The sequence below is a fragment of the Paractinoplanes polyasparticus genome (assembly GCF_019710575.1).
GTDB classification, from domain to species: domain Bacteria; phylum Actinomycetota; class Actinomycetes; order Mycobacteriales; family Micromonosporaceae; genus Actinoplanes; species Actinoplanes polyasparticus.
The window spans coordinates 447403-502311 of record NZ_JAHWFK010000001.1 but is presented as its reverse complement, the minus strand read 5'-3'; the positions used below and the strand labels follow the sequence as shown (position 1 = coordinate 502311).

55 protein-coding genes and 1 pseudogene (1 of these 56 only partly in view) are annotated in these 54909 nt (G+C 71.9%); 34 read left to right on the top strand and 22 right to left on the bottom strand.

What is annotated here, in order from left to right:
* Positions 1 to 11: 11 nt before the first annotated feature.
* Positions 12 to 965, bottom strand: a complete 954-nt coding sequence (locus KXC43_RS02380; RefSeq protein ID WP_308128934.1) for a GlxA family transcriptional regulator — start codon at positions 963 to 965, stop codon at positions 12 to 14.
* Between the two features lie 47 nt (positions 966 to 1012).
* Between KXC43_RS02380 and KXC43_RS02375 the strand changes: the two genes are divergently transcribed.
* From KXC43_RS02375 to KXC43_RS02365, 3 genes are read left to right on the top strand one after another with little or no spacing between them, the layout of a single operon-like run.
* Positions 1013 to 1945 carry a thioredoxin family protein gene (locus KXC43_RS02375; protein WP_221374175.1) on the top strand — a complete coding sequence of 311 codons (933 nt, stop codon included), beginning with the start codon at positions 1013 to 1015 and terminating at the stop codon, positions 1943 to 1945.
* A 37-nt stretch (positions 1946 to 1982) separates the two neighbouring features.
* Complete coding sequence (locus KXC43_RS02370) at positions 1983 to 2567, top strand: DUF4232 domain-containing protein (RefSeq protein WP_221374174.1); 585 nt, start codon at positions 1983 to 1985, stop codon at positions 2565 to 2567.
* Positions 2568 to 2623: 56 nt separating this feature from the next.
* Positions 2624 to 3622, top strand: coding sequence for an SDR family oxidoreductase (locus KXC43_RS02365; RefSeq protein ID WP_221374173.1), 999 nt, complete (start codon positions 2624 to 2626; stop codon positions 3620 to 3622).
* Here KXC43_RS02365 and KXC43_RS02360 read toward each other — a convergent pair.
* Positions 3594 to 4475 carry an aldo/keto reductase gene (locus KXC43_RS02360; protein WP_221374172.1) on the bottom strand — a complete coding sequence of 294 codons (882 nt, stop codon included), beginning with the start codon at positions 4473 to 4475 and terminating at the stop codon, positions 3594 to 3596. The two genes, KXC43_RS02365 and KXC43_RS02360, sit on opposite strands and share 29 nt — an antisense overlap.
* Positions 4476 to 4745: 270 nt before the next feature.
* Between KXC43_RS02360 and KXC43_RS02355 the strand changes: the two genes are divergently transcribed.
* Both KXC43_RS02355 and KXC43_RS02350 read left to right on the top strand, forming a co-directional pair.
* Positions 4746 to 5426, top strand: coding sequence for a response regulator transcription factor (locus tag KXC43_RS02355; protein WP_221374171.1), 681 nt, complete (start codon positions 4746 to 4748; stop codon positions 5424 to 5426).
* Positions 5423 to 6760 (top strand): sensor histidine kinase, encoded by a 1338-nt coding sequence (locus tag KXC43_RS02350; RefSeq protein WP_221374170.1) that lies wholly within the window; start codon positions 5423 to 5425, stop codon positions 6758 to 6760. The genes KXC43_RS02355 and KXC43_RS02350 overlap by 4 nt, the downstream gene beginning before the upstream one ends.
* On the opposite strand, the gene KXC43_RS02345 is transcribed toward KXC43_RS02350, so the two are convergent.
* Together KXC43_RS02345 and KXC43_RS02340 are read right to left on the bottom strand one after the other, a co-directional pair.
* Positions 6750 to 7073, bottom strand: coding sequence for an STAS domain-containing protein (locus KXC43_RS02345; protein WP_221374169.1), 324 nt, complete (start codon positions 7071 to 7073; stop codon positions 6750 to 6752). The two genes, KXC43_RS02350 and KXC43_RS02345, sit on opposite strands and share 11 nt — an antisense overlap.
* A complete protein-coding gene (locus KXC43_RS02340) occupies positions 7070 to 7354 on the bottom strand; it encodes a hypothetical protein (protein WP_221374168.1) in 285 nt (94 codons plus the stop codon). The genes KXC43_RS02345 and KXC43_RS02340 overlap by 4 nt, the downstream gene beginning before the upstream one ends.
* Before the next feature lie 100 nt (positions 7355 to 7454).
* Here KXC43_RS02340 and KXC43_RS02335 point away from each other — a divergent pair, with 100 nt between their 5' ends.
* Entirely contained in the window at positions 7455 to 8012 is a 558-nt protein-coding gene (locus KXC43_RS02335) for a GerMN domain-containing protein (protein WP_221374167.1), read from the top strand.
* Between the two features lie 5 nt (positions 8013 to 8017).
* Here the strand turns inward: KXC43_RS02335 and KXC43_RS02330 are convergent, their stop codons facing one another.
* Complete coding sequence (locus tag KXC43_RS02330) at positions 8018 to 8503, bottom strand: hypothetical protein (RefSeq protein WP_221374166.1); 486 nt, start codon at positions 8501 to 8503, stop codon at positions 8018 to 8020.
* A gap of 206 nt (positions 8504 to 8709) precedes the next feature.
* On the opposite strand from KXC43_RS02330, the gene KXC43_RS02325 reads away from it, so the two are divergent.
* From KXC43_RS02325 to KXC43_RS02295, 7 genes are all read left to right on the top strand, one after another.
* The gene (locus KXC43_RS02325; protein WP_221374165.1) at positions 8710 to 10398 is read left to right on the top strand and encodes an aminotransferase class V-fold PLP-dependent enzyme; all 1689 of its coding nucleotides are present in this window, start codon (positions 8710 to 8712) and stop codon (positions 10396 to 10398) included.
* Positions 10399 to 10465: 67 nt separating this feature from the next.
* The gene (locus KXC43_RS02320) at positions 10466 to 11227 is read left to right on the top strand and encodes a DUF899 domain-containing protein (RefSeq protein ID WP_221374164.1); all 762 of its coding nucleotides are present in this window, start codon (positions 10466 to 10468) and stop codon (positions 11225 to 11227) included.
* A 97-nt stretch (positions 11228 to 11324) separates the two neighbouring features.
* Complete coding sequence (locus KXC43_RS02315) at positions 11325 to 12566, top strand: family 43 glycosylhydrolase (protein ID WP_221374163.1); 1242 nt, start codon at positions 11325 to 11327, stop codon at positions 12564 to 12566.
* A 102-nt stretch (positions 12567 to 12668) separates the two neighbouring features.
* Entirely contained in the window at positions 12669 to 13685 is a 1017-nt protein-coding gene (locus tag KXC43_RS02310) for an arabinan endo-1,5-alpha-L-arabinosidase (RefSeq protein WP_221374162.1), read from the top strand.
* A 259-nt stretch (positions 13686 to 13944) separates the two neighbouring features.
* Positions 13945 to 14844, top strand: coding sequence for a dioxygenase family protein (locus tag KXC43_RS02305; RefSeq protein ID WP_221374161.1), 900 nt, complete (start codon positions 13945 to 13947; stop codon positions 14842 to 14844).
* Between the two features lie 243 nt (positions 14845 to 15087).
* Positions 15088 to 16299 carry a DUF1800 domain-containing protein gene (locus KXC43_RS02300; protein ID WP_221374160.1) on the top strand — a complete coding sequence of 404 codons (1212 nt, stop codon included), beginning with the start codon at positions 15088 to 15090 and terminating at the stop codon, positions 16297 to 16299.
* An 11-nt stretch (positions 16300 to 16310) separates the two neighbouring features.
* The gene (locus tag KXC43_RS02295) at positions 16311 to 17510 is read left to right on the top strand and encodes a DUF1501 domain-containing protein (protein ID WP_221374159.1); all 1200 of its coding nucleotides are present in this window, start codon (positions 16311 to 16313) and stop codon (positions 17508 to 17510) included.
* Here the strand turns inward: KXC43_RS02295 and KXC43_RS02290 are convergent.
* Positions 17401 to 17889: a hemerythrin domain-containing protein gene (locus KXC43_RS02290; protein WP_255643316.1), complete on the bottom strand. Its 489-nt coding sequence runs from the start codon at positions 17887 to 17889 to the stop codon at positions 17401 to 17403. The two genes, KXC43_RS02295 and KXC43_RS02290, sit on opposite strands and share 110 nt — an antisense overlap.
* A 57-nt stretch (positions 17890 to 17946) precedes the next feature.
* Positions 17947 to 18390 (bottom strand): hypothetical protein, encoded by a 444-nt coding sequence (locus KXC43_RS02285; protein ID WP_221374158.1) that lies wholly within the window; start codon positions 18388 to 18390, stop codon positions 17947 to 17949.
* A 110-nt stretch (positions 18391 to 18500) separates the two neighbouring features.
* On the opposite strand from KXC43_RS02285, the gene KXC43_RS02280 reads away from it, so the two are divergent.
* A complete protein-coding gene (locus KXC43_RS02280) occupies positions 18501 to 19640 on the top strand; it encodes a sensor histidine kinase (protein WP_221374157.1) in 1140 nt (379 codons plus the stop codon).
* Positions 19637 to 20302 (top strand): response regulator, encoded by a 666-nt coding sequence (locus KXC43_RS02275; protein WP_221374730.1) that lies wholly within the window; start codon positions 19637 to 19639, stop codon positions 20300 to 20302. The genes KXC43_RS02280 and KXC43_RS02275 overlap by 4 nt, the downstream gene beginning before the upstream one ends.
* Before the next feature lie 2247 nt (positions 20303 to 22549).
* On the opposite strand, the pseudogene KXC43_RS50455 reads toward KXC43_RS02275, so the two are convergent.
* Positions 22550 to 22999 (bottom strand): annotated as a pseudogene (locus KXC43_RS50455) (ATP-binding protein); the annotation flags it as partial.
* Between the two features lie 143 nt (positions 23000 to 23142).
* Between KXC43_RS50455 and KXC43_RS02265 the strand changes: the two are divergent.
* Entirely contained in the window at positions 23143 to 25803 is a 2661-nt protein-coding gene (locus KXC43_RS02265) for a helix-turn-helix transcriptional regulator (protein WP_221374156.1), read from the top strand.
* Here KXC43_RS02265 and KXC43_RS02260 read toward each other — a convergent pair whose 3' ends face one another.
* Both KXC43_RS02260 and KXC43_RS02255 read right to left on the bottom strand, forming a co-directional pair.
* Positions 25804 to 28545, bottom strand: a complete 2742-nt coding sequence (locus KXC43_RS02260) for a helix-turn-helix transcriptional regulator (protein ID WP_221374155.1) — start codon at positions 28543 to 28545, stop codon at positions 25804 to 25806.
* Between the two features lie 113 nt (positions 28546 to 28658).
* A complete protein-coding gene (locus KXC43_RS02255; RefSeq protein ID WP_221374154.1) occupies positions 28659 to 29306 on the bottom strand; it encodes an FMN-dependent NADH-azoreductase in 648 nt (215 codons plus the stop codon).
* 90 nt (positions 29307 to 29396) lie between these two features.
* Here KXC43_RS02255 and KXC43_RS02250 point away from each other — a divergent pair, with 90 nt between their 5' ends.
* Positions 29397 to 29828: a MarR family winged helix-turn-helix transcriptional regulator gene (locus KXC43_RS02250; RefSeq protein WP_221374153.1), complete on the top strand. Its 432-nt coding sequence runs from the start codon at positions 29397 to 29399 to the stop codon at positions 29826 to 29828.
* On the opposite strand, the gene KXC43_RS02245 is transcribed toward KXC43_RS02250, so the two are convergent.
* Positions 29818 to 30537, bottom strand: coding sequence for a class I SAM-dependent methyltransferase (locus KXC43_RS02245; RefSeq protein WP_221374152.1), 720 nt, complete (start codon positions 30535 to 30537; stop codon positions 29818 to 29820). The genes KXC43_RS02250 and KXC43_RS02245 overlap by 11 nt on opposite strands.
* 89 nt (positions 30538 to 30626) lie before the next feature.
* Here KXC43_RS02245 and KXC43_RS02240 point away from each other — a divergent pair, with 89 nt between their 5' ends.
* Entirely contained in the window at positions 30627 to 31139 is a 513-nt protein-coding gene (locus KXC43_RS02240) for a hypothetical protein (protein ID WP_221374151.1), read from the top strand.
* Here the strand turns inward: KXC43_RS02240 and KXC43_RS02235 are convergent.
* Entirely contained in the window at positions 31120 to 31263 is a 144-nt protein-coding gene (locus KXC43_RS02235) for a hypothetical protein (protein ID WP_221374150.1), read from the bottom strand. The two genes, KXC43_RS02240 and KXC43_RS02235, sit on opposite strands and share 20 nt — an antisense overlap.
* A gap of 39 nt (positions 31264 to 31302) precedes the next feature.
* Positions 31303 to 32874: a pectate lyase family protein gene (locus KXC43_RS02230; protein WP_221374149.1), complete on the bottom strand. Its 1572-nt coding sequence runs from the start codon at positions 32872 to 32874 to the stop codon at positions 31303 to 31305.
* A 229-nt stretch (positions 32875 to 33103) separates the two neighbouring features.
* On the opposite strand from KXC43_RS02230, the gene KXC43_RS02225 reads away from it, so the two are divergent.
* The gene (locus KXC43_RS02225) at positions 33104 to 33283 is read left to right on the top strand and encodes a hypothetical protein (protein ID WP_221374148.1); all 180 of its coding nucleotides are present in this window, start codon (positions 33104 to 33106) and stop codon (positions 33281 to 33283) included.
* A 367-nt stretch (positions 33284 to 33650) separates the two neighbouring features.
* Here the strand turns inward: KXC43_RS02225 and KXC43_RS02220 are convergent, their stop codons facing one another.
* Positions 33651 to 34823, bottom strand: coding sequence for a spore photoproduct lyase family protein (locus KXC43_RS02220; protein ID WP_221374147.1), 1173 nt, complete (start codon positions 34821 to 34823; stop codon positions 33651 to 33653).
* A 124-nt stretch (positions 34824 to 34947) separates the two neighbouring features.
* On the opposite strand from KXC43_RS02220, the gene KXC43_RS02215 reads away from it, so the two are divergent.
* The 5 genes from KXC43_RS02215 (at position 34948) to KXC43_RS02195 (ending at position 38292) form a co-directional block, all read left to right on the top strand.
* Positions 34948 to 35427 carry a glutathione peroxidase gene (locus KXC43_RS02215; RefSeq protein ID WP_221374146.1) on the top strand — a complete coding sequence of 160 codons (480 nt, stop codon included), beginning with the start codon at positions 34948 to 34950 and terminating at the stop codon, positions 35425 to 35427.
* A 200-nt stretch (positions 35428 to 35627) separates the two neighbouring features.
* Positions 35628 to 36542, top strand: a complete 915-nt coding sequence (locus tag KXC43_RS02210; protein WP_221374145.1) for an AEC family transporter — start codon at positions 35628 to 35630, stop codon at positions 36540 to 36542.
* Between the two features lie 29 nt (positions 36543 to 36571).
* Complete coding sequence (locus tag KXC43_RS02205) at positions 36572 to 37054, top strand: flavin reductase family protein (RefSeq protein ID WP_221374144.1); 483 nt, start codon at positions 36572 to 36574, stop codon at positions 37052 to 37054.
* Between the two features lie 226 nt (positions 37055 to 37280).
* The gene (locus tag KXC43_RS02200) at positions 37281 to 37709 is read left to right on the top strand and encodes a PPOX class F420-dependent oxidoreductase (RefSeq protein WP_221374143.1); all 429 of its coding nucleotides are present in this window, start codon (positions 37281 to 37283) and stop codon (positions 37707 to 37709) included.
* On the top strand, positions 37702 to 38292 hold the full coding sequence (locus KXC43_RS02195; RefSeq protein WP_221374142.1) for a 4a-hydroxytetrahydrobiopterin dehydratase family protein: 591 nt from the start codon (positions 37702 to 37704) through the stop codon (positions 38290 to 38292). The genes KXC43_RS02200 and KXC43_RS02195 overlap by 8 nt, the downstream gene beginning before the upstream one ends.
* Before the next feature lie 94 nt (positions 38293 to 38386).
* Here KXC43_RS02195 and KXC43_RS02190 read toward each other — a convergent pair whose 3' ends face one another.
* The 3 genes from KXC43_RS02190 to KXC43_RS02180 all read right to left on the bottom strand — a co-directional run bounded on the left by KXC43_RS02190 (position 38387) and on the right by KXC43_RS02180 (position 40759).
* Positions 38387 to 38758, bottom strand: coding sequence for a GntR family transcriptional regulator (locus tag KXC43_RS02190; RefSeq protein WP_221374141.1), 372 nt, complete (start codon positions 38756 to 38758; stop codon positions 38387 to 38389).
* A gap of 5 nt (positions 38759 to 38763) precedes the next feature.
* Complete coding sequence (locus tag KXC43_RS02185; RefSeq protein ID WP_221374140.1) at positions 38764 to 39573, bottom strand: hypothetical protein; 810 nt, start codon at positions 39571 to 39573, stop codon at positions 38764 to 38766.
* A gap of 172 nt (positions 39574 to 39745) precedes the next feature.
* On the bottom strand, positions 39746 to 40759 hold the full coding sequence (locus tag KXC43_RS02180) for a sugar-binding transcriptional regulator (protein ID WP_308128933.1): 1014 nt from the start codon (positions 40757 to 40759) through the stop codon (positions 39746 to 39748).
* A 265-nt stretch (positions 40760 to 41024) separates the two neighbouring features.
* Here KXC43_RS02180 and KXC43_RS02175 point away from each other — a divergent pair, with 265 nt between their 5' ends.
* From KXC43_RS02175 to KXC43_RS02130, 10 genes are all read left to right on the top strand, one after another.
* On the top strand, positions 41025 to 41684 hold the full coding sequence (locus KXC43_RS02175; RefSeq protein WP_221374139.1) for a DUF2291 family protein: 660 nt from the start codon (positions 41025 to 41027) through the stop codon (positions 41682 to 41684).
* Entirely contained in the window at positions 41684 to 43198 is a 1515-nt protein-coding gene (locus KXC43_RS02170) for a sugar ABC transporter ATP-binding protein (RefSeq protein WP_221374138.1), read from the top strand. Before KXC43_RS02175 ends, KXC43_RS02170 begins: the two co-directional genes overlap by 1 nt.
* Positions 43195 to 44274 carry an ABC transporter permease gene (locus tag KXC43_RS02165; RefSeq protein ID WP_221374137.1) on the top strand — a complete coding sequence of 360 codons (1080 nt, stop codon included), beginning with the start codon at positions 43195 to 43197 and terminating at the stop codon, positions 44272 to 44274. Before KXC43_RS02170 ends, KXC43_RS02165 begins: the two co-directional genes overlap by 4 nt.
* Positions 44275 to 44330: 56 nt before the next feature.
* Positions 44331 to 45323: a D-ribose ABC transporter substrate-binding protein gene (locus KXC43_RS02160; RefSeq protein ID WP_221374136.1), complete on the top strand. Its 993-nt coding sequence runs from the start codon at positions 44331 to 44333 to the stop codon at positions 45321 to 45323.
* 64 nt (positions 45324 to 45387) lie between these two features.
* The gene (locus KXC43_RS02155) at positions 45388 to 46269 is read left to right on the top strand and encodes a transketolase (RefSeq protein ID WP_221374135.1); all 882 of its coding nucleotides are present in this window, start codon (positions 45388 to 45390) and stop codon (positions 46267 to 46269) included.
* Positions 46266 to 47228 carry a transketolase family protein gene (locus KXC43_RS02150; protein WP_221374134.1) on the top strand — a complete coding sequence of 321 codons (963 nt, stop codon included), beginning with the start codon at positions 46266 to 46268 and terminating at the stop codon, positions 47226 to 47228. Before KXC43_RS02155 ends, KXC43_RS02150 begins: the two co-directional genes overlap by 4 nt.
* On the top strand, positions 47221 to 48924 hold the full coding sequence (locus KXC43_RS02145) for an FGGY family carbohydrate kinase (RefSeq protein ID WP_221374133.1): 1704 nt from the start codon (positions 47221 to 47223) through the stop codon (positions 48922 to 48924). Before KXC43_RS02150 ends, KXC43_RS02145 begins: the two co-directional genes overlap by 8 nt.
* Positions 48921 to 49901, top strand: coding sequence for a sugar phosphate isomerase/epimerase family protein (locus tag KXC43_RS02140; protein WP_221374132.1), 981 nt, complete (start codon positions 48921 to 48923; stop codon positions 49899 to 49901). The genes KXC43_RS02145 and KXC43_RS02140 overlap by 4 nt, the downstream gene beginning before the upstream one ends.
* Positions 49901 to 51409, top strand: coding sequence for a DUF1593 domain-containing protein (locus KXC43_RS02135; RefSeq protein WP_221374131.1), 1509 nt, complete (start codon positions 49901 to 49903; stop codon positions 51407 to 51409). Before KXC43_RS02140 ends, KXC43_RS02135 begins: the two co-directional genes overlap by 1 nt.
* A 247-nt stretch (positions 51410 to 51656) precedes the next feature.
* A complete protein-coding gene (locus KXC43_RS02130) occupies positions 51657 to 52226 on the top strand; it encodes a nucleotidyltransferase family protein (protein WP_308128932.1) in 570 nt (189 codons plus the stop codon).
* A gap of 43 nt (positions 52227 to 52269) precedes the next feature.
* Here the strand turns inward: KXC43_RS02130 and KXC43_RS02125 are convergent, their stop codons facing one another.
* The 5 genes from KXC43_RS02125 to KXC43_RS02105 form a co-directional block, all read right to left on the bottom strand.
* Positions 52270 to 53223: a Clp protease N-terminal domain-containing protein gene (locus KXC43_RS02125; RefSeq protein ID WP_221374130.1), complete on the bottom strand. Its 954-nt coding sequence runs from the start codon at positions 53221 to 53223 to the stop codon at positions 52270 to 52272.
* Between the two features lie 77 nt (positions 53224 to 53300).
* Entirely contained in the window at positions 53301 to 53642 is a 342-nt protein-coding gene (gene mnhG / locus KXC43_RS02120) for a monovalent cation/H(+) antiporter subunit G (RefSeq protein WP_221374129.1), read from the bottom strand.
* Entirely contained in the window at positions 53639 to 54091 is a 453-nt protein-coding gene (locus KXC43_RS52555) for an MrpF/PhaF family protein (RefSeq protein WP_221374128.1), read from the bottom strand. The genes mnhG and KXC43_RS52555 overlap by 4 nt, the downstream gene beginning before the upstream one ends.
* Positions 54088 to 54624: a Na+/H+ antiporter subunit E gene (locus KXC43_RS02110; RefSeq protein WP_221374127.1), complete on the bottom strand. Its 537-nt coding sequence runs from the start codon at positions 54622 to 54624 to the stop codon at positions 54088 to 54090. Before KXC43_RS02110 ends, KXC43_RS52555 begins: the two co-directional genes overlap by 4 nt.
* A protein-coding gene (locus tag KXC43_RS02105) for a Na+/H+ antiporter subunit D (protein WP_221374126.1) crosses the window boundary here: on the bottom strand, positions 54621 to 54909 show its 3' end. 1220 nt of this gene lie beyond the right edge of the window; the window shows 289 of its 1509 coding nt (coding positions 1221-1509); its start codon lies off the right edge, out of view; it ends in the stop codon at positions 54621 to 54623. The genes KXC43_RS02110 and KXC43_RS02105 overlap by 4 nt, the downstream gene beginning before the upstream one ends.

The following is a 54909-nucleotide window of genomic DNA, read 5'->3' as shown; positions in this document are numbered from 1 at the left end:
GTTCGCAAGGATCACGCCACGAAGGTCCGGCGGTACTGGCTGGGGGTCGTGCCGAGGATCCGCTGGAAATGCAGACGCAGATTCGCGCCCGTGCCCAGTCCGGCCCGCACCGCGATCTGCTCGACCGAGAGCTCCGACAGCTCCAGCAGTTCGCGCGCCAGGTCGATCCGGGCCCGCATGACCCACTGCATCGGCGTGTACCCGGTGTCCTCCACGAACCGCCGCGAGAAGGTGCGCGGCGACACGGCCGCGTGCCGGGCCAGCGACTCGAGGGTCAGATGCTTGTCGAGCCGGTGCAGCGCCCACTCCCGCGTCGCCGCGAAGCGTTCGCCGATCGGGGCGGGGACGCTGCGCGGCACGTACTGCGCCTGGCCGCCGCTGCGGTAGGGGGCCGCGACCAGCCGCCGGGCCGCATGGTTGGAGGCGGCCACCCCGAGATCGCCGCGCAGCACGTGCAGGCACAGGTCGAGGCCCGAGGCGGCGCCGGCCGAGGTGAGCACGCTGCCCTCGTCGACGAAGAGCACGTTCTCGTCGACGTTCACCTCGGGATGCTTGCGGGCCAGCTCCCGCGTGTAGTGCCAGTGTGTCGTGGCCCGCTTGCCGTCCAGCAGCCCGGTCGCGGCCAGCGCGAACGCCCCGGTGGAGATGGCCGCGAGCCGGGCCCCGCGCTCGTGCGCGGTGATCAGGGCCTCGACGACGGCCGGAGGCGGGTCTTCCCGGTCGGGGAAGCGGTAACCGGGCAGGAAGACGATGTCGGCCCAGCCGAGGGCGTCCAGGCCGTCGGCCACGTGGTACGACAATCCGTCGCCACCGGTGACGAGCCCCGGCGCGGCACCGCAAACCCTCACCTCGTACGGCATGCTGGCCCGTGTCGTGAAGACCTGGGCCGGGATGCCGACGTCGAGCGGTTTGGCGCCTTCCAGCACGAGGACGGCGACGCGGTGCAGGCGTGGGAGCAGCGTCACTCAATTGACGATAGAGCCGGTACCCGCGTTGCTGGCACGGTGTCTGTATGAGAACGCCCTCGCTAGCGGACGCCGAGTGGCTCAACTCGCAACCACTCGCCCCGGACGACCTGCACGGACACGTCGTCCTCTACGACTTCTGGACGCTCACCTGCATCAACTGGCTGCGCACCGCGCCCTACCGCCTCGCGTGGTGGAACGCGTACCGCCAGGACGGGTTGATCGTCGTCGGGGTGCACACGCCCGAGTTCGGGTTCGAGCACAGTCCCGAGCTGGTGCGCCGAGCTGTGGCCGAGCGTGGCATCGACTACCCGGTCGTCATCGACAACGACTACGCGGTGTGGAAGGCCTTCGACAACCACTACTGGCCGGCGCTCTATCTGGCCGACGGCGCGGGCGTGATCCGCGACCATCACTTCGGCGAGGGCGAGTACGAAGGGTCGGAGCGCTCGATCCAGCGGCTGCTCGGCATCAGCCGCCCGCTGTCGCGGGTCGAACCGGCCGGCGTCGAGGTCGAGGCCGACTGGACGCACCTGCGCACGCCCGAGACGTATCTCGGGTACGCCCGCGGCGAGCACTTCGCGGCAGCCGGGGAGGCCGAGTCCGGCCGCCGCCACACCTACACTTACTCGAACTATCTGCACTTCAACCATTGGGCCCTGGACGGCGAGTGGACGGTCGGCAGCGAGCACGTGACCCTGTCCGAGCCGGACGGCGGCATCGCGTTCCGATTCCAGGCCCGCGACGCCAACCTCGTGCTCGACCGGGCCGGCGGCCGGCCCGTCCCGTTCCGCGTCACCCTCGACGGCGAGGCCCCCGGTGACGCCGCCGGCCTCGACGTCGGCGCCGACGGCGCCGGCGTGCTCGACCAGGGCCGCATGTACCAGCTGATCCGCCAGCCGGGCGCGATCGGCGAGAAGTTCCTCGAGATCACGTTCACCGCCCCGGGCGCCCGCGCGTACGTGTTCACCTTCGGCTAGCCAGGGGTGCTGGCGGGCGTACGGCATGATCAGCGGCGTGGTGAGGCTGCGCCGGTTGCTCGTGTTGCTGGTTCTTCCACTGGTGGCGTCATGCACGCAGTCGTGGCAGGCCACCGGCGGGCTCACGCCCACGGCTGCGCCCAGCACCCCGGCGTCGCCGTCCGTCGTTCCCAGCTCGGCCGCGCCCACCGCCCCGGCGGCGATCGAGTCGGTGTCCGCGTGCTCGCTGATCGGCGTGCTGATCACGGCGGACCGCGGCGACGCGGCCGCGGGATACCGGGAGATGCCGCTGACCGTGCGCAACTGCGGCACCGAGCCGTACGAGGTGCGAGGCCGCCCGGACATCGTCGTGCTCGGCGAGGACGGCCGTCCGCTGAAGGTCGCCGTCGTGGCCAGCAGCCACTACACCCCGGCGCCCCGGCGTCTCGTCCTGAAGCCGGGGGAGGCGGCACGGTCCGTGCTGTCCTGGCGTAACACCGTCACGAACATCGGCGGCTGGTCGGACACCGGGGCGTCGCTGGTGGTAGCCGTGTCCGTGGGTGGCGACCGCCAGCTCGTCGCCGTGCCGGCAACCCTGGATCTCGGCGACACCGGGCGGCTCGAGGCGAGCCCCTGGTTCTGAAGCGTGACCAGTGGGTACGTGCACCTCCGGCACATCGTGAAGTGAAGGGGGACGCCGTGACGGAGCGTCGAGTCGCCGTGGTCACCGGGGGAACCGCCGGAGTGGGCCGGGCCGTCGTGCGGGAGCTGGCGAGGCACGGCTGGGACGTGGCGGTGCTGGCCCGGGGCAAGGCGGGCCTGGAGGGCGCGACCGAGGACGCGTCGTCCCTGGGGGCGCGGGCGCTGGGCATCGAGACCGACGTGGCCGATTCCGGCCAGGTGCGGTCGGCGGCGGCCCGGGTCGAGCAGGAGCTGGGCCCGATCGACCTGTGGGTGAACGACGCGTTCACGGGCGACCTGCGCTATTTCTGGGACATCCCGGAGGACGAGTACCGCCGGATCACCGAGGTCACGTACCTCGGTCAGGTGCACGGCACCCGGGTGGCCCTCGAGCACATGCGCCCGCGCAACCGTGGGGTGATCGTGCAGGTCGGCAGCGCGCTGGCCTTCCGCGGCATCCCGTTGCAGTCGGCCTACTGCGGCGCCAAGCACGCCATCAAGGGCTTCACGGACAGCCTGATCGCCGAGCTCCGGCACACCGGCAGCGCCGTCAAGGTGTGCCAGGTGCAGCTGCCGGGCGTCAACACCGTGCAGTTCGACTGGAACGCCAGCGAGTTCGACCAGCACCCGCAGCCGGTCGCGCCGATCTTCCAGCCCGAGGTGGCCGCCCGCGCCGTCCGTTTCCTGGCCGAGAACCCCCGCCGCAACCTGTGGGTCGGCCTCAACACGGCGTACACGATTCTCGGCAGCCGCCTGGCGCCCTCGTTCATGGACTGGTACCTGGCCCGCAAGGTCGTGGACGGCCAGCTCAGCGACGACGACGGCCCCCGCTACGGCAGCAACGTCTTCGAGTCCCAGGACGACGACGCCGACCGCGGCGCCCACGGCATGTTCGACGATCAGGCGAAGACGCGCGACGCGTGGTCGTGGGCCTCGATGCATCGCGCGGCACTCGCCGGCGTCGCCGTGGCGGCCGTCGCGGCAGCGGTCATCCCCAGGGCAATGCGGCGCGGGTAGCCCAGTACAGCTCGGCTGTCTCGGCCTCGACCGGCCGGACGGACGAGGGGCCGAGGCCGGCCGCGCCCAGATTCGAGGCGAGCTGGGCCGCGGTGGCGGCGCCCGAGAGGACGACTGTGGCCCAGGGCTGGTGCAGGGCGGCGGCCAGGGCCTCGGCGTCGCGGGCGGCCAGGCGGCCGTTGGCCATGGCCTCCTTGACGATGACGGCCCGGCCCGACGCGTGGGCCTCGGCCAGGGCGGGACCGGCGCTGGGCTCCAGCAGGTTCCAGGTGGCCTGGACGCTGCGGAACAGCGGCTCGCCGTCCACCTCGATCCCGAGGGCGGCCCGGATCGCGTCGGCCTGGCGGGGTCCGCTGGTCGACAGGCCGACGACGGCGCCCTGGCCGGCCAGCCGGCGGTGCAGGGCCTTGTCGGTCAGGGCCGGGCTGTCCGGCGTCACCGAGTGGATCTGGTAGAGGCCGAGCCGGTTGCCGAGCAGGGCGCGGGTCTCGGCCAGCTGGCGGTCGAAGGTGGCTGCGCTGTGGTCCTTGACCTCGTGGGCCTCGGCTCTGAGCTGCCAGTTCGCGGTGTAGGTGTAACCCCACTTGCTGCCGACCAGCGCGTCGTCGTGGCCCGGGAGCCAGGACGCCAGGAACTCTTCCGAGCGGCCGTACGAGCGAGCCACGTCGAAGTAGCGCACGCCGGCCGCGTACGCCCGGTCGAGCAGTTCGTGCGCCCGGTCGCGCATCGCGTCGACGCTGCGGTCAGCCGGCAGATCCGCCTCGCGCCCGAGATTGATGTACGCCGGGCGGCCCACCGCCGCCAGCCCCAGTCCGATCCGCGCGACCCCGGTCAGCCCGTCGAGGAATCCCATACCGCCATCCAACACTGCCGGCGCCCGGCGCACCGAGCGGGCGCCGGAGAGGCCTCGATGGCGGTCCAGGTCTCTCCGGCCTGAAAGCCCACGCCCCGTCCACCGAACCGGCGGCGGGGCGCGGGCCTTGTGGGGGAGGGTTGGTTCCCGGGATCGATGCTGCTCGTGGCCGATGGCGGTATCCCTCCGGGCATGTGACGGTTGCGTGACGAAACCGGGGATTCGCCGCTCAACCGTGTCGGAGCGTGCCGGGCGCGGCATCATGCGGTTATGAGTGCCGTGCTGTTGATCGAGGATGACGACCGGATCCGGCTGTCGCTGGCCATGGCTCTGGAGGACGAGGGCTACCAGACCCACGCCGTGCCCACCGCCGAGGAGGGGCTCGAGATGCAGCGCCGGCAGCCGGCCGACGCGGTGCTGGTCGACCTGATGCTGCCCGGCATGGACGGCTTCGAATGCATCCGGCAGCTGCGGCGCACCGACGACGTGCCGATCATCGTGGTCAGCGCCCGCGACGACACCCATGACATCGTGGCCGGGCTCGAGGCCGGCGCCGACGACTACGTGGTCAAACCGGTCGCCGTGAAAGAGCTGGCGGCCCGGCTGCGGGCGTTGCGCCGGCGGGGCCGGTCCGCGTCGGCAACCCCCGCGGTCACCGTGCTCACCTTCGGCGACCTCGAGATCCGGCCCGAGGCGGGCGAGGTGCGCCTGCACGGCGAGCCGGTCGCGGTCACCCGTACGGAGTTCCGCCTGCTCTGCGAGCTGGCCGAGCACCCGGGTCAGGTGCTCTCGCGCCAGCAGCTGCTGAGCCGGGTCTGGGAGTACGAGATCGGCGACGAGCGCCTGGTCGACGTCCACGTCGGCCGGCTCCGCCACAAGATCGAGGACAGCGCGGGCAAGCCGCGGCACCTGGTGACCGTGCGCGGTCTGGGCTACAAGCTCCAGCCGTGAGGCGGGCCGGGCTGCGTACCCGGGTCAGCGCCGCGTTCGCCGTGGGCGCCCTGGCCCTGTCGGCGGGCGTCACCTTCGTCTCGTACGAGTTGATCAGCAACACCCTGTTCCGCGAGCGCGAGCGGGCGGCCGTGCGGGCCACCTACTTCGACGCGGCGGCCGTCAACGCCGGGCTGGGCGGCAGCAGCCCGGAGGTGGGGGAGCTGCTGCAGTCGCTCGACATCGGCGCCGACCGCTACGTGCTGCTCCAGCGCGGGGGTCAGTGGTACTCGCGCAGCGCCGGCCCGGCGGCGAGCAACGCCGTGCCCACGGCCCTGCAGGAGATGGCCGCGAGCGGCGAGGCGGGCGCCCAGCGGATCCGCCGCGACCGCGAGGCGGCGCTGGTCGTGGCCGTGCCCGTGCAGGGCGACGCGGTGTTCTACGAGATCGTGTCGCTGGCCGAGCTGGAACGGACGCTGCAACTGCTGGCGCTCGTGCTGACCGCCGTGGCGATCATGGTGTCGGCCGGCGGGGCGGCGGTCGGCTGGTACGTCACGCGGCACGCCCTGCGCCCGCTGGCGGCGGTGGCCGAGGCGGCCAGCGGCATCGCCGAGGGCGACTTCGACACCCGGCTCGATCCCGACGCCGAGCCCGACCTGGCCCGGCTCACGTCGTCGTTCAACCACATGGCGGACGAGCTGTCGCGCCGGCTCCAGCGGGACCGCCGGTTCGCCGCCGACGTCAGCCACGAGCTGCGCTCCCCGCTGCAGACCCTCGCCGCCGCGGTCAGCGTGCTCAACCGGCGCCGCGAGAGCCTCGACGAGCGGTCGGCGGCGGCGGTCGGGCTGATCGCCGACGAGGTCGCCCGCTTCCAGGCGCTCGTCGACGACCTGCTCGAGCTGGCCCGCAGCGACCAGCCGGTCCACCTCGAGGAGGCCGACATCGGGCTGCTCGTGGCCCGGGTGCTGAACTCCCGGAACCTGCCCGGCGACCTGCTGCACACCGACCCCGGCACGCCCGTGGACTGGCACGTCGACCGGCGACGGGTCGAGCAGGCCCTGGGCAACCTGCTGGACAATGCGGTCCGCTACGGCGGAGGGCCGGTGGCCGTACGCGTGGGGCCCGGTTTTCTGGAGGTGGACGACGCGGGCCCGGGAGTGCCGGACGAGGCCCGCGCCACGATCTTCGACCGCTTCGTGCGGGGGCCGTCCGCCAACGCGCGCGGCGGCGGCGACGGCACCGGCCTGGGCCTGGCCATCGTGGCCGAACACGCCGCGGCCCACGGCGGCAAGGCCTCCCTCGGTGACCGGCCCGGTGGCGGCGCGCGGTTCCGGATCGACCTGCCTATGCGCTGAGGGCGGCGCCGACGTCCGCGTACAGCGGGAACACCTGGTGCAGCTTCATGGTGTGCAGCACCGTCACGACGTACCGGGACGGCGCGGCCAGCGAGAGGGTGCCGCCGTGGCTCTTGGCCTCGTTGTACGCCCGGACCAGCATGCTCAGGCCGGCCGAGTCGATGGTCGGGGCGGCGTGCAGGTCGACGATGACGTGCCGATGGTCGCGGACCGCCTCGGCCAGCGACTGGCGCAGCAGCTCGACGGCATCGGCGTCGAGGTCGCCGAGCGGCGTGACGACAGCGGTGTCGGTGGCGTCGCGTACATCGGTCATCGGATGCCCTCCTTCTCGGGCGTACGGCGGTCGGCGGTGGTCACCACAGCGGCGACCCCGGCCCCGCCGAAGAGCCCCTGGAGGCCCAGCTCGGCCGGGCTGAACCCTGAGGGCAGGTCGGCGGCGATCCGCGCGACGGTCGTGGCGAACACCGCCATCCCCACGCCCACCGTGGGAGGGAGCCAGAAGGGCACCCGGCGACCGGCCCTCGTCAGCAGGTGCCCGGCGACGCCGAGCACGCCGCCCACGAGGACGGCGGTGACCAGACCGGTGACCGTCATGCCTCCACATTGCCCCTCAAGGTTTGCGGAACCTTCCCGGCAATATGACAGTTCCATGACGGAGCCCGGCCCCCGGCCGGTCGCGAGGCATCATTCGAGAATGCGGCGGGCCTGGACGACCATGACGGTGGCCGTCGTGCTGCTCGGCGGCTGCGGCGTGCGCGCCCAGGACGAGCCGCACGGCGTCGACCTGCCGCGGCACCCGCTGACCAGTCCCGGCGCGGGTCCGGCGGTGGCGGTGGGCGAGGTGGCGCAGGTGCTCTGCCTGGTGCGCGACGGCCGGTTGGTGCAGACCGTGCGGCGTACGCCGGCCTACCCCACCGTCCAGGCGCAGCTCGAGAGCCTGGCCGCGGGGCCGACGCCCGAGGAGAGGTCAGCCGGGCTGGGCACGGCGCTGAGCGGCGTGGTCCTGACCGGCCGGGTCCTCGCGGGGGCCGAGGTGACCGTCGAGTTCCCCGACGCCGACGAGGGCAACGCCCGCAACGACGAGATCCTGGCCTACGGGCAGGTCGTGTGCACGATGACGGCCCGCCCGGACGTGGGCTCGGTGGTGTTCACCCGGGACGGGCGGCCGCTGCAGGTGCCGCGGGCCGACGGCAACCTGACCGGCGGCCCGCTGCACAGCAGCGACTACGCGCGACTGTTGCGGCCGGGCTGACTTCGTCAGCGAGCCGAGGCTGTCCGGGCGCCGATCATCTGGGCCGCGGTGAGGCGGTCGACCCGCGTACGTCGCCCGGTGCGCTGACGCAGGCGGGCCGCCGCGAGTTCGGCGGCATCGACCGCGGGCGCCTGCTCGGCGGCCAGTGCCGGCTGGGCCAGCGAGGGGTGCCGGGCCTCCCACTCGGACCGCACCTTGGCCGGCAGATGCAGGTGGCGCCAGATGCGGCGCAGCACACCCGGGTTGAGCAGGTCGTTGATCTCGCAGCAGTCGGCGGCCTGGCACAGCACGGTCTGGTAGGCCTGCCGCTGCTGGGCCGGGTCCTCGAGGTCGAGCAGGCGGCGGCTGCGATGCCCGGAGGCCATGTGTTTCGGCAACTCGAGCAGGCCGACGCTGTGGCCGTGCAGGTCATCGAGGCGATCGGGGACGCTGGGGGCCCGGTTGGTCGGACCGCGCTGCTGGCGGCCGTCCCGGGCGGCGACGTACGGCATGAGCTCAGGCTAGGCTCGGCCGGGCGCCCGGACCGGCGGGTCGGCCGGACAGGTTGTCAGGGTGCCGAGTGGGTTGAGTGTGATGAGTGGCATGTCGCATTTCCCACTCACCGCGTGACAACCGCCCCGGCCGGACGGCACCCTGGGGCGACGTCGCATCGGTGCGCGAGATCCGCCGCCGCGTGCGACAAAACGCGGAGGGGACCATGGACACACCGATCCTGCGACGGCTGCGCGAGGGTTCGATCGGCACGGGCGCGGTCATCGACGGCCCGTTCGGGCCGCGACGAGTCACGTACGCCGACCAGACCGCCTCCGGGCAGGCGCTCGACTTTGTCGAGGACTTCATCCGCGACACCGTTCTGACCGGCTACGCGAACACCCACACCGAGGCGTCGGCGACCGGCGCCCGGACGGGAGCGTTGCGCGAGCAGGCCCGCGAGCTCATCCACCGCTCGGTCGGGGCCGGCCCCGACGACGTCGTGCTGTTCTGCGGGTCCGGGTCGACGACAGCGGTCAACAAGCTCGTCGCCACGCTCGGGCTTCGCGTGCCCGAGAACCTCGACGACCGGTACGGCTGGAGCGCCCGGATCCCGGCCGCCGAGCGCCCGGTGGTCTTCGTGGGCCCGTACGAGCACCACTCCAACGTCCTGCCCTGGCGCGAGTCGATCGCCGACGTGGTCGAGATCGGCAGCGACGGCAGCGGCCGGCCCGACCTCGGCGAACTGCGGGAAGCCCTGCGGTCGTTCGCGGAAAGGCCCCTGCGGATCGGCAGCTTCAGCGCCGCCTCGAACGTGACCGGCCTGCTCACCGACGTGGCGGCGGTGTCGGCGCTGCTGCGTGAGCACGGCGCCCTGTCGGTCTGGGACTACGCCGCCGGCGGCCCGTATCTGCCGATCACCATGGCCGGCAAGGATGCTGTCTTCCTGTCCCCGCACAAGTTCCCGGGCGGCCCGCAGACCCCAGGTGTTCTCGTGGTCGGCAGGCACCTGCTGGTCAACCGGGTGCCCACCGTCCCCGGCGGCGGAACCGTGGCGTTCGTCGACCCCGACACCCACCGCTACCTGGACGACCCGGTCGCCCGCGAAGAGGGCGGCACCCCCGCCATCGTCGAGTCGATCCGAGCCGGTCTGGTCTTCGGGGTCAAGGAGGCGGTCGGCGCCGAGGTGATCGCGTCGCAGGAGCGCCGCCTGTGGCTGCGCGCCCGTGACCGCTGGGCCGCCGACGACCGCATCCAGATCCTCGGCGACCGGGAGGCCGACCGCCTGCCGATCGTCTCGTTCCAGCTGCGCTCGGGCGACCGCTACCTGCACCACAACTACGTGGTCACGCTGCTCAACGACCTGTTCGGCATCCAGGCCCGCGGCGGTTGCTCGTGCGCCGGCCCGTACGGCCACCGCCTGCTGGGCATCAGCACCGAGCTCTCGCACCGCTTCGAGCACGAGATCCAGGACGGCTGGGAGGGCATCAAGCCCGGCTGGTCCCGCCTGAACTTCCTGTACTTCTGGTCGGACGAGCTGGCCGACTACGTGATCGAGGCGGTGTCCCTGATCGCCGAGCACGGCGCCCGCCTGCTGCCGGACTACCGCTTCGACCCGCGCACCGGTCAGTGGCGTCACGCCGGCGCCGTCCGGGTGCTGCCCCGGCTGAATGACCTGAAGCTGCACACCGACGGCACGGTGACCAGACCGGTGGCGCCGTCCCAGCTCGGCGAGGACGTCCTGCCGTCCCACCTGACCGAGGCCCGGTCCGTGCTCGCGAGCCGCCCGGCGCCGGCCGACGGCGCGGGAGCCAAGCTGCCGGCCGGGTTCGAGAAGCTGCGCTGGTTCCTGCTGCCGGACGAGTGTCTCGACGGCTGGGTGGAGGAGTACGGCGACGGAACACCCCGGCCCTGAACCGATGAGTTCCGGCCGGGCCGCGAGTCTGATCGGGTGACTGTCGTAGACGCTACGGAGGACACTCATGACGACCTCGCATCCCGGCCGCCCGCCCGTGGTCGACCAGGCCACGTGGCAGGCCGCGCGCGACGAGCTGTTGCTGCGCGAGAAGGCGCACACCCGGGAGGGCGACGCCATCGCCGCGGCCCGCCGCCGGCTGCCGATGGTGGAGTTCGACGGCACGGTCGAGGTCACCGGCCCCGATGGTCCGGTGCCGTTCCTCAGCCTGTTCCAGGGCCGCGACGAGCTCATCGTCTACAAGCACATGTGGTACGACGGGGCTCCGCACCAGGGTCAGTGCGAGGGCTGCACGAACGCGGCGTGGAACCTCAAGGACGCGGTCTATCTCCATGCCCGTGGTGTCTCGTTCGCCGTCGTCACCACGGGCGTGTGGGACGAGGTGGCCGCCTTCACCGCGTTCATGGGCTACACCCAGCCCTGGTATTCGGTGCGCGGCGTGGACGGCCCGGCCGGCGGCGACATGGGTTACCTCAGCGTGTATCTGCGCGACGGCGACCGGGTGTTCCTCACCTACTCCACAACCGGCCGGGGCACCGAGCTCTTCAACGGGTCGTTCGCCCTGCTCGACATGACGCCGTACGGGCGCCGCGAGGCCTGGCAGGACAATCCCGAAGGCTGGCCCGAGGGCCACCAGCCGTGCTGGTACTGGCGGAGCGACGCCGACGGCAACGCCACCGGGGACGAGACGAGCCGGCCGGTGCCGCAGTGGACCCGCCCCGGCGCGACCCCCGAGAAGACGCTGGGCCGCAACGGCCACCACCACTGACGCGGAAGGCTCCCGAGGTCGGCTCCGAATGGTTCTCACCGGCGGAGTCGCCTCGGAGGTTGACATGTGTCTATGTTAACGTTCACCATTGGCCACCATGAAGACGTGCCTCCGCGCGGTCCTCGCTCTGCTCCTCATGGCGGCAGTCGTCGTCGTGCGGGCGCCCAGTGGTCAGGCCGCCATCTCGTTCACCAACCCGCTGGCGGCCGCGCCCTACGGCGCCGACCCCTGGATGGGTTACGGCAACGGCTGGTACTACCTGGCTGCCACGACCTGGAACTCGCAGATCGTCATCAAGCGCGCCCGCTCGGTGGCCGCGCTGCCGGGCGCCACCGAGTCCGTCGTCCACACCGGAAGCGGCCCGACCAACTGCTGCAACGTGTGGGCGCCCTCGCTGCACAAGTTGACCGGGCCCAACGGCGCCCGCTGGTATCTCTACTACAGCGCCGGCACTCCCGCCTGCTGCGACGGGCAACGCTCCCATGTGCTCGAGAGCTCGGGCAGCGATTCGACGGGTCCGTACGCCTACAAGGGTCGGCTGGACGTGCAGGCGAACAACGGCTGGGCCATCGACGGCAGCGTCGCCACCATCGGCGGCCAGAACTACTTCTTCTACTCGTCGTGGGTGGGTGACCTGCAGAGCCTGTTCGTCGCGCGCCTGACCAACCCGTGGACGTCCGCGGCGTACGGGACGAGAATCTCCTACCCCACGTACGACTGGGAGAAGCAGGGCGGCAACACCGAGGAAGCGCCGTACGTGGTGCAGCGCAACGGCGTCACGTACCTGACGTTCTCGGCCAGCTCGTGCAACACCCCCGACTACAAGCTCGGCCTGCTGACCCTCACCGGCAGCAACCCGCTCGCCGCCTCGTCGTGGACCAAGAAGAGCACGCCGATCTTCCAGCGCAGCGACGCCAACGGCGTCTACGGTCCCGGCGGCCAGGGCTTCTTCACCTCACCCGACGGCACTGAGACCTGGCTGGTCCACCACGCCAACGAGAGCACGGCCCAGGGCTGCGGCGGCACCCGCACCACCCGGATCAAGAAGGTCAGCTGGAACGCCGACGGCAGCTACCGGATCACGAACGTGAACAGCGGCAAGGTGCTCGACTCGGTGAACTGCGGGGCGGCCAACGGGACGGCCCTCGATCTGTGGAGCTCGCTCGGCAACGTCTGCCAGGAGTGGAGCGTCACCCCGGTCGACGGCCGCTATCTGATCGCCAACCGCGGCAACGGCCTCGTGCTCGACGCGGAGAGCTGCGGGACCGCCGACGGGGTCGTCGTGCGCCAGTGGGGCGCCCTCGGCAACGCCTGCCAGCAGTGGTCCATCACCGCCTGACCGGCCCGGCGCGCAGCCTGCTCGCGCCCCGCCGATCCATCCGACCGGTTGCGCCCGCCCGTTCCACCGCGGTGCGGGCGTGACCCCGATCGAAGGACAATCATGTTTCGTACCCTCGCGGTGGCCGGAGTCCTCACGGTCGCCACCGTCACCGCCGCGGCCGTGACGCTCAACGCCCACGCCGCGGTCAACGCCGGGCCGGTCGTCGCCGCGGCGACCCCGACCACGCCGCCGGGGCAGTACCCCAACCCGGGCGTGGTCACCGGCGCCACCCGCACGCACGACCCGTCCGTCGTGAAAACGCCCAGCGGCGGCTACATCGTGGCCCAGACCGGCGACAACCTGCCGCTGTCGACCTCGGCCGACCGCACGGCGTTCCGCGCGGCCGGCACGGTCTTCCCGAACGGCGCCGCCTGGACGACCGCCTACACCGGCGGCAGCCGCAACCTGTGGGCGCCCGACATCTCGTACCGCAACGGCCGTTACTACCTCTACTACTCGGCCTCGACGTTCGGCTCCAACCGTTCGGCGATCTTCCTGGCCACCAGCACCACCGGCGCCTCGGGCAGCTGGGCCCACCAGGGCCTGGTCATCGAGTCGTTCAGCGCCGACAACTACAACGCCATCGACCCCAACCTGACCGTCGACGCGGCCGGCCGGTGGTGGCTGAACTTCGGCTCGTTCTGGTCGGGCATCAAGCAGATCCCGCTCGACGCCGCCACCGGCAAGCGCTCCGGCACGACGATCCGCAGCCTGGCCGGTCGCGGCGGCGGCGCGATCGAAGCGCCGAAGCTGGTGCGGCACGGCTCCTACTACTACCTGTGGGTGTCGTTCGACCTCTGCTGCCGCGGGGCGTCCAGCACCTACCGGGTCATGGTGGGCCGCTCGACCAGCCCGAACGGTCCGTTCACCGACCGCAACGGGGTCGCCCTGACCTCGGGCGGCGGCACCCAGGTGCTGGCCGGGCACGGCAGCATCCACGGTCCCGGCCATCAGACGGTCATCACCGACGCCGACGCTGACGTGCTCTTCTACCACTACTACGCCGACAGCGGCACGTCGTACCTCGGCGTCAACCTGATCGGCTACGACTCAGCGGGGTGGCCCTTCGTCTACTGAGCCCCGAGGCCCGGGCCGCCGCTGCAGGGTCTGACTCTGAGGGGGCGGCCCTTCGTCCATCGAGCCGCGACGGCGGCCCTTCGTCCATACGGCGGCTCTTCGTCCGTCGAGCCGCGACGGCGGTCCTTCGTCCACCGAGCCCCGACGGCGGTCCTTCGTTGCCAGCTGAGCGTGCCGTCGGCAACAGTTATTTGACGAATCAAGTTTCCGGCGTATCTTTGATGGAGCTTGTAGCTTCAACTAAACGCCGGGAGTACGCATGTCCAGCACCACCGCTACGGCCGATGCCCGCATCCCGGCCGCCCACCCGTTCGCCCAGCACGTGCGCAGGGCGGTCGAGTCCGAGGCCGCAGACCCGCACCGCGCCTGGACCCCCGAGGACGGGCCGCTGCCCAGCCTCTACGTCAGCCACGGCGGCGGCCCGATGCCGTTCGAGAACCCCGAGTGGCTCAACCCGCTGCGCCGCTGGGCCCGTGCCCTGCCCAAGCCCAAGGCGATCCTCGTCGTCAGCGCCCACTGGGAATCGGCGCCGCTCTCGCTGAGCGCCACCCGGCCCGCCGAGCTGGTCTACGACTTCGGCGGCTTCGACCCGCTCTACTACACGTTCCGCTACGACACCCCCGACGCCGCCCCGCTGGCCCAGCAGGTCGCGGCGATGATGCCGGACGGCGAGCGCGCACACCAGCACAACCGGCGCGGCCTCGACCACGGCGCCTGGGTCCCGCTGAAGATCATGTATCCGCTCGCCGACGTGCCGGTGCTCCAGCTCAGCCTGCCCACCGACGACCCGGACCAGCTGCTGGCCCTCGGAGCGCGGCTGCGCCCGCTGCGCGAACAGGGCGTGCTGGTGGTCGGCTCGGGCCACATGACCCACGGCCTGCCGTTCCTGACCCGCGAGCAGTTCGTGGACAACAAGGTGCCCGGCTGGTCGGCCGACTTCGACGCCTGGGCCGCCGAGGCCCTCGACCGCGGCGATGTGGCCGAACTGGCCCGCTTCCGCAGCGCGGCCCCCGGCATGCCCTACTCGCACCCGACGGTCGAGCACTTCACGCCGCTGTTCGTCGCCCTGGGCGCCGCCGCCGACCCGACCGCCCCCGTGGTCACCAAGCTCGAGGGCTACTCCCTCGGCCTGTCCCGCCGCTCCTTCCAGGCCGCCTGAGGCCCTTGGTCCCAGCCGCCCCGAACAGGTTCCGGCTATTTCGAGCGTGTTGGTCCTGGCCGTTTCGTTCGCGGACGATCGTTCCGGCTGTTTCGAGCGTGTTGGTCCTGGCCGTTCCGATCGCGCGCGATCGTTCCGGGTGTTTCGAGCGCGCGTTCGTTCGCTCGGGTGAGAGCTGCCGCCTGTACAAACCGCGTATCCGGCCCTTACCGAACGCTTACACCAGCCGCCTAGCGTCGCGGCATGACCGATCGACGCCTGGTGACGCATCTGCTGCGGCGGCTCACCTTCGGGCCCACCGCGGCCGAGGTCGACGCGGCCGTTCGAGCCGGCTACGACGCCACGCTCGAACGGCTGCTGACCCCGGCCGCCCTGCCGCAGCCGCCCGACCTCGGTGCCCAACCGGCACCCGGTGACAGCCGTGCGGAACGCCAGGCCGTTCGCAAGCAGCAGCGTGAGCAGCTCGCCACCCTGGTTCGCTGGTGGCTGGGGCGGATGGTCGCCGACCGGACCGCGGCCGAGAAGCTGACCTTCTTCTGGCACGGGCACTGGGCGACCAGCGCGCAGAAGGTGCGTTCGGCTCACCTCATGCTCGGGCAGCAACAGACCTTCCGCCGCTACGGGACGGGGCCCACCGGCCCGCTCGTGCGCGCGATGCTGCGCGACCCCGCCCTCATCCTGTGGCTGGACGGTCAGAAGAACACCCGGAAAGCGCCCAACGAGAACCTGTCCCGTGAGGTCATGGAGCTCTTCACGCTCGGCGTCGGCGCGTACAGCGAGGACGACGTGAAGGCCGGCGCCCGGGCGCTGACCGGCTGGCAGGTGGACCGGGCCACGGGCCGAGCCCGCCTGGTGGCGCGGCGACACGACAGTCAGGCTGTCGAGTTGCTCGGCGGCACGGTCGGCGATCTGGATTCGTATGCCGATCTGATCGTCCGACAAGAAGCACACCTGCCGTTCGTCGTGGGCCGGCTGTGGGCGCGCTACGGCGGCCCCGGCCCGGCCCCGGCTGTCACCGGGCGCGACACGACGGCTCTCCTCAAGGCCATCTGCACGACGCCCGGGTTCGCCGCCACCGCCGGCACTCTGGTGAAGCAGCCCGTCGAGTGGCTCATCGGCGCCGTACGCCAGTTGGGCCTGGAACCCGACGGCGCCGAGCCGATCCTGCGGGCGCTGGGGCAGATGCCGCTGCGGCCGCCGTCGGTCGGCGGATGGCCCGAGGGCGCGGCCTGGCTCACCACCTCGTCCACGCTGACCCGCCTGCGCGCCGGCCAGAAGCTGGCCGCGCGGGCCGACGTCGACGGCCTCACCGGCTCTGACCGGACGCAGGCCTTGGCGACCCTGCTCGCCGTGGACAGCTGGAGTGACCGCACCCACGCGGCGCTGACGGCCACCAAGGACCCGCGGCGACTGCTCGCTCTCGGCCTGGCCAGCCCCGAATACGCCGTGCATTGAGGAGGAACGACATGGACACCATCACCAGGCGGCGGTTTCTGGTTGCCAGCGGTGTGACTGCGGCTGCGGCGGCGACCACGCTGGGCGTACGCGAGATCCTTGCCACCGCGGGCGACCGCGACACCGCGGCGAAGACGCTCGTGCTGGTCACGCTGTACGGAGGGAACGACGGACTGAACACCGTCATCCCGTACGCGGACCCGGCCTATGCCACCGCCCGGCCCGACTTCGCCTATCAGCCGGAGGAGCTGCTCGACCTGGGGGAGGGCGAAGCTCTCAACCCCGGGCTGCCGGGCCTGCACAAGCTGTTCGGGGAGGGACGGCTGGCGGTCGTCCGCGGGGTCGGCTACCCGAAGCCGAACCGCAGCCACTTCCGGTCGATGGACATCTGGCAGACCGCCCAGCCCAGCCGTCCCGGCACCACGGGCTGGCTGGGCCGGTGGCTCGACTCGGTGGGCGGCGACCCGCGGCTGGCGATCTCGTTCGAACCCGTGCTACCGCCCCTGCTGGCCGGCGCCACCAGCGCCGGCGCGACCGTGCCGGGCGGCGACCTCAAGCTGCCCGCCGGCGTGACCCCGGGCCTGCTGGCGGGCATCGGTGCGCCGGTTGCGGGGGAGTCGCCCGCCCTGGCTCGGGCGGCCGCCTGCTTCGCCGACCTCGGCCGCGTCCGCGACCTGATCGCCTCGGCGCCCCTCGACGACGAGGACGACGCCGAGACCCCGGCCACCGCGACCGGCGGGGCCGCGCCGCCGCTCGACCAGCAACTGGCCCTCGTCGCCCGCTGCGTCGAGGCGAACGTGGCCACCCGCGTCTACTCGGTGTCGCTGGGCGGCTTCGACCTGCACGCCGACGGCAAGGACGCCCAGAGGACGCTGCTGGCCAAGCTCGACAAGGCGCTGGCCGCTTTCGCCACGCGCATGACCGGTAAGGGCGTGGTCGTCGCCGTCTACTCGGAATTCGGCCGCCGGGTGCGGGCCAACGCCTCCGACGGCACCGACCACGGCACAGCGTCGCCGATGTTCCTGCTCGGCGACGGCATCGAGGGCGGCCTGCACGGGGAGTCCCCGAGCCTGACCGACCTCGACGACGGCGACCTGAAGTTCACGACGGACTTCCGCGACGTCTACGCGATGCTGCTGTCCGACGTCCTCGGCGCCGATCCCGGCCAGGTCCTCGACGGCTGGCGGGGCCGCATGGACCTGGCCGGCTGACTGCTACTTCGTGGCCCGGCCGGTGAGCTTGTCGCGCAGGCGGTCGACCAGGCCCACCCCCGGGCCGACGAGCTTGTGGAACAGCTCGTTGTTGGGAGCGCCCGGGTGCGGGCGGGTCGGGGAGGCTCTTCATCGCCTCCTCGAGCTCCTTGTGCTCCTCGACGTCGTGTTCCACGGCCTTCTCGCCGTCCGGCAGGTACTTCTTCATCGCCGGGTAGACGTACATCTCCTCGGCGACGGCGTGCCGCACGAGCTCGCTGATCGCCGTGTCGGTCAGGTCCCGCCGCATCAGCGGGTCGCGGATCGTCCAGATCTCGCCGATCAGGGCGGTGACGTCCCGGTGGTCGCTGGTCAGAATGTCGACGACGTCGCTGGTCATGTTCTCTCCTCGGTAGGCAAGCCGCCCCCGGTTACCCAGGATGCCGACCGCCCTACGTCAGGGCTGAACGTTGATCACCGGCGTGACGCAGTTCTGGCTCCCGTTGAGGTAGAACCGGGCGAAGATGCCCACGTACGACGTGGTCGAGTAGCGTTTCGTTCCCCACGGCGCTCCCGTGTCACCGGTGGCGCCGACGTCGCGCAGGCTGGTCGCGGTCCCGCCCCAGATCCGCACCACCTCGCCGTCGCCGTTGGCCTTGCGGACGCTGATCACCACCCGCGACGGCCGGAAGGACGGCTCGGTGCTCCAGGCCACGCGGTGCACCGTGAACGTCGAGTAGTTGCTGGTCGGGTAGTTCGCGTACGCCCAGAACAGCACGAGCTTGCCGTCGACCCGGCAGTTGGTGCGAAGCGGGCCGACCACAGTGGCCGCATGCGCCGGCGGGGCGAAGCCCAGCATCGACACGAGAACGATCAGAGGTACGAGCACGAGTCTTCTCATGTCTGCCGACTATGGACCGGCCCGGCCGTGCTGTCGTGCCGCACCGGTATGAAAGCCGGCTACCACGCTGGGTTGACGACGCGGCTCCGCGACGCGGCTATGGTGCGCGGATGTGGTGGCGTGCCCGCTGGTGGCCCGCGGTTGTGGACGCCGCTCTCGCGGTCGCGCTGGCGGCGGTCTGCATCCTGCAGGGCCTCGACGACGAGCTGGGCCGCTGGCGGCCGTTCGACCTGCCCGCGATGGTGCTCTCGGCGCTGGCCACGCTGCCGGTCGTCCTCCGCCGCCGGGCGCCGGTGGCCGTGCTGGTCACCTGCTACAGCTTCTGGGTGTGGCAGATCCTGCTCGGCTACAACCCGGTCGTCAGCACGTACGGCGTCCTGCTGGCGATGTACACCGTGGCCGCGACCCAGCCGCGCTGGATCACCGCGTTGTTCCTGGCCGGATGCCCCGTCATCTGGATCGTCACCGGCTTGACGACGGGTTTCGCCTCACCGGCCGGGGTGCTGCTGACCGGGCTGGCTGTGCCCGCGGTCATCGCGAAGGCGGGCGACAGCGCCCGGCAACTCGCGGTGGCCCACGAGGCGCGGGCCCGGCAGGCGGTCACCGAGGAGAGGCTGCGCATCGCCCGCGAGCTGCACGACGTGGTGGCCCATCACATGTCGGTGGTCGCCGTGCAGGCCGGGCTGGCCCGCTACGTGCTGCGGGCCGACCCGGCGACCGCCGAGGCCGCGATGTCGACGGTGCTGTCGACCAGCGGCGAGGCCCTCGGTGAGATGCGGCGGGTGCTGTCGCTGCTGCGGGCGGGCGAGGAGCCCGACGGTGACGCGCCGGCGCCGGGGCTGCCAGGGCTGCTGGCGCTGGCCGAGCGGGTACGCGCCGCCGGGGTGCCGGTCGACGTGCGGGTGACCGGCGAGCCGCGGGTGCTGCCCTCGGGGCTCGACCTGTGCGTCTACCGGATCGTGCAGGAGAGCCTGACCAACGTGCTCAAACACGCCGTGCCCGCGGCCGCCGCGATCGCGGTGAGCTACGGCAGGGAGCGGGTCGAGGTGACCGTACGCGATGACGGCGCCCGCGCCCCGGCCGACCGCACGGCCGGCGGGCAGGGATTGATCGGCATGAGGGAACGAGCCTTGCTCTACGGCGGTACGCTCGCGGCTGCGCCCCGGCCGGGCGGGGGCTTCGAAGTCCGGCTGACCCTGCCGCTTCCCGCAGGTGACGGGGGTGGGGAGGGAGACGACCGGGCCCGATGACCAGCGTGCTCGTCGTCGACGACCAGATCCTCGTACGGGCGGGGCTGTCCGCCCTGATCCGGGCGGCGCCGGGTTTCGAGGTGGTCGGCGAGGCGGCCGGCGGCCGGCAAGCCATCGAGCTCGCCGCGCGGCTGCGGCCGCAGGTGGTGCTCATGGACATCCGGATGCCGGACATCGACGGTGTCGCGGCCACGGCCCGCATCGTCGCCGGGAACCCGCCGGCGCCCCGGGTGCTGGTGCTCACCACGTTCGACCTCGACGAGTACATCTACGCCGCGCTGCGGGCGGGCGCGAGCGGCTTCCTGCTCAAGGAGACTCCGCCCGAGCGGCTGCTGGCCGCCATCCGTACGGTGGCCGAGGGTGACACCCTGTTGACGCCGAGCGTGACCCGGCGCCTGGTCGAAGCGTTCGTGCCACCCGTCCGGTCCGGGCCGCAGCTCACGCCGCTCACCGCCCGCGAGACCGAGATCCTGCGCCTGGTCGGCACCGGCCGCACGAACGCCGCGATCGCCGCGGCGCTGGTCGTGAGCGAGGCGACGGTGAAGACCCATCTGGCCCGCCTGATGTCGAAGCTCGCCCTCTCCAGCCGGGCCCAGGTGGTCGTGACCGCGTACGAAACCGGCTTGATCGTCCCCGGCCGGGCCGGCCCGCGTACGGACTGAACCCGTCAGGGGCGGGCCGGTAGCTTCTCGGCGAGCTCGGTGCGGGAGGTCGCGCCGAGCTTGCCGAAGACCTTGCCCAGGTGCCATTCCACGGTGCGGGCGCTGAGGAACAGCTGGGCCCCGATCTCGGGGTTGCTCAGACCCTCGGCGGCCAGCCACGCGATCAGGGACTCGCGGGCGGTCAGCGCGGCCGGGGCGACGTTCCGGCGGCGGACCGCCCGCTCGCCGGTCGCCATCAGCTCGCGGCGGGGCCCGGTCGGCGTAGGCGGCCATGCCCATTGCCTCGAACATCTCGCGGGCGGTGCGAAGCTCGGACCGGGCCTCGTCGAGGCGGCCGTCGCGGCGCAGCCATTCGCCGAGCAGCAGGTGGGCCCGGGCCTGCTCGGTGCGGATGCCGGCCCGGCCGAACAGCTCGATCGCCTCCCGGTAGCGCGGGACGCTGTCGTCGATCAACGCGTGCCCGAGAGCCTCCTGGCCGCGCCCGAAATCCGTGCCGTCGTGGGTGGTGGCCGTCAGCTTCCGGAGGGCCTGGGCGGCGACGTCGCGGTTGCCGACCTTCACCGCGGCCTCGATCAGCTGCGGCAGGGCCCAGGTGGAGACGAGCACGTGGTCGTCGTCGACGGCGAGCCGGGCTTCGGCGTAGGCGTCGGCGTGCCGCCCGTGGCCGCTCTCGAGCACGGCGCTGACCCAGTGGGCGTACGTGGCCTGCGACTGCTGCCCGAAGCCGGCGACGGCGTGGAGCGCCTCGTTGAGCGGGGCCAGCTCGGCCGGGTCGCCGCGCAGCGCGGCCAGGAACGCGGAGGTGGACGGCGGCATCTGGCTGCCGGTGATCTCGCAGATGGCCGCGGTCTCGGCCATGTGGCCGGCGGCCGCGACGAAGTCGCCGCGCCAAGCCTCGGACAGGGCCAGGGCCACCAGATCGAGAGGCAGCTGATCGAGCGCGCCGGTCGCCCGGGAGACAGCTACCTGCCGGGCGTTGATCTCGTAAGCCGCGTCGTCGTCCCAGATGACGGCACACGCCAGCCAGCCGAACGCGAGCCCGTCCTCGCGGGTCAGCTCGCTGGTCGCGAACTCGCGGGCGACCTGTCGCAGGGCGGGCGCGGCCGCGGCCGGGCTGTCGGTGAAGACCGTGGCGAGCGCGTCGAGCAGCCTGTCGACCGGGCCCGGTTCGGCCGCCGGGGGCAGGGCCTGGGCCGCTCGCGCAATCTCGAGCATCGACCCCGGCCCGGTCATCCGCCCGGCGAACGACGCGGCCCGGATCGCCTCCAGATAGCTCACCCGGGCCAGGCCGGGGTCGAGCGGCGTGAGCCTCTCGGCCGACCGGATCAGCACGGCCAGCGCGTCCTCGCCCACGCCGGCCACGAAGGTGAGGCGGGCGCGCAACTGGTCGGCCTGCGCGGCGGCGAACGGCGTCAGCGGGCCCGCGGTGGCCGTGTCGAGCAGTTCCACCGCCCGGCCGAAGGCGCCCGAGGCCATGGTGACCGCGGCCGCGGCCAGCGCCCGTTCGGCGTGCCGGGCCGGGTCGGGGGTCAGGCGCACCGACGTCTCGCGGAAGGCAGCGGCGGCGGCCAGCCCGCCCCGCGACTGCGCCCGTTCGGCCGAGCGTTCCAGTTCGGCCGCTACGTGCTCGTCGGCGCCGGAGACCGACTGGGCCCGGTGCCAGGCCCTCCGGTCGGGGTCGGACACCGCGTCGGTCACCTCGGCCAGGGCCGCGTGCATCTCGCGCCGGGCGGGCTCGGACGCCGACCGGTAGGCCACCGAACGCACCAGCGGGTGGCGGAAGTGGACCCGTTCGTTGAACTCCAGCAGTTGCGCCTCGGCGGCCGGAACCGCGGCCTGAGGCGGGATCCCGAGACGCCGGGCCGCGCGGTGCACGAGCACCGGGTCGCCGGAGGGGTCGGCCGCTGCCAGTTGCAGCAGGCGTCGCGCCGGCGCGGGCAGCGCTTCCATCCGGCGCAGAAAGCCTTCCTCCAACCGTACGGAGATCGACGGCACCGCCGGTAGCCCGAAGCCGCCCGCGAAGTCGGCCGTGGTCATGCTGCGCGGCAGTTCCAGCAGCGCCAGCGGGTTCCCCTGGGCCTCGGTGACGATCAGGTCGCGCACCTGGTCGTCGAGTGGCCCGGCGAGGCCGGCGTCGAGCAGTTCCCGCGCGTACGCCGAGTCGAGGCCGCCGATCTCGAGGACGGGCAGCCCGGCCAGGTGGGCGCTCGGTTCCCGGGCGCCGAAGACGAGACCGACCGGGTCGGCCGCGAGCCGTCGCGCCACGAACCCGAGCGCCTGCGCCGACGCCTGGTCGAGCCACTGCTCGTCGTCGATCACGCAGATCAGCGGGCGGTCCCCGGCCGCCTCGGAGAGCAGCGTGAGCAGGGCCAGTCCGACGAGGAAACGGTCGGGGGCCGGGCCCGGGCTGAGGCCGAGCGCGGTGCGCAGGGCGGTGCGCTGCGGCGCCGGTATCTCGTCGAGGCGGTGCCGGATCGGCTCGACGAGCAGGTGCAGGGCGGCGTACGGGAGCTCCATCTGGGACTGCACGCCCGAGACCGGCAGCACCTGGAACTCGTGGGCGCGGCCGGTCAGGTAGCCCAGGAGCGCCGTCTTGCCGACACCGGGATCACCCCGGACGATCAGGGCCTGACTGCGCGCGGACCGGACGGTGTCGAGCAGCCGGTCCAGCGAGTCCCGTTCGGTCTCACGGTCCATCAGAGCGGCAACCACGACGAGCCCCCCTCGGCAGCCGGCAGGGCGATCATAACCAGCCCGGCAATCCTGTGACGGCAGGCACACAGCTGGGACCTGATCCGGAGTTACGATCCCCGGACACGATCGCCGCGGCGGGAGGCGAGATGGCTGTTCTGCTCGGCCGCCAAGCGGAGTGCGCCGCTCTCGACCGCGTCCTCGAAGACGTCACCGGCGGCCGCGGCCGGGTGCTCATGGTGCGCGGGGAAGAGGGCAGCGGCAAGAGCACGTTGCTGGCGTACGTCGCCGAGCGCGCCCACAAGTGTCTCGTGCTCCCGGTGGCCGGCGTCGAGTCCGAACAGGAGATGCCGTACGGCGGACTGCACCAGCTCTGCGCCCCTCTGCTCGTCCACCTCGACAGCCTGCCCGCCCCGCAACGCGATGCCCTCGGCGTGGTCTTCGGGCTGGCAGCCGGCGCGCCGCCCGACCGGCTGATGGTCGGGCTGGCCACCCTCAATCTGCTCGCCGAGGCGGCCGCCGGCCAGCCCGTGCTCGCCCTGATCGACGACGTCCAGTGGCTCGACAGCGCCTCCGCCTACGTCCTGTCGTTCGTGGCCCGGCGTATCGAGACCGACGCCGTCGGCCTGGTGGGCGCCACGCGCGAGAGCGGCGACGACGTCTACGCGGGTCTGCCGACGGTGTGGGTGCGCGGGTTGAGCGACGCCGACGCGCGGGCCCTGCTGCTGCGGACGGTCCCCGGCTACATGGACGTGGCCGTCCTCGGCCAGATCGTCGCCGAGAGCCACGGCAACCCGCTCGCCCTGCTCGAACTGCCCCGCACGTGGAGCCCCACCGACCTGGCCGGCGGCTTCGGACTGCCCGGCAGCCGGTCGGTGGCCGGCCGGATAGAGCAGAGCTACGGCCGCCGGCTGCGACAGTTGCCGCCCGCCACCCGCCTGCTGATCCTCGCCGCCGCGGCTGACCCGCTGGGCGATCCGGCGCTGCTCGACCGGGCCGCCCGGCTGCTCGGCGCCGATCCGGCCGCGCTGGCCGTCGCCGTCGACGAAGGCCTGATCGAGGTGCACCGCCGGATCGTTTTCGCGCACCCGCTGATCCGTTCGGCCGCCTATCGCTACGCCGATCTGAACGACCGCAACCGGGTGCATGCCGCCCTGGCCGACGCCACCGACGCCGGGGCCGATCCGGACAGGCGGGCTTGGCACCGCGCTCGTGCCGCGGAGGAACCGGACGAGCAGGTGGCGGCTGATCTCGAACGGTCGGCCGGCCGGGCCGGGGCCCGGGGCGGGCTGGCCGCGGCGGCGGCCTTCCTGAGCCGCTCCACCGAGCTCACGCCGGACCCGGCGGACCAGGTCCGGCGAGCTCTCGACGCCGCCTTCGCCGGCCTGCGTGCGGGCGCCTTCGACCAGGCGCGCCGGCTGCTGGTGCTGGCCGTCTCGGGTCCGGCCGACCCGCTCCAACGGGCCCGCGTCGACCTGCTGAGCGCCCACCTGGCCTTCGTCTCGCGCGCCGGGAACGCGGTGCCGTTGTTGCTGGCAGCGGCCGGACGTCTGCGACCGCTGGACCCGGGTTTGTCCCGGCAGACCTATCTTGACGCTCTCGTGGCGGCGCAGTCCCCGACGGGCCGCCGGCACGGTCCGGGCCTGGCCGAGGTGGCCCGTTCCGCCCGCGCCGCCCCGAGCCGGTCCGAGGGCGCGGACGGCCTGCTGCTGGAGGCGTTCGTGACGATCACCGGCGACGACTACGAGGTGGCGGCGCCGGCAGTTCGCGGGGCGCTGGCCGCACTGCACGCCGGGGAGCCGTCGGCGCGGGAGCTCGGGCAGGGTGCGTGGCTGGCGCTGGGGCTGTGGTCCGACCAGGACATGGACGCCCTGTCCGACCGGCATCTGCGAGCGGCCCGCACCACGGGCGCGCTGAGCGAACTGCCGCCCGCGCTCAACTTCCGCGCCGCGACCCTGGTGCTGTGCGGTGAACTCGCCGCGGCGGCCTCGCTGATCGAGGAGGCCCGGTCGGTGCGCGCGGCCACCGGGGTGGGCGAGACTCCTTACGCGGCAGCCGTCCTCGCCGGTTGGCAGGGCCGTGACGGCCGCTCCCGCAATCTGATCGAGGGCGGCAGCGCCCCGGCCGACGTCGCCCGGTCGGTGCTCGGCAACGGGCTCGGCCGCCACGACGAGGCGCTGGAGGCGGCCCAGCGGGCATGCGCGGCGCCGGGCGAGACGACGGCCCGCAACCAGGCCCTGCCCGAACTGGTCGAGGCGGCCGTCCGCTGCGGCCGCGACGACCTCGCCGAGCAGGCGCTGCGCGAACTGACCAGCCGGGCCGAGGCGAGCGGCACCGACTGGGCCCTCGGCCTGGCCGCCGTCTCGCGGGCGCAACTGAGCCACGACAGCGCCGACTTCGGCCGGGCCATTGCCCTGCTCAGCCGCGCCCGGGCCCGGCCCGCGCTGGCCCGGGCCCACCTGCTGCACGGCGAGTGGCTGGGCCGGGCGGGGCGTCGCGCGGACGCCGGAACCGAACTGGCCCGGGCGTACGAGATGTTCACCGCGATGGGTCTGACCGGGTTCGCCGAGCGGGCCCGCCGCGAGCTGCTGGCGGCCGGGGCGGCCCCGCTCCGTCAGGCCCAGCTCCGCGAGGAGATGACCACGCAGGAAGCACAGATCGCGCAGATGGCCCGCGAGGGCATGTCCAATCCGGAGATCGGCGCGAAGCTGTTCCTGAGCGCGCGGACCGTCGAATGGCACATGCGCAAGGTCTTCGCCAAGCTCGGCATCAGCTCCCGCCGCCAGCTCCGCGAGGTGCTCTTGCGCTAGCTAACCCGCGAGGGTCTGGCGCAGGCGGCGGCGGTTGCCGACGCCGAGCTTCGAATAGATGCGGCGCAGGTGCCACTCGACCGTGCGCGGGCTGATGTAGAGGGCGGCGCCGATCTCCGGGTTGGTCAGGCCCTCGGAGGCCAGGCGGGCGATGTGCGCCTCCTGCGCGGTGAGCTTGCCGGGGGCCTCGACCGTGCGCCGGCGGATGGTCTCGCCGGTGGCTTGGAGTTCCCGGGCCGTACGACCGGCGAACGCGTCCGCGCCCATCCGGTGGAACGCTTCGTGGGCCGCGCGCAGCTGCACCCGGGCGTCGACCCGGCGACCCTCGCGGCGCAGCCACTCGCCGTAGAGCAGGCGGGCGCGGGCGGCCTCGAGGCCCATCAGTGTGCGGTCGAGCCGCTCGATCGCCTCACGATGCCGGTCGTCGGCGCCGGCCCCGCCCTCGACCAGGGCGCGGCGGCTGGCCTCGACGCCCAGCGCCCAGTCGGTGCCGCTGGCCCGCGCCATGGGGGAGAGCTGGTTCAGGGCGGTTGTCGCGGCAGCAGTGTCCCCGCTGTGCACCGCGGCCTCGATCAGCTCGGCCAGCGCCCATTGCGGCAGGCCGAGCTCGCGCGGGTCGGCCGCTGCCTCGCGGGCAGCGGCCACGGCCTCCGGGTAGCGGCCGAGGCCGTTGCAGAGCACGGCGCGGGCCCACTGGCTCAGGTTGACGCCGACACCTTCACCCCGTTCGGTCACGTCGGCCAGGCAGGCACGGATCATCGGCTCGACCCGGTCGGCCTGACCGCGTACGGCGAGAAGGCCGATCTCGCCGTACGGGGAAAGGCTGCTCCGGGTCGCCTCGGCGACCGACCTTCTCTCCTCGACGAGGGCCGCCGCCGCGGCGAGGTCGCCGGTGAACAACTGGACGACCGTGCGGGTGTCGAGGGCCAGCGGCAGGGCGCTGAGCGCGCCGGACGAGCGGGCGATGCTCAGATGGCGGCGGGTGATCGCATCCCAGTCGGCGTCGTTCCACAGCGCGGAGGCGGTGGCGACCGACAGCCACGCCGACCGCAGCGCCTCCTCCATGGTCAGCTCGTCGGTGGCGAAGGCGTGCACCGCGCGGTGCAGGACCGGCGCTGCCGCCGGGTAGCCGTCCGTGAACAGGGTCGCCAGCCCGTCGAGCAGCACGTCGTTCTTGCGTTCCTTCCGGTTGTCCCGGTTCTGCCGCGCGGCGGCGGCGCGGACGGCCGCGGCGACCTTTCCGGCCCGGGTCCCGGCGGCGAAGCGGCCGGCGAACAACGCGGCCGACATCGCGTCCAGGTAGGTGTCACGGGCCAGCTGCGGATTGAACGGTTGCAGTCGTTCCGCGGCGCGCAACAGCAGCGGCAGCGCCACGTTGCCCCGGTCGCTGGTGAAGGAGATCTGTGCCCGCAGCAGCTCGACCCGGGCCTGCTCGGCCGGGGAGAGCGACCCCGCCTCGGTCATCGCCAGCACGGCGAGGGCGTCCGGGAAAGCGCCCGCGTGCGCCTTGGCCTGAGCCGCGTCCAGCGAGCGCCGCACCCGCCGGGCCGGGTCGGGGGTCAGCGCGGCTGCCTGGTCGAGGAAGGCGGCCGCGGCGGCTATCCCGCCGTGGGTGGCCGCCCGGGCCGCGCAGCGTTCCAGCTCGGCCGCCACCTCCTCGTCCGGGCCGACCGCGGCCCGGGCGCGGTGCCAGGCCCGGCGGTCGGGGTCGGCGCGGGGGTCGGTGCTCTCGGCGAGCACCCGGTGGGTCTCGCGCCGCTCGGCCAGCCCGGCCGACCGGTAGACCGCCGAGCGCACGAGCGGATGCCGGAACCGCACCTGATCGCGGAACGAGACCAGGCCGGTCCGCTCGGCGTCGACCGCCGCCCCGGCGCCGATGCCGAGCCGGGCCGCGGCCAGCCACAACAGGCCGGCGTCGCCGACCGGTTCGGCCGCGGCCACCAGCAGCAGGCGCCGCGTGCTGACCGGCAACGGGGTGAGCTGGCGCAGGAACTCCCGCTCGAGGCGGTGCGCCAGCGGGGTGGCCTCGGCGTCGGTCGCGCCTCCGAAGGCCAGTTCGGCCCGGGACAGCCCGCGCGGCAGCTCCAGCAGCGCCAACGGGTTGCCGCGGCACTCGGCCAGAATCCGCTCGCGGACCCGCGGGTCGAGCCCGCCCGGCGCGGAGTCGAGCAGGGCGGCCGCCTCGTCGTCGCCCAGCCCGCGCACGACCATCGCGGGAAGCCCGTCGAACAGAAGGTCGTCGCGGACGGCCAGGACCAGCGCCACCGGTTCGGCGGCCAGCCGCCGGGCCACGAACTCGAGAGCCTGCGCCGAGGCCTGGTCGAGCCACTGGGCATCGTCGACCACGCAGATCAGCGGCCGTTCCTCGGCGACCTGGCTCAGCAGGGTGAGCGTGGCCAGGCCGACGACGAACGGGTCGGGCGCGCTGCCCGAGCGCAGCCGGAAGGCCGTGCCCAGGGCCTCGCGCTGACGCTCGGGCAGATCGTCGATGCGGTCGAGGTGAGGGCCGCAGAGTTGGTGCAGGGCGGCGAACGGCAGTTCCATCTCGGATTCGACGCCGGCCGCCCGCGCGATCCGGCAGCCGGTGGCGGCGGCCGTCAGCCGATCGAGCAGAGCGGTCTTGCCGATGCCGGCCTCACCCCGGACGACCAGCACCTGGCTGTCGCCGCCGCGAACCGTGTTCACCACACCGGTCAGCGTCCTGCTCTCGTGCTGCCGCCCGACCAGCGAGTTGCCGTCCATCGAAGTTTCCCCCCACCGCTTGCCCCGGCCCACAGCCTGGTCGAACGGCAAGATCTGTCGCGCCCGGGAAAACCCCGGGTCACCTGGCGCAAGGGCACGGGGACGCTTCCAATCTAGGCCCGGGCACCGTCCTGCAGGAAGAGCTTCGCCGCGTCGCGCGCCTCGGCGTGGGCCCGGCGGCGGCCGGTGTCGGGGTCGGCCGTGGCCAGGTTGGGCCGGAAGTGGATGCTGTGGACGTCGTCGACGCCGGCCCAGCGCAACCAGTCCTCGAGGTAGGGAGCCTGGAAGTCGGCGCCGAAGGCCGGCCCGCGCTCGGGACCGTAGACGGCGCTGGTGTAGATGACGGCGGCGCGCTTGCCGGTGAGCAGGCCGCGATAGCCGGCGACGGGGTCGAAGCCGAAGATCAGGCCGGGCTGGCTCACGACGTCGATGAACTGCTTCAGAATGTACGGAACCCCGGCGTTCCACATGGGCACGCTGAACAGGTACCGGTCGGAGGAGTCGAAGCGGCGGAACGTGTCTATCGCGGCCCGCCAGGCGACGGCGGACGCACCCTCGGGCTCCTCGCCGGCGAAGACGGCCATCTTGGCCGCGGCCGCGTCGGGTCCGAAGGCGGGCAGAGTGCCGTCCCACAGGTCGTACTCCTCGACGGGTGTGCCCGGGGAGACCTCGCGGAGCGTGTCGAGGAAGGTGGCCGCGATCGCGAGGGACTCGGAGCGCGGGCCGCGGGGCGAGGCGGAGATGTGCAGGACCTTGTTCATGGCGACGACCTTTCGGGTCAGAAAATGCGTGCGCACGCACATTGTTACGCCGATGCGTGCGCACGCACAAGAGTTGGCTAGGGTGAGGTGATGGGCGACACCGACACGGCCGCGTGGGCGGCCCTCCTGCGCGTGCACGCGGCGCTGGTTCCCCGCATGGACAAGGAGCTCCAGGCCGCCTGCGGTCTGCCGTTGACCTGGTACGACGTGCTGCTCGAACTGAACGCGGCGCCCGGCCGGCGGCTCAGCATGACCGAGCTGGGCGACGTCGCGGTGGTCAGCCGCACGCGGGCCAGCCGGGTCGTCGACCAGCTGGCCGAGGCCGGCCTGGTCGCCCGCGAGGTCAACCCCGACGACAAGCGTTCGGCGTACGCGGTCCTCACCGACGCCGGCCGCAAGCGCCTGCGCGCCGCCGCTCCCGTCTACCTGGGCGCGATCGAACGGCTCTTCACGTCGCGGATGACGGCCACGGAGGCGGCCACGGTGGCCCGGGCGCTGGAGAAGGTGCTGGCTACGGAGTGACCGGCCGCAGCACCGCGAGGTACTCGTGCTCGTCCCGCAACTCGACCGGATCGTGGCCGGTGAGGCGCAGGCCGGTGCCCTCCAACAGCAACGCAAGATCGGCCGGGGTGTAACAGCGCAGCGTCTGGCTGATCGCCTCGTCCGGCCGGTCGGCCGGCCACCACGTGTCGGTTGCCGTGCAGGTCACCTGGTCGAACGTGGTGCGTTCCCGCAGTTCGTACGCATAACCCTGCTCCGGGTCGGGCCGGCGGTGCTCCTCGTCGCCGTGCCACGACTGCCAGACGAACGGGTTGCTGACATCGATGAGCGCGGCGCCGCCCGGCCGCAACCACTCGCCGGCGATCCGCCGCAGGAGGCGTCGCTGGTCGGCGTCGCTCCCCACCCCGAACCCGTTGAAGTAGCAGACGACGTCGAACTCGCGCTCCAGCCGCACGGCATAGAAGTCCTCGTTGAGCACGGTGAGCCGCTCGGCCGCGGTCTGGAACCGCACCCGCTCACTGATCTCGACCGCCGTGACAGTGTGCCCGGCCGCCGCCAGTGCCCCCGCCGTCGTGCCGTAGCCGGAGCCCAGCTCCAGAATCCGCCACGGGCCGTCCCCCACCTGGGCATGCACCTTGGCCACCCGCCGATGGTCTCGTTCGCCGACCTTCGCCTCGGCCGGTCCCCACCACATCCCGGTCCGTGAATAGAAGTCCCTGACCCAATCCATCCCGGTACCCCAGCAGGCCGCCGCCGCCCAGGCAACCGGATTCGCGTCGGTGATGGCTCTGCCCCGGCGGCTCTGGCACATTGATCTACGTGCGTAAATCGCGACGTGCGCCCGGCGCCGCCCGACCGCCGGTTGACCCGGCTGCGCCCGGGGCCGCGGCGGTGGCGGCCGCCATCACCCTGGCGACGGGGGAGGGGCGGTACGACTTCATCGATCTCGGGATCGGGGTGACACTGCTCTGCCTGCTTGCCGCCTACTACCGGCCGCTCGCCCATCGGGCCCGGGGCCTGGACGCGGTCGCCAAGTCGTTGTCCTTCGGCGCGATCGCGGGTCTGTTGCTGGCGCTCGTCGCATCACCCTTGATACAGCACTTCGTGGGAACGCCGTCGGACTGCGGCGAGCTGGACGAAGCCGACTGCGCCGGGGCGAGGGCCGACCCGCGGGTTCTGTACACCTGGTTGATCGCCGGGCTGGTCGTCGCCCTCGTGCACGCCCTGTTCTGGACCGGTCTTCCTTGGCGCCGGTCGGTTGCCGCCCATCTTCGTCGTGCCGCCGGCCGTCTCCGCCGGAAGCCGACTGCGGTCACTCCGGGGCGGCGTTGAGAAGGTCGGTCAGGGCCGGGCCCAGGTGCAGGGCCAGGCGGGTCGGGCCGTCGTCGAGGTCGAGGGCGGGCGGCTCGCACTCTCGTTCACAGAGGAGCCGGGCGCGTTCCGCCGCCTTCGTCACCGGACACTCGGCGACGAAGGCGGCGACCACCACGACCGTCTAGGACGCGTACGTCTCGAACTCGGCGATGCGGGGTGCCGAGCTCGCGCCGGTGATCTCGAAGGTGACCTTCTTGAGCGCGGTCGCGGTGAAGCTGATGGCGCCCGAGCCGCTGCCGGTCTTCAGCACCGCGCCGGTGTCGGCGTTGACAACCCGGTAGGCGCTGATCGAGCCGCCGCCGGCGGCCTCACGGATGGTGACGCGCCCGACCGTCGTGGCCGCGCTCCACTTGATGGAGATGGAGCCGGTGGCGCTGCCCGGCGACCAGTACGTGCTCAGGCTGCCGTCCTTGACGTTGCCGTAGCTCGTGCCGCTCGCCTTGCTCGAGCCGTCGGCGCCGCCGGCCAGGCTCAGGTTGGCGCCGCTGGGCTGGGTCGGCGGCGGGGTCGTCGGGTTCGGGGTGGTGGGGTTCGGGGTCGTGGGGTTCGGGGTCGTGGGGTTCGGCGTGGTCGGGGACGGTCCGGTCGGCGAGCAGCTGCCGGTCGAGGTGCGGATGCCGGTGTTGGCCCCGGCCGTCTGCCGCACCACGTCCGGCACGCAGGAGCCGCCGTCGAGGCGGTACGAGTAGGGGACGCTCACGCTGGTGGTCGAGGTCAGGTTCGGGCCGGCCGGGTTGTTGTCGGTGCCGGGGCTCGACCAGGTCACGTTGTCGAGCACGTTGCCCGCGACCTGCCAGTAGCCGGCCTGGTCGGTGTAGAACGTGCCGAGCACGTCCTTGGAGTCCTCGAAGTAGTTGTTCTCGACCTTGGCCCGCGCGCCGGCCCGCGAGTTGATGCCCGACTCGTGCAGCTGGAGGTAGTGGTTGTTGTAGATGTGGGCGACGCCGCCGCGCAGCAACGGCGTACGGGAATCGATGTTCTCGTAGCGGTTGTGGTGGAACGTGATGAAGCTGTTGCCGGTGTCGCTCTCGCTGGAGCCGATGAGCCCGCCCCGGCCCGAGTTCCGCAAAATGCTGTACGACAGGGTGACGTACTCGGTGTCGTCCTTCATGTCGAACAGGCCGTCGAAGCCCTCCGACTCGCCGCCGCCGGCCTCGAGCGTCACGTGGTCGACCCAGACGTTGCGCACGGTGCTCTCCATGCCGATGGCGTCGCCGCCGTTGGACGTGGGGGAGCCCGACTTCTTGACGTTCCGCACCGTCACGTTCTGGATGATGATGTTGCTCGAGTCGCGGATGTGGATGCCCAGCTGGTCGAAGACCGCGCCGCCGCCCACCCCGATGATGGTGACGTTGCTGATCTCCTTGAGCTCGATCTTGTCGGCCGCCGTGTTGCAGCTGCTGCCCGACACCTTGGTCGTGTTGCCGTGGTTGATCGTGCCCGAGACCTCGATCGTGATCGGCGTGCTGCTGCTGGCCCGTCCGCAGAGTGCCTGGTGGATCTGGGTGCCGGTCGTCGCTCGTACGGTGGCTCCGCCGTTGCCCCCGGTCGTCCCGCCGTTGGCCGAGGCGAAGCCGTCGGCCGTGCCGACCGCTGCCGCGCTGGCCTGGGGGAGGGGCAGCGCGATGACGATGGCCGCACCCGCGGCTCCGGTCGCCAGCGCTGCCAGGGCGCGTTTGGCTGTTCGTCTCATGGGTTCGCTCCTTGTCGCATACCGGGCTCTGCCAGTACGAACCGTTGTCCCGGGTCCCCGGCCGTCCGGGCCGTGAACCAGCCACCCACGCGGCGATTCGTATGCAGGAAAGCGCTTACCTCCGCGAGGATAGAAAGCTGTCAATGGAAGAAGCAAGCGTTTGCAGTGTTTGCATCGCATGGGTGCGTGCCAACCGGGGTACTGGGACAGGTTGACGAAGGAGGCTGACATGAGTTCCCGCCAACCGAACGAGCAGCCCGAATTCGAACGCCCGATCGACCTCACCGACCTGCCCGAGCGCGGCGCCAAACCGCAACCGGGCCGGCTCCCCGAACACCACCCGGACGACTCCGGAATGCCGGGCGACGTCCCCGGCCCGAACGGCCCCGACACCCCTCGCCGCGACTAGGGTCCGGTCCCGCGGATCACCCGGGCGGCTTGGACGACGGTCGTCGGCCCGGTGTGGCATGTGGTGATCTGAGCAGTGACGGACAGGCTGTGCCGTAGCCGTAGCCGTAGCCGTAGCCGTAGCCGCAGCCGCAGCCGCAGCCGTAGCCGTAGCCGCAGTCGTTGCCGTTGCGGCTACGCAGCCTGACCGTTTGTGCGGTCCGGGCCGAGCTGTGGCGCGGCCGTAATGAGCGACGCGCCCATGCTGCCGGCGCCGGCTTGCGCGTAGCGGCCGGCCCAGCACCACCGGGCGAGACTCCGAACTGCGCGTTCGCTCACTCCAGCCGGCCCAGCACCACTCAGTGAGGCTCCGAACTGCGCGTTCGGGCTCACGTCCAGTACAGGATTCGGCAGGCCGGCAGGCGTGCGGCGATCTCCGACTCGAACCAGACACGCAGCTCGGCCATGACGTCGGCCGGGTAGACGTACTTGACCGCACCGAACTTTCCGTGCTTGCGGGTGCGGGCTTCCTCGTCCATTTCCAAGCGCGTGCGGGGATACCAGCCGAGCAGCACCTCCTTGCTGCCCGGGGTGAAACGGTGCGTGATCAGTTCAGCGGTCAGGTCCAGATCGGGTACGCCGTCGATCGCGACCGCCACGGCGTCGAGGAGTTCGCCGTAGCGGTCGCGCCAGTCGTCGACCGTCATGATCGGCGCGATTGTCAGACCGACCGGATAGCCGTCGAGCGCCAGCTTCCGCAGCGCCGCCAAGCGGTCGGGCAGCGGGCTGGTGCCACCTTCCATCCGCGTTGTCACGGGCAAGCAGTTGACGCTGAAACGCACCCGGGTGCGCCCGTTGTGTGACAGTCCGACAAAGCTGTCGACGTCCCCGAACTTGGTGGTCCAGCGCAGCTGCACCGGAGCGTTCCAAGCGCCGAAATGCTGCACTGCCCGCTGCCAGCTACCGGTCAGGTGGTCCAGCGCGAGCGGATCCGTGTAACAGGACGCCTCGAACGTGGTTCCTTCGTCCCGCCGGGCTGTGCGCCGGGAGGTGACGGTGCCCTGACCGACGTACTCGGAAAGGCCGTTCAGAATGTCGTCGAGGTCGGCGTAGACGCGGGTGACCGGCGGGCCGGAGAGCGACCCGGCCAGGTAGCAGTACTGGCAGTGCGCGGGGCAGCCCTCGGCCAGGTCGAAGCGCCAGTCGGCACTGGGTGCAATCGGTTGCAGCTTCCGGCGCGACGGCGGGCTGACCACGATCGCCAGCGTCGACTTCGCCCTCGCGTACGTCTGGCGGTCGTTCTCGCCGCGGACCCCGGTCAGCCGGGCCGACTTGAGCCGTTCGACCTCGATGCCGTACGCCTCGACCCGGTCCATGATGCGGCGGCCGTGCGGATGGTCGTACGCGGGCGGGGTGGCCACGACCCGCTTGGGAAACCAGCGCCGGGCCGGGCGTGCGGGCGGCGCCACGTCGCTCAGGTCATGGGTGGGCACGCTCTCGCCGCTGGCGCTGTGCGGCGCGGCCGGGTCGTCGAGGGCCAGGGGCGCATCCAGATCGGTCACCCTCGGCAGGTACCCCGGCCAGCGCGGATGTACCGTGACACGGGCGGATCGCGTACGCCGCCGGCCGAGCCATGATCACGGCGTCCCCCAGCGGCCGCCGGCCAAACAGGGGAGCAGCACAGCGATGACGGCTATCCAGGAGATCCCGCTGACGACGATCACTGGCGGGACGAGCACCCTCGGTGACTACCGCGGGCAGGTGCTGCTGGTGGTGAACGTCGCGTCGAAGTGCGGCCTCACCCCGCAGTACGACGGGCTCGAAAAGCTGCACGAGCAGTATCGCGACCGGGGTTTCGCCGTGCTCGGCTTCCCCGCGAACGACTTCGCCGGCCAGGAGCCGGGCACCGACGGCGAGATCGCCGAGTTCTGCCGCAGCACGTACGGCGTCGATTTCCCGATGTTCTCGAAGATCACCGTCCTCGGCCCCGAGCGCCACCCGCTCTACGACACCCTCGCCGGCGACCAGGACGTCCGGTGGAACTTCGAGAAGTTCCTGATTTCCCGTACGGGTGAGGTGGCGGGCCGCTTCGCCCCGACCGTCACGCCGAGCGACGACGAATTGGTGGCCGCGATCGAACACCAGCTCGCCGCGCCGCAGCCGTAAGAGACGCTCTCGCCGTAGTCGCGGTCGCTCTCGGAGTCCCGGCCGCCGGCGCAATGCGGTCGGCGTTGTGATCCCGGTGGCCGCGGCGAGTTCAGCCGCCGCGCCATTGCAGCCGGAGGCGCATTTGCTGCCGGCGGCCCGATTGCCGCCGACAGCGCGTGCCGGGCGCCGGCAGATGAGGTGCCGTAACGTCCGGATGCATGATCTCGGCGCTGTCGGGCTTCGCCGTCATCGGCGTGATCGTGCTGGTGGGATGGGTGGCCGGGCGCTGGGGACGGCTGCCGGCCGAGACACAGGCGGTGGGCGGCCGGCTGGCGTTCCTGATCCTGACACCCTGTCTGATATTCAGCGGGGCGGCGGCGTCGGATCCGGCCGCGCTGTTCACCCAGCCGCTCATCGTGTCGACGGCGGCGGCGCTGCTCTGCTTCGGGTTGCACGCGCTGACCACCCGGGGCCGCGAACCCGGCACGCGGATCGTGGGTGCGCTGGCCGCGGGCTACACCAATGCGACGTACATCGGGGTGCCCGTCGCGACCTACGTGCTGCGCGACACCGCGCTGGTCGTGCCCATCGTCCTGCTGCAACTGCTGATCATCACGCCGGTCGCGCTGACGGTGCTGCAGTTCGTCACGACCGGTCACGCGTCCTGGCGTACGTCACTGACCGCACCCTTTCGTGTCCCACTGACCGTAGCGGTCGCCCTGGGCGTGCTGGTCGCCGTGACCGGAATCAAACTGCCCGCTGTGCTCGCCGATCCCGTCACGGCCCTCGGCCAGGCCGCCGTGCCGGTGGTGCTGCTGGTCTTCGGCATGTCGCTCTCGGGCCGTCGCGTGCTCGAGCCCGGCCCCGACCGCCGGCCGATCATCGCCGCGGTCGTCATCAAGGTCGCGATCATGCCGGCGTTGGCATTCTTGCTGGCTCTGGCCCTGCGGCTGACGCCGGCTCAGACGTACGCGGTGACGATCATGGCGGCCCTGCCGACGGCCCAGAACATCTTCCTGTACGCCCAGAGCTTCGGAACGGCGCTGATCCTGGCCCGTGACGCGATCTTCCTGTCGACGCTCGCCTGCGTGCCCGCCCTGCTGACGATCACCCTCCTGCACGCCTTGACTTGAAGTCAGCTTCACGTTCTAGGGTCGTCAACGTGCTCCCCAGTGTCGGTATCGGCGTAGCCGAGCAGTTCAAGGCGGCGTTCCGCCGTTACCCCACCGGCGTCGCCATCATCACCGCGGCCGGCCCGGTCGGCTTGACCGCCTCCAGCGTCGCCTCGGTGTCGGCCGACCCGCCGGCGTTGTCGTTCTCGGTGATGGCGTCCTCGTCGGCCCACGCGATCCTCGAGGCGCCCAGCTTCGTGGTCAACCTGCTCGGCCCGGGCTCGGTCGCGCTGGCCGAGGCGTTCTCGGCCGGCGGCGGCCCGCGCTTCACCCCCGACCAGTCCTGGGACTACCTGCCCACCGGCGAACCGGTCCTGACCACCGCCCTGGCCTCGCTGCGCGGCGTCCCGCTCGACCGGGTGCCGGTCGGCACGTCCACCCTGGTCATCGCGCAGGTCGACGACGTCCTGCTGGGCCCCACCACCGGCCACCTGGTGTACCACAACCGCGCCTACATCGAGACGCCACACTGACGCGTCCCGCCGGACGTGCTGCCGCGTAGCCTGCTGTTCTCGTCGCCGACTGGGGCAGCTGGATGCGTCACCTCGGCTCCGCTTGAACTCGGCAGACCCTAGTGCGCTCAGCCCGGCCGGGTCGGCTGCTAACGTGCTTGGCACGGTCGGCCCTGCCTGCGTGCCGGGGCTCGCCGGGAGTAAGCCCGAACAGAACACCCGAAGCTGGTCGAGCGCGGGAGGCAGCATGTCGTTCACCGACGAGGAGATCGCCTACCTGCGGTCCCAGCCCCTGGCCCGGTTGGCGACCGCCGGCCCGGAGGGTCAGCCCGACGTCATGCCGGTCGCGTTCGAGTACGACGGATCGGTCTTCTGGATCGGCGGCTCGGGCGAATCCGTCCTGGCCACCCGCAAGTTCGTCAACGTCCGGTCCGGCCGCCCGCGGATCGCGCTGGTCGTCGACGACATGGTCTCGTTCGACCCGTTCATCGCCCGCGGCATCCGGGTGTACGGCGACGCCGACGGCCCGGTCGAGCGAACCGGCCTGACCGGGCCCGGCTTCTATCTGCGGATCACCCCGCGAATCTCCTGGAGCTGGAACATGGCAGGCGAACCGGTCGGCGCCACCTGGTACGAATCCAGGCGCGCCGAACACCGGCCGAACCGCAATGGCTGAGCCCTTCCACGACGACTGGCGCGTCCTCTATCGCGTCGTAGCGGCGCATTTCCGCACCGAGTCGTTCGCGCAGGGCGTCGCCCTCGTCGACCGCATCGGCCGGCTGGTCACCGAAAATCCCCCGCGCGTCGACCTGCGACCGGCCGGCGTCACCGTGACTCTGCTGCATCGTGACGCCGCACTGGCCCGCAGCATCTCCGCGGCCGCGGACGACCTGGGCCTGACTGCCGACCCGTCCGCCGTCCAACTGGTCAACGTCACGATCGACGCGCTGGCCACCCCGGCGGTGCTCGCCTTCTGGAGCGCGGTGCTCGGGTACCGCCAGTTCGGCGACGACTTCCTGGGCGATCCGCACGGCCGCGGCCCCGGTTTCGGCTTCCAGCCGCTGGACTCCCCACGCCCGCAACGCAACCGCGTCCACATCGACGTGGCCGTTCCCGAGGATCAGGCAGAAGCCCGGACAGCGGCCGCGCTGGCCGCCGGCGGCCGCCTGGTCTCCGACGCCCATGCCCCGAAGTGGTGGGTGCTGGCCGATCCCGAGGGCAACGAGGCTTGCATCGCCACCCCGCGCGGCCGCGACTGACAGATGAGTCGAGACACCGGCAGCGCGACGCCGGAGCGGCCGGGCCGGCCCCGTGGCTTCGAGTTGGGCGTCGTCCGCCCAAGGGTGGGCAGGGTCAGCTGACTTCCGGGGTGCGGTGTATCAGCGCCGCCTGGACGATGCGGACGGCCTCGCTGGTGTCGATGCCGAGGCGCGTGATGAGGGCGGCGTACTCGGCGGCGGCGTGGCGGGCCTGTTCGCGTCCCTGCTCGCCGGCGGCGGTCACGAACGAGCCGGCCGAGCCGCGGGTCTCGATCAGCCCCGCCTCCTCCAGCTCACGGTAGGCCCGGCCGACCGTGTTGACCGCCAGGCCGAGGTCCGCGGCCAGGCGGCGGATGGTCGGCAGCCGGGTGCCCACGGCCAGCGTGCGTTCCTGGATCTGCCCGGCCAGTTGGGCTCGGAGCTGCTCGAACGGTGGGACGGGGGAGGCCGAGTCGATGACGATCATGCGGTTCACCGGGCGGTGCGGCCGTGCGGGGCCGCCAGGGCGTTCCGTACGTCTCCCGCTGTGATCAGGGCGAGCGCGATGACGCTCAGGATCACGAAGGCGAGCCAGCCCGTGTTCCACGGATCGAGTCCGGTGTCGAAGACCGACACGACCGGCAGCGACCACACCACGGTCGGCAGGCCCACCTCGCGGGCGTCCTCGACGCGCATGAGGAAGTCGGCCCTCAGCGTGCCCTCGTCGTCGGCCACCACCGGGTGGGTGAGCACATGGCGCAGCTGGACGGCCGTGCCGGCCGCGACCCCGCACAGCCCGATGAGCATGATGACCGCCGAGTACCGCGCGACGCCGTCCCGCATGGTCAGGGCCGCGATCGCCAGCACGGCCGCGCCGGCGTACGTGACCGCCAGCAAGGCGGCCCGCGGAACGCCGAGCACGGTCCGCCAGCCGGGCCGCACGGAGTGGGTCGCCCGTCGGGGCAACTCCGCACCGGCCTGCTGATCGACCCGCCGCACCCACCGGTCCAGCAGCGACAGCCCCAGCACCAATCCAGCCACCAGCGCCGTCAGCACCACCAGCGCCCACCGCTGCTGCGTCCCGAACCCGTCGTCCGCGGGACGGAGCGGTAAGGCGGAGACATAGACGAGGGCAGTTCCCATGAGGAACACGGCCGGCAGAATGGCAGCGGCCAGCCGCGCCCGTCGACGGACCGTCAGGCGCGCCGAGAGCATCGGTGTCGGCGTGACGTCGGCCAGGCCACGCGCGGCCAACCACAGACGGGCTATCTCGAGCTGCGTCGGACGCACCTTCCTCGGCATGGCGGCCTCCCGGCTCGTCGCAAGTCTTGTCTCACTAGCTTGCGACAAGGCTTGCGACAAGTCAACCCCGATGCGGCTCGGAAGACAGGCGCATCACCCCGGTCCGGCCCATGCGCAGGCATCGGCGCCGCCGGCGGCAGCGGTTGCTGGGAGCGTCGAGCCGGGCCCACCCTCAGGCGCTCTCCGTGTTCTGGCCGACCAGGCGGCGAGCCACCTGCAGGTCGGTGATGAGCACGTTGACCCAGCCGCCGCGCAGGGCGGCCTCGATGGCGGTGCTCTTGCGCAGGCCTCCGGCCACGGCGACCCGGCGCGGGATCTTGCGAAGGGTCTCCGCGCCGATGCCGAGGACGCGGTCGTCGAAGGACGACTCGATGTGCTCGCCGGCCGAGTCGAAGAACCGCATGCACACGTCGCCGACGGCGCCGGCCTTGCGCAGGGCGGGGAGCTCGCTCTCGGCGAACGCGTTGCCGCTCTCTCGCAGCAGCGGGCTGGGCTCGATGCTGCCCACGCCGACCAGGGCCATCGTCAGGTCCTCGCAGGCGCGCAGCACCGGTTCGATGTTGGGGTCGGTGACGAACATCTGCCGCATGTCGCCCGACGCGAGCAGGCCCGGGGCCTGCAGGTAGACCGCTTGGGCGCCGGTCAGCGCGGAGAGCCGGCCGGTGATCCGGGTGGCCTGGGTCTGCGCGGTGACGTTGCCGACGCCGCCCAGCATCTGAACGACCTGGTCGGCGACCTGGGTCGGGCGGGGGTGCATGGCCTCGACCGTGGCCAGGATGGTCGAGCTCCACGACGAGACGCCGATGCGTTCGCCGCCCATGAGCGTCGTCTCCAGATAGACGGCGGCGGCGGCGCCGAGCGCGCGCATCACGTGGCTCTCGTCGGCGTGGTCGTCGGTGTCGGCCACGATCACCTCGGTGACGCCGTACGCCTGCTCGATCTGTTCCTCGAGCTCGGCGTACACGCCGCGCGGGGCGATCACGGTGGTCCGCACGATGCCCAGTTCGACCGCCCGTTTGAGCAGGCGGGAGACGCGGGGCTGCGAGATGTGCAGCTGCGCGGCGATCTGCGGCTGGCGCATCCCGCGCTCGTGGTACATGCGGGCCACCTTGGTCAGCAGCCGGATCTGGTCGGTGGCGACCTCGTCCAGGGCGGCTGTTCGCGCCGCCGGGTAGCGCTCTGCCACTCAGTCCTCCCCTGTGCGTCCTGCGGAGGAGAATATCCATTCACCTGATGCGGGTTCAGTCGGCGTGGCTGGTGGAAAAAAGCGGGCCTGAATAGAAAATCGCCGCTGCATCGATATCACAACCAGGTGGTGGGCACCCCGTCAAGTGCGTCGGCGCCGAGCTGTGAGCCCGGTTCGAATCCTGAACGGAACGATCCGTTGACAACGGCGACATCAACCATTCACAGTGATGGCATGCCCAATCGCCCATGAATGGATATTCAACATGACGGTGATCACACGCCGACTGCTCGCCGCGGCGACCGCGGCCGCGCTGGTCCCGGCGGTGACGGCCTGCTCCCGGATTCCGGGCGTCTACGTCTACGAGAAGGACGGGCAGGTGGCCGCGGCGACGTCGGCGACCGACCCCAGGACGTACGCCGACAGCAACTGGACGCAGAAGATCGTGCCGACCGTGCACGACAACGCCGTCGACGTGACCACGGTGGCCGCCGCGATCGCCGACGACCCCGACGCGGCGGGCAAGCAGTACGGGAACCAGGCCGGCACCGGCAGCCCGTACGCCTTCATGGTCAAGGGCTCCGGCACGGTCACCGACGTGGACACCTCGGTGCCCACCGGCCCGGTCACCGTCGAGGTCCCGGTGGCGGGCGGCAAGCCGGTGAAGGTCACGATCGCGACCGGTCCGGTCATCGCCGGCACCGCGATCCGCGACGCCGTCAAGTTCATCTCGTTCGGCGACTTCACCAACCAGATCGACTACGCCGAGGTCGCCAACCAGATCAACAACAAGGTCAAGACCGAGGTGATCGCCCAGGTCGACCGGGACGGGCTGAAGGGCAGGAAGGTCGATTTCCACGGCGCGTTCTCGTCGCTGTCGCCCGGGACGATCTTCCTGGTGCCGACCGAGCTGGCGGTGAAGTAGTGGCCGAAATTCTCGAGGCGCACAACATCAGCAAGAACTACGGCGGCGTACGGGCGCTGAAGGATGTCACCTTCACGGCCTACCGCGGCCAGGTGAACGTGCTGGTGGGCGAGAACGGCGCCGGCAAGTCGACGCTGATGAAGATCCTGTCCGGCTCCGAGCAGCCGACCAGCGGCGAGATCCTGCTCGACGGCGAGCCGGTGCAGCTCGACAGCCCGCGCACCGCCCAGGCCCGCGGGATCGGCATCATCCACCAGGAGCTCAGTCTCTTCCCGAACATGTCGATCGCCGAGAACCTGTTCGCCGGCCGGGAGCTGCGCCGGGGCAGCGCGTTCGTCGACGCCGGCGGTCAGCGCCGCCGCGCCCGCGAGGTGCTGAAGCGGCTCGGTCAGGACTCCGTCGACCCGGACACCCTGGTCGGCGATCTGCCGATCGGCCAGCAACAGCTCGTCGAGATCGGCCGGGCACTGCTCGAGGACGTCCGCGTGCTGATCATGGACGAGCCCACCTCGGCGCTGTCCAACCACGAGGTGGACGTGCTGTTCGAGGTGATGGCCGACCTGCGCGAGCAGGACGTCACGGTCATCTACATCTCGCACAAGCTCGACGAGTTCCGCCGCATCGGCGACTGGGTCACCGTCTTCCGCGACGGCAGCCTGGTCGCGCACGAGTCGATGAGCCGCACCGACACCGGCTGGATCGTGCGCCAGATGGTCGGCCGCGATCCCGATTCGCTGTACGTGCGCAACAGCTCCCCGGTCGGCGACGTGCTTCTCGACGTCCGCGGCCTCACCGTTCCCGGCACGGTCAAGGTGGACGACGTCTCGCTGACCGTGAGCGCCGGCGAGGTGGTCGGCATCTACGGCCTGATGGGCGCGGGCCGCACGGAACTTGTCGAAACGCTCATGGGAATGCGCAAAGCGAGCACCGGCGAGGTGTCCGTGCGCGGAGTGAACGAACCGAAGGGCACCGTGCAGGCGCGAATGGCGGCCGGCCTGGCCCTGGTGCCCGAGGACCGCCAGCGGGACGGACTGGTGCAGACCATGTCCGTACGGGACAACATCCTGCTGTCCACTGTTGCGCGAATGACCAGAAGTGGACTGCTGAACGGCGCCGCCGAACAGAAGACGGCCAAGGAGAAGGTCGGCGAGCTGGCCATCAAGATTCCCGGGCTGGGCGCCGTGGTCACCGCGCTCAGCGGCGGCAACCAGCAGAAGGTCGTGCTGGCCCGGGCCCTGCTCACCGAGCCGGTCGTCCTGCTGCTGGACGAGCCGACCCGCGGCATCGACGTCGGCGCCAAGTCGCAGATCGCCGGTCTTATGGCTGAGCTGGCCGCGCAGGGCTTCGGCGTGCTGTTCATCTCGTCCGAGCTGGCCGGGGTCATGGCCATGGCCGACCGGGTGCTGGTGATGGCCCGGGGCCGCATCACCGCCGAGTTCACGGCCGAGAACGTCACCGAGGAGGCGCTCGTCGCCGCCTCCGCATCCGAAAGCGTCCTGGAGGGCCACTCATGACCGACACGCACGTCGCCGCACCGGCCCCCACGGCGGCGCCCCAGCCGGAGGAGCCGGGGAGCACGGCTCTGGCCCGGGCCGCGCTGCTGCTCCTGCGCGGGCGCACGCTGGTCGTGCTGGTGGTGCTGATCATCATCTTCAGCTCGATCTCGTCGGAGTACCTGACGCAGAGCAACCTGATCCTGATGACCAAGCACGTGGCCATCAACGCGATCCTGGCCATCGGCGTCACCTTCGTCATCCTCACCGGCGGCATCGACCTGTCGGTGGGCTCGATCGCCGGGCTGTCGAGCATGGTCGCCGGCGGGCTGCTGTTCAAGGGCCTGAACTTCCCCGGCGGCACGGTGTTCTTCTCGGTGGCCGTGGTGATCCTGATCGGCATCGTGGTCGGCGCGCTGGTCGGCGCGGTCAACGGCCTGCTGATCACCCGCTTCCGGGTGGCGCCGTTCATCGCCACGCTCGGCATGCTCTACGTGGCCCGCGGCGCCGCGCAGCTGCACAGCAACGGCGGCACGTACCCGGACCTGGCCGGCACCGAGGCCCGCGGCAACACCGGCTTCGGCTTCATCGGGGTCGACAGCATCCTGGGCATCCCGGTGGCCGTCTGGATCATGGTGGCGGTCGCGGCCGTCGCCGTCGTCGTCACCACCAAGACGCCGTTCGGCAAGCACATCTTCGCGGTCGGCGGCAACGAGCGGGCGGCGGTGCTGTCCGGCATCCGGGTCAACCGCGTCAAGATCGCGGTGTACGTCATCTCGGGCGCCTGCGCCGCGCTGGCCGGCCTGCTGCTCACCTCGGAGCTGGGCGCCGCCTATCCGGACACCGCCACGACGTACGAGCTGAACGCCATCGCGGCCGCGGTGCTCGGCGGCACCGCTCTGGCCGGCGGCCGCGGCACGATCATCGGCACCGTCATGGGCGCCTTCGTCATCGGCTTCCTCAGCGACGGCCTGGTGCTGGTGGGGGTGTCCACCTTCTGGCAGTCCGTGGTCAAGGGCGCCGTCATCATCTTCGCCGTCATCACCGAACAGGCTCAGCAGCGCCTGCAGTCGAGCCTCACCCGGCGTACCGCGTAATTCCACCAATCCCCTCTCTCACCCCCGCTCCGTCGCACGTGAAGGGACAAAACATCATGAAATACCTTCCCTCCCGCCGAGCCTTCATCGCCGTCAGCGCCGCATCCGTTCTCGCCCTGGCCGCCTGTGGCAGCGGCGACGAGTCGTCGTCCGGCGGGTCCAGCGCGGCCCCGGCTGCTTCGAAACTGGTCGTCATCATCACGCCGTCGCCCGACAACGTGTTCTTCAAGGCCGAGCAGGACGCCGCAGCCGCCCAGGCCAAGAGTCTCGGTTACGAGACGCTGGTGCTCAGCCACGACGACGACCCGACCAAGCAGAGCCAGCAGTTCGACACGGCGATCTCGCGCAAGGCGGCCGCCATCATCCTGGACAACGCGGGGGCGGACGCCTCGGTGACCGCGATCCAGCGGGCCAAGGACGCCAGCATCCCGACCTTCCTGATCGACCGTGAGATCAACAAGACCGGGGTCGCGGTCGCCCAGATCGTCTCCAACAACGCGCAGGGAGCCGGGCTCGGCGGGCAGGAGTTCGCCAAGCTGATGGGCAACAAGGGCGAGTACGCCGAGCTGCTCGGCAAGCCGACCGACACCAACGCCGGCGTCCGCTCGAAGGGCTACCACGGCATCCTCGACCAGTACCCGGACCTCAAGATGGTCGCCCAGCAGAGCGCCAACTGGGACCAGGCCGAGGCGCTGCAGAAGACCCAGACGATTTTGCAGGCCCACCCGAACATCAAGGGCATCATCGCCGGCAACGACACGATGGCCCTCGGCGCGTACGCGGCGGTCCAGGCCTCCAACAAGAAGGACATCGTCGTCGTCGGCTTCGACGGCAGCCCCGACGTCGTCTCCTCGATCCAGAAGAAGGGGATCAAGGCGACCGTCCTGCAGCCGGCCAGCAAGATCGCGCAGATGGCCGTCGACCAGGCCGACGCCTACATCAAGGCCGGCGGCAAGACCGACCAGCCCGAGAAGCAGTCCATCGACTGCGTGCTCGTGAACCCCGACAACGCCGACTCGGTCAAGGACTTCGCCGTCGCCGGCTCCTGACCCTCTTCTCCGGGGGCGGGTCTCTGCCGGGCCCGCTCCTCATCACCCGCAGAAAGGCACACCCATGCTGGTCGCCGACCCTGGTACCGCCGCCGCCTGGCGCTCGTTCCGGCACGAATTCGCCGAGGCCGGCCCCGAGCGCCGCCGCGAGATGCTGCGGCAGCGGGCCAACGAGTCCCGAACCACCGACCTGCACATGATCGGCCGGGCCGGCCTGGGCCATGTGGGCGGCGACATGTCCGTCCTCGACATCCTCACCACCCTGTTCCTCTCCGTGCTGCGCGTCGACCCCGAGAAGCCCGAGTGGGCCGACCGCGACCGGTTCGTGCTCAGCAAGGGCCACACCGCCGGGGCCCTGTACACGACCCTGGCCGCGACCGGGTTCTTCCCGGCCGCCGAGCTCGACACGTTCGCCGGGCCGCTGTCACCGCTGAACGGCCACCCCAACCGGGTCAAGGTGCCGGGCGTCGAAACCAACACCGGCCCGCTCGGGCACGGCCTGCCCGTCTCGGTCGGCATGGCCGTGGCCGCACGCCTCTCGGCGTCGTCTCGGCACGTGTACGTCGTGCTCGGCGACGGCGAGCTGCAGGAGGGCAGCAACTGGGAGGCCGCGATGACCGCCGGCCACCGCCGCCTGTCCAACCTCACGGCCGTCGTCGACCGTAACCGGCTGCAGCAGGGCGCACGCACCGAAGAGACGAACACGCTCGACCCGCTCGACGACAAGTTCCGCGCGTTCGGCTGGGACGTGCTGGAGGTCGACGGGCACGACCACCTGGCGCTGCACGAGGCGTTCACCGCGCCGCGCGGCGAGCGACCGACCTGCGTCATCGCCAACACCGTCAAGGGAAGAGGTGTCTCCTTCATGGAAGACCGCGTGGAGTGGCATCACAAGGTGCCGTCGGCCGAGCAGATCGTCGCCGCGGAAGCGGAGCTCGCCCGATGAGCGCGCCCGTCGCTCCGGCGAATGAAACGTTCGATTGCCGTGTCGCTTTCGCCGAAGAACTGAGCGCTTTGGCGCGCGAGGATGAGCGAATCGTGGCCGTGTGCAATGACTCCGTCGGATCGAGCAACCTCGTGCAGTTCCAGAAGGAGTTTCCTGATCGTTTGATCAACGTGGGCATCGCCGAACAGGACATGGTCGGGGTCGGGGCGGGGCTGGCGCTCAGCGGGTACATCCCGTTCGTGTGCGGGGCGTCCCCGTTTCTGACCGGGCGCGCGCTCGAGCAGATCAAGGCGGACGTCGCGTACAGCCAGTCGCCGGTCGTCCTGTGCGGGATGAGCCCGGGCATGGCCTACGGAGAGCTCGGGCCGACGCACCACTCGATCGAGGACCTGTCGTGGCTGCGCGCGATCGCCGGTCTCGACGTGATCGTGCCGGCCGACCCGGCCGAGACCCGCTCGGCCGTGCGCTGGGCGGCCAACGCGGCCCGGCCCGCCTTCCTGCGCGTAGGCCGGTTCAAGGTGCCCGCGGTGACCGGTGACCGCCCGTTCACCTTCGGCGCGGCGACCACCCTGCGCGACGGCTCGGATGTCACGGTGGTGGCGGCCGGAACCATGGTCTCCCGCGCGCTCGAGGCCGCCGAGGAGGCCGCCGAGCAGGGAGTTTCCGTGCGAGTGCTGAACATGTCGACGATCGCGCCGCTCGACGAGGACGCGATCCGCCGCGCGATGACCGAGACCCGCGGCATCGTGACCGCCGAGGAGGCCACCACCACCGGCGGCCTGGGCGCGGCGGTCGCTGCCGTTGTCGTCACCGAGCGGGCCCCGGTGCCGATGCGCCTGCTGGGCATCCACCGCGAGTTCGCGCCGACCGGCGCCACCGCGTTCCTTCTCGAACACTTCGGGCTGACCGCCGGCGACATCCGGCAGGCCGCGATCGGGCTGGCCCGCGCCGATGCCTGAGCTCGCCCGCCCGGACGACCACGGCCCGGCGGGCGGCGGTGGCGTGGCTGATGACGGCGGCGCTGGCGACCACGGCCCGGCGGGCGGCGGTGGTGTGGCTGACGTCCGCGGCCCGGCTGATGACGGCGGCGCTGACGTCCGCGGTCCGGTCGGCGGCTGTGACCCGTTCGGCCGGCGCGGCCGGGGCAGCGACGGGGACAGTGCTTCGGGGCGGGTGCGGGACGACCTTGTGCTCGCGATCGACCAGGGCACCAGCTCCACCAAGTGCCTGCTGGTCGATCCGACGGGCGTGGTGGTCGCGACCGGATCGGCGCCCGTGCCGATCCGGTACCCGCGGCCGGGCTGGGTCGAGCAGGACGCGGGCGAGATCCTCGACAGTGTGCTGGCCGCCGCCGCTCAGTGCCTGGCGGACGTGCCCCGCGAGCGGGTGCGCGCGGTCGGGCTGAGCACGCAGCGCGAATCGGCGGTCGTGTGGGACAGGCGGACCGGGCAGCCGGCCGGGCCGGTGCTGGGCTGGCAGGACCAGCGGGCCCAGCCCATCTGTGACGCGCTGCGGGAGAAGGGACACGCTTCCCGCGTACGGGAGATCAGCGGTCTGCCTCTCGACCCGATGTTCAGCGCGGCCAAGCTCCGGTGGCTGCTCGACCGCACTCCGGGCGCAGTCGTGGGCACGATCGACGCGTGGCTGCTGTACGCGCTGACCGGCAGCCACCAGATCGAGTCGGGCAACGCGTCGCGCACCCAGCTGCTCGACGTGCGGGCCGGCGCGTGGAGCCCCGAATTGCTCGACCTGTTCGGCATCCCGTCGGCCGCGCTGCCCTCGCTCACCCCGTCGTCGGGGGAACTGGGGCGCATCGGCGAGCGCGGGGGAGCGCTGGCCGGGCTGCCGATCACCGCCGTGCTGGGGGACTCGCACGCGGCGCTCTACGCCCACGGTGACCGCATCGCGCGCGGCGGCCCCGTCTCCGGCGGCGTGCGCGGCGGCCCTGTCTCCGGGGGCGTGCGCGGCGGCGCTGTGTCCGGGGGCGTGCGCGGCGGCCCCGTCTCCGGGGGCGTCAAGGTCACCTACGGAACCGGCTCGTCGGTGATGCGGCTGGGCGCAGCCTCGAACGACGGCGTTTGTATGACCGTCGCATGGAATGACGAACTGGCAGCCGAGGGGAACATCCGGTCGTCCGGTTCGACCGTCGCCTGGCTGGCTTCGCTTCTCGGGGTGAGTCCGGCGCGAGTGGCCGAACTCGCGGCCGACGCCTCCAGCGACGGCGTTCACCTCGTCCCGGCGTTCGGCGGGCTGGCCGCGCCCTGGTGGGACGACGCCGCGGTCGGCCTGATCAGCGGCCTCACGCTCGGCACCAAGCCCGCTCAGCTCGCCCGCGCCGCCGTCGAGTCGATCGCCCACCAGGTCGCCGACGTCGTGGACGCGATGGGACCGGCCGACGCGCTGCTCGCGGACGGCGGTGCCAGCGGCAACGACGTCCTGATGCAGATCCAGTCCGACCTCACGGGCCTGCCCGTCCTCCGCGCCCGCACCGCGAACCTCTCCGCTCTCGGCGCCGCGTTCCTCGCCGGGGGCTTCACCCCACCCATCTCCTACGACGAGTTCCGCCCTCAGCCCGCCGACGCCGCCGCGCAGCGCTCCTCCTGGCGCGCGGCCGTTGCCCGGGCACGCACCCCAACCGAACAGGAGCCGCAATGACCGAGTACCCCCGCTTCGGAGCCGGACTCTGGCATTTCGCCACCTACGTCGACCGGTACGCCTCCGACGGTTACGGCCCGGCCCGCACCACGCTCGACGCGATCGAGCTGGCCGGGCAGGTCGAGGACCTCTCGGTGGTCGACCTCAACTACCCGTTCACGCCGGGCGTCGGCCTCGGCGAGGTCAAGGACGCGCTGGCCGCCCAGGGGCTGACCGCCATCGGCATCACCCCCGAGATCTACCTGCGCCGGTTCAGCCGCGGCTCGTTCACCAACCCGGACCCCGGCGTACGGAAGGCCGCTCTGGACCTGATGCACGAGGCCGCGGGCATCGTGCGCGAACTGGGCGCCGACTACGTGAAGATCTGGCCCGGCCAGGACGGCTGGGACTACCCGTTCCAGGTCGACCACCGCACCCTGTGGAAGCTGGCCGTCGACGGCATGCGTGAACTGGCGGGCGCGCATCCCGACCTGAAGTTCGCCATCGAGTACAAGCCGCGCGAGCCCCGGGTGAAGATGACGTGGGACTCGGCTGCCCGCTCGCTGCTCGGCATCCAGGAGATCGGGCTGGACAACGTCGGCATCCTGCTCGACTTCGGGCACAGCCTGTACGGCGGCGAGTCGCCGGCCGACGCCGCTCAGCTCATCATCGACCACGGCCGCCTCTACGGCATGGACGTCAACGACAACCTGCGCGGCTGGGACGACGACCTCGTCGTGGGCACGGTCCACCTCACCGAGATCTTCGAGTTCTTCCACACGCTGCGCAAGAACAACTGGGACGGCGTGTGGCAGCTCGACCAGTTCCCGTTCCGCGAGGACAGCGTGGACGCGGCCAGCACGGCCATCGGCACCCTGAAGCGGATCCACCGGGCGCTCGACCGGCTCGACACGTCCGCTCTTGCTGAGGCTCAAGAGCGCCAGGATGCGATGGCCGCGCAGCGGATCGTGCAGAGCGCGCTCTTCGGGGAGCTGTGATGCGCCGCCTCCTGGCCGTGGCTGCGGCTTTCGTGGTCTCGGCGGGCGCCTTGAGCGCCCCGGCTCATGCCGGCGGCTCGCATCCGGAGAGGCCGCGCACCGTCATCACGACCGACATGGAGTCGGACGACATCGCCTCGCTGGTTCGCTACCTGCTCTACACCAATGAGCTCGACACCAAGGGCATCATCTACACCAGCAGCAAGTTCCACTGGGCGGGCGACGGCCAGGGCACCGAGTTCTTCCTGCCCAACCGTGAATACAAGACGCCGCAGACGTCGTGGCGGTGGACCGGGAACACCACCCTCGAGGACCAGGTGATCCCGGCGTACGCGAAGGTCTATCCGAACCTGCGCCGGCACGACCCGGCTTATCCCAGCCCGGCCGAGCTCACGTCACTGGTGCGGCTGGGCAACATCTCCTTCGAGGGGGAGATGGCATCGGACACGCCGGGTTCGAACCTCATCCGGGATCTGTTGCTGGACAAGGACAGGCGGCCTGTCTATCTGCAGGCCTGGGGCGGCACGAGCACCATCGCCCGTGCGCTGAAGTCCATTGAGGAGCGGTACTCGTCGTCACCTCGGTGGGGCTCCGTGAAGGCGGCCGTCTCGAAGAAGGCGGTCATCCTGGCCAGTGGGTTCCAGGACGAGACGTACGCGAACTACATCTCCGTCGCCTGGCCCGCTGTCCGGGTGGAAGAGCGGTCGGCGGGCTACGCCACGTGGGGCTTCAACTGCAACAACAACGGCCAGGGCAACGTACGGGGTCTCCCCGCCGACCGGGTGTACTTCACCGGCGACTGGATCCGCCGCAACATCCAGGTCGGGCCGTGGGGCTCGCTCTACCGCTCCTGGCTCGACGGGCAGACCACGCCCGGCGATCCGCTGGACGTCTTCGGCGACCCCGTGAAGGCGCCGGGCGGCTGGTGCAAGCCGATGGCCGAGTACGACTTCCTGTCCGAGGGCGACAACGTCGTCTTCAACCCGCTTCTGCCGACGGGGCTGCGGAACCCGGCCGACCCGGCGACGGGCGGCTGGGGCGGACGGGCGTACCAGGTGACGGCTTCTCCGAACCTGTGGCGGCTCGTGCCCACGGAGAAGGACGCGACCGGCGCCGACGTGGCCAACCTGACCACGCTGCGCTGGGCGGCGGCCGCGCAGAACGACTTCGCCGCCCGCATCCAGTGGACGCTGACGCCGCGCTATTCGGCCGGCAACCACCCGCCGTCGGTGCGCATCGCCGGCGGTGACACGGTCCGGGCGCGCCCGGGCGCGACGGTGAAGCTGTCCGCGCACACCGCCGACCCGGACCGCGACCGCGTCACCACCGCCTGGTGGCAGTACCGCGAGGAGGGCAGCTACCCCGGAACCGTGGCGATCAGCGGTTCCCGGGTGACCGTTCCGGCCGGTGCCGAGCCGGGACAGACCATCTCCGTCATCGCGCAGGTCACCGACAACGGCGGGTTCCCGCTGACACGCTACGACCGGGTGACCATCCGGGTCTCGTAGGGTTCGAGGCGCCGCCGGTGGAAGCCGGCGGCGCCGTCGCCGACACGCTTGCCGGAGTGTCGCTGTCTCGTCGCCGTCGCCCGTGAGCGACGCGGAACAGCACCTCGCCCGGTGTGCCCGGACGAAGCCCAGGGGATCGTCTCCCCGGATTGTCGGTCTGCGTGCCCGCTCATCCACCGCACCGAATGAGCCGGCCGCGTTGTCAGGTACACACCACCCCGTGCATCGGTAGCCCTAGAGTTGCACCGTGGAATCGGCGCTGAATGCTCTCATCCGGGCCGACTCGTGGTGGATGCGTATCCTCCGGACGGTGCGCGGCGCGGCGATACCGGACGCCTGGGTGGGTGCGGGCGCGCTGCGGGACCTGGTCTGGGACGAGCGCTACGGCTTCGGATTCAGACCCGGTCGCGTACGTGATGTGGACGTGGCCTTCTTCGACCCGACCGACCTGTCCCGGGCCAACGACGACGCCGTGACGGCCCTTCTCGAACAGCGTCTTCCCGGCGTGCCGTGGGAGGCCAAGAACCAGGCCGCCGTCCACACCTGGTACGCCGGACGCTTCGGCGGCCCCGAGGTCGCCCCGTTGACGTCCATAGCCGACGCCGTGGCCACCTGGCCCGAGACCGCGACGGCAGTCGTGGTGCGGCTGACCGCCGCCGACGCCATCGAGGTCTGCGCGCCGCTGGGCCTCGACGATCTGCTCAACGGCGTCTGGCGCCGAAACCCCCGGCGGGTGAGCGAGGCCCACTCCCGGGAACGGCTGGCCCGTCACCAGCCCGCGACCCGCTGGCCGCGTGTCACCGTGCAACCGACCTGAGTCCCAGTGCTGCGACTCCCGAGCCCGGTCGGGCGCTTGTGGGTCAGTGGCGCAGGGAGGCGAGCAGGCGGGTGGCTCGGTTGCCGGGGTGGGCGGTCAGGCGGTCGAGCAGCACCCGGGTGTCTTCCGTCCAGTCGGGGCCGGGGACGAGGATCTTGCCGGGCGGCACCTCGTCGGGGCCGGTTGGCGTGGCGGCGCGGACTCGGGTGTGGGTGATGCCTTGGGCCAGCAGCGTTTCGCCGCCGCCGTAGTTGGCTTGGGCGGCGTACGCCAGGTGGGGATAGGCGGCGGCCACCTCGTGGGTGACCAGCATCGCCAGCAGGACGTCGTCGGTGCGGGTGGGGCGGTTCTCGCGGCGGGCCTGTTCGTCCGCCTCCAGGCGGGTCCAGAGCACGGGACGGGCGGCGTGGTTCACCTTGCGGGCCAGCACCGAGAAGAGCAGGCGGTCCTGGAAGCCGCGGCCCCGGTAGCGGGTGCGGCCCAGCAGGGCGTCGCGGGCGGGGCGCAGTTCGGGCGCGACCCGGTCGGCGCGTTGCGGTGGGTGGCCGTCGAGGGCAGCCTGGCGGACTTCGTCCGGGTTGATGCCGCAGTCGCGGATGACGGCCGACGCCTCGGTGTCGGAGTCGCCGGCCAACGCGGCCAGCAAGGCCGTCCGGGAGTCCTGGGCTTCGCGGAGCGCGCGGGCTGCGGCCGCCGAGACCGGCAGGGCGCGACCGTCGGCGCCGCGGACGCGCGCGTGCTCCCCGGAAGGAGCGGGGACGGGGCCGGCGTCCGGGTCGGCTACGCGCCCGGCGTCGGCTTCGGCCGCTGCGCGTCCAGGCGTACGTAGCGCAGTGAGGACGACTGTCGACGTGATGTCGAACGGATCGAGCAGCGGCTTCACTTCTTTGTCGTACGCCAGCGAGAACAACAGCAGCCCGGTGCCGATGGGCCCGTCGGCGGCTCCGCGCGCCCGGCCCAGCGTGTGGGTCAGTTTGTCGCCGATCGTGAATTCCATGAGGACCACGGTAGGGATTCGGCGTGGGCCGGCCATCGGGCCCGGGACGGAGACCTGCCCCTGCCCCAGGGCATAGGTCAGCGTTTGTCGTCGGCGCCGGCCAGGTCGTCGACCACCAGCAGGTCGGCCCGGGCCTGGCCGGCTCGGTAGGCGGCTCGGCCGATCATGTGGGCGGCCACGGGCGCCGTAGCCATCGAGAACACCGCCACCAGCAGCAGCGTGGTGATGTCGACGGCCTCGCGCAGGCGCAGCGCGCAGCCGATCAGCGCCAGCAGCAGGCCCAGCACCTGGGGCTTGGTGGCCGCGTGCATCCGGGACAGCAGGTCGGGGAAGCGGATCAGCGCCACCCCGGCCGACAGGCTGAGCAGGGAGCCCAGCACGAGGCAGGCCCAGGCGATCACGTCCAGCACGCCGGTCATCGCACTTCCTCCGCGGGCCGGTCGAGCGGGTCGCGGCCGGGCGGGCTGAGTGAGTCCCCGCGGTCCGGCGGCTCGGGTGGGCGCCGGTTCAGGGCTTCCGGGATGCCCGGGGAGTGCGGCCGGTCGACGGATTCGGCCTGGTAGTCCGGGCTGGGCCGGTCCGCGTCGCGGCCGCTGGCCGGGTCGGCGGAGGCCGGGCGGCGGATGGCGAACCGGGCCACGCTGACCGCGCCGGTGAAGCCGAGGATCGACAGCACCGCGAGCACGGGCAGGGCGGTCGCGTCGCGGGTGAACGCGGCCTCGGCGGCGATGGACATGACGATCACGGCCAGGAGGACGTCGGTGGCGACCATCCGGTCCAGGATGGACGGACCGCGGACGATCCGGATCAGGGCGAGGACGGCGCCCCCGGCCAGCAGCGTGGTGACGACGATGGCGACGGCGGTCATGCGGGCACCTCCTCGAGAACGCGGCGTTCGGTGGGTGATCCGAAGGCTCGGACGATCCGGCGTTCCAGGTCGAGCACGTCCTGTTCGAACTGCTCGGCCTCCTCGGCCGACTCGACGCCCAGCACGTGGACGTAGAGCACGCCCCGCCGGCGGTCGACGTCGACGATCAGGCTGCCGGGCACCAGCGACAGGGCCTCGGCGGTCATGGTCAGGTTCAGGTCGGAGGGCGCCCGCAGGGTGACGGCGACGATCGCGCTCCGCGGCACGTGCCCGAACCGGAAGGCCAGCGACACGACCTGGAAGCTGGCGACGACCATGTCGAGCACGAACCGGCCCGCGAACCGCAGCACGCCCAGCGGGTGGATCCGGCCGGCGTAGGTGACGGCCGGCAGCGGGAACACCGCCAGCACCACGACCGCGATCGCCAGCCCGCCGACGACGGTCAGCGCGCTGAACGAGCCCCACAGCAGCACCCAGATGACGGTCAGCCCGAGCGCGGCGATGCACTTGTCCCGCCACCGTCCCCGCGTCACGGCGCACCTCCGCCGAACACTGCCCGCACGTAGTAGGCGCGTTCCGTCAAGGACGAGGCGGCGCCGTCGGAGACCTCGAACAGCGGACCGGCCACGACCGTCAGCGCGATGCCGAAGACGACCAGAGCCATCGTCGGCGCCACCATGAGTCGCGGGAGCAGCGAGTCCGAGGCAGGCGGCACGGACGCGGGCGGGGTGCGCCAGAAGGCGAGGTTCCACACGCGTGCCACCGCGTAGAGGGTCAGCAGACTGGTCAGGATGCCTCCGCCGACCAGCAGCCAGGCC

Excerpts from the sequence above, each read along its gene's own strand:
- KXC43_RS02165 (WP_221374137.1), top strand. The coding sequence starts at position 43,195 with ATGACCGACACGCACGTCGCCGCACCGGCCCCCACGGCGGCGCCCCAG.
- KXC43_RS02340 (WP_221374168.1), bottom strand. The coding sequence starts at position 7,354 with ATGACGGTCACCGGTCTGGTCACCGCCGTCCTCGTGGGCGGCGTGCTC.
- KXC43_RS02320 (WP_221374164.1), top strand. The coding sequence starts at position 10,466 with ATGACGACCTCGCATCCCGGCCGCCCGCCCGTGGTCGACCAGGCCACG.
- KXC43_RS02160 (WP_221374136.1), top strand. The coding sequence starts at position 44,331 with ATGAAATACCTTCCCTCCCGCCGAGCCTTCATCGCCGTCAGCGCCGCA.
- KXC43_RS02250 (WP_221374153.1), top strand. The coding sequence starts at position 29,397 with ATGGGCGACACCGACACGGCCGCGTGGGCGGCCCTCCTGCGCGTGCAC.
- KXC43_RS02290 (WP_255643316.1), bottom strand. The coding sequence starts at position 17,889 with ATGACCAGCGACGTCGTCGACATTCTGACCAGCGACCACCGGGACGTC.
- KXC43_RS02255 (WP_221374154.1), bottom strand. The coding sequence starts at position 29,306 with ATGAACAAGGTCCTGCACATCTCCGCCTCGCCCCGCGGCCCGCGCTCC.
- KXC43_RS02215 (WP_221374146.1), top strand. The coding sequence starts at position 34,948 with ATGACGGCTATCCAGGAGATCCCGCTGACGACGATCACTGGCGGGACG.
- KXC43_RS02355 (WP_221374171.1), top strand. The coding sequence starts at position 4,746 with ATGAGTGCCGTGCTGTTGATCGAGGATGACGACCGGATCCGGCTGTCG.
- KXC43_RS02275 (WP_221374730.1), top strand. The coding sequence starts at position 19,637 with ATGACCAGCGTGCTCGTCGTCGACGACCAGATCCTCGTACGGGCGGGG.
- KXC43_RS02260 (WP_221374155.1), bottom strand. The coding sequence starts at position 28,545 with ATGGACGGCAACTCGCTGGTCGGGCGGCAGCACGAGAGCAGGACGCTG.
- KXC43_RS02210 (WP_221374145.1), top strand. The coding sequence starts at position 35,628 with ATGATCTCGGCGCTGTCGGGCTTCGCCGTCATCGGCGTGATCGTGCTG.
- KXC43_RS52555 (WP_221374128.1), bottom strand. The coding sequence starts at position 54,091 with ATGACCGCCGTCGCCATCGTCGTCACCACGCTGCTGGCCGGGGGCGCC.
- KXC43_RS02360 (WP_221374172.1), bottom strand. The coding sequence starts at position 4,475 with ATGGGATTCCTCGACGGGCTGACCGGGGTCGCGCGGATCGGACTGGGG.
- KXC43_RS02185 (WP_221374140.1), bottom strand. The coding sequence starts at position 39,573 with ATGCCGAGGAAGGTGCGTCCGACGCAGCTCGAGATAGCCCGTCTGTGG.
- KXC43_RS02335 (WP_221374167.1), top strand. The coding sequence starts at position 7,455 with ATGCGGCGGGCCTGGACGACCATGACGGTGGCCGTCGTGCTGCTCGGC.
- KXC43_RS02315 (WP_221374163.1), top strand. The coding sequence starts at position 11,325 with ATGAAGACGTGCCTCCGCGCGGTCCTCGCTCTGCTCCTCATGGCGGCA.
- KXC43_RS02305 (WP_221374161.1), top strand. The coding sequence starts at position 13,945 with ATGTCCAGCACCACCGCTACGGCCGATGCCCGCATCCCGGCCGCCCAC.
- mnhG (WP_221374129.1), bottom strand. The coding sequence starts at position 53,642 with ATGACCGGCGTGCTGGACGTGATCGCCTGGGCCTGCCTCGTGCTGGGC.
- KXC43_RS02125 (WP_221374130.1), bottom strand. The coding sequence starts at position 53,223 with ATGGAATTCACGATCGGCGACAAACTGACCCACACGCTGGGCCGGGCG.
- KXC43_RS02375 (WP_221374175.1), top strand. The coding sequence starts at position 1,013 with ATGAGAACGCCCTCGCTAGCGGACGCCGAGTGGCTCAACTCGCAACCA.
- KXC43_RS02295 (WP_221374159.1), top strand. The coding sequence starts at position 16,311 with ATGGACACCATCACCAGGCGGCGGTTTCTGGTTGCCAGCGGTGTGACT.
- KXC43_RS02310 (WP_221374162.1), top strand. The coding sequence starts at position 12,669 with ATGTTTCGTACCCTCGCGGTGGCCGGAGTCCTCACGGTCGCCACCGTC.
- KXC43_RS02300 (WP_221374160.1), top strand. The coding sequence starts at position 15,088 with ATGACCGATCGACGCCTGGTGACGCATCTGCTGCGGCGGCTCACCTTC.
- KXC43_RS02280 (WP_221374157.1), top strand. The coding sequence starts at position 18,501 with ATGTGGTGGCGTGCCCGCTGGTGGCCCGCGGTTGTGGACGCCGCTCTC.
- KXC43_RS02245 (WP_221374152.1), bottom strand. The coding sequence starts at position 30,537 with ATGGATTGGGTCAGGGACTTCTATTCACGGACCGGGATGTGGTGGGGA.
- KXC43_RS02230 (WP_221374149.1), bottom strand. The coding sequence starts at position 32,874 with ATGAGACGAACAGCCAAACGCGCCCTGGCAGCGCTGGCGACCGGAGCC.
- KXC43_RS02190 (WP_221374141.1), bottom strand. The coding sequence starts at position 38,758 with ATGATCGTCATCGACTCGGCCTCCCCCGTCCCACCGTTCGAGCAGCTC.
- KXC43_RS02140 (WP_221374132.1), top strand. The coding sequence starts at position 48,921 with ATGACCGAGTACCCCCGCTTCGGAGCCGGACTCTGGCATTTCGCCACC.
- KXC43_RS02145 (WP_221374133.1), top strand. The coding sequence starts at position 47,221 with ATGCCTGAGCTCGCCCGCCCGGACGACCACGGCCCGGCGGGCGGCGGT.
- KXC43_RS02225 (WP_221374148.1), top strand. The coding sequence starts at position 33,104 with ATGAGTTCCCGCCAACCGAACGAGCAGCCCGAATTCGAACGCCCGATC.
- KXC43_RS02265 (WP_221374156.1), top strand. The coding sequence starts at position 23,143 with ATGGCTGTTCTGCTCGGCCGCCAAGCGGAGTGCGCCGCTCTCGACCGC.
- KXC43_RS02195 (WP_221374142.1), top strand. The coding sequence starts at position 37,702 with ATGGCTGAGCCCTTCCACGACGACTGGCGCGTCCTCTATCGCGTCGTA.
- KXC43_RS02325 (WP_221374165.1), top strand. The coding sequence starts at position 8,710 with ATGGACACACCGATCCTGCGACGGCTGCGCGAGGGTTCGATCGGCACG.
- KXC43_RS02155 (WP_221374135.1), top strand. The coding sequence starts at position 45,388 with ATGCTGGTCGCCGACCCTGGTACCGCCGCCGCCTGGCGCTCGTTCCGG.
- KXC43_RS02330 (WP_221374166.1), bottom strand. The coding sequence starts at position 8,503 with ATGCCGTACGTCGCCGCCCGGGACGGCCGCCAGCAGCGCGGTCCGACC.
- KXC43_RS02345 (WP_221374169.1), bottom strand. The coding sequence starts at position 7,073 with ATGACCGATGTACGCGACGCCACCGACACCGCTGTCGTCACGCCGCTC.
- KXC43_RS02135 (WP_221374131.1), top strand. The coding sequence starts at position 49,901 with ATGCGCCGCCTCCTGGCCGTGGCTGCGGCTTTCGTGGTCTCGGCGGGC.
- KXC43_RS02200 (WP_221374143.1), top strand. The coding sequence starts at position 37,281 with ATGTCGTTCACCGACGAGGAGATCGCCTACCTGCGGTCCCAGCCCCTG.
- KXC43_RS02150 (WP_221374134.1), top strand. The coding sequence starts at position 46,266 with ATGAGCGCGCCCGTCGCTCCGGCGAATGAAACGTTCGATTGCCGTGTC.
- KXC43_RS02175 (WP_221374139.1), top strand. The coding sequence starts at position 41,025 with ATGACGGTGATCACACGCCGACTGCTCGCCGCGGCGACCGCGGCCGCG.
- KXC43_RS02285 (WP_221374158.1), bottom strand. The coding sequence starts at position 18,390 with ATGAGAAGACTCGTGCTCGTACCTCTGATCGTTCTCGTGTCGATGCTG.